This is a genomic window from Nocardia sp. CA-119907, from assembly GCF_050955995.1.
Taxonomy (GTDB): Bacteria; Actinomycetota; Actinomycetes; order Mycobacteriales; family Mycobacteriaceae; genus Nocardia.
This window is the reverse complement of the sequence record NZ_CP192091.1, coordinates 2,305,047-2,362,203: the sequence shown is the minus strand read 5'-3', so window position 1 is coordinate 2,362,203 and position 57,157 is coordinate 2,305,047. Positions and strand designations below refer to the sequence as shown.

Sequence of the window (57,157 nt, the reverse complement as noted above, 5' to 3'; positions counted from 1 at the left end):
CGGCGGCGATCCCTTGGGCAGCGTGTTCGTGACGATGAGCCGGGCCACCGTCGAGTCCACCTCCAGGAGCACGGTCGCGGTCGCGCCGGGCGCGTGTTTGATCACATTGGCCAGCGATTCCTGGCCGATCCGATAGAGCGCGAGCCCGACGGCGGCCGATACGGCTGTCAGATCCTCGACGCGGGAGTAACGGACATCGAGTCCCGCCCCTGCGAAATCACCGACGAGATCATCGAAATCGCGGATGCCGGGCTCGGGCACCAGTTTCGATGGCCGCGCGTCCAGCAGGCCGATGGTGCGGCGAATATCGGCCATGGCCTGCCTGCCGAGTCGCTCCGCGTCGACCAGCGCGTCCACCGCTTCGTCCACATCGCGATCGGTCTGCAGTGCGTGCCGGGCCGCGGTCAGATGCAGCAGGGTGATGCTCAGCGAGTGCGCGATGACATCGTGCACCTCGCGCGCGATCCGGCGGCGCTCTTCGTCGGCGGCGCGGGCGGCCCGGATCTGTTGGCTCTGGCGTTCCTGATAGAGGAATTTGCGCTGGTACTGCAGCATCACACCGACCAGCCAGCCGAGCGCGATCCCGATCGCGTACATCTGGATCCCCTGCAACCGCTCGCCGGTCACACTCCACATCAGTTTCCCGGCCGCGTCGAAGGCGGCCAACTGCAATGCCGCGGTCACCGCGAAGAGCGCACTGAAGCGTTTGCGCACGATGGCCGCGACCTCGCCGACCATCACCACCAGGATGAACGGGGAGAAATCGGCCGATGCCGGTTGGGTGAGCAGGATCGCCGTCGCGGCCAGTCCGGAAACCGCGAGCAGGATCGGACTCGGAGTCACACCGAAAAAGCAGAACAGTGGCACCGAAACGAAGACCAGAATCACGGCCAGGATCGGCAGCACCGTCGGAAAGTATTCGTGCCGCTGGATGATCGCGCCGATGCTGACGAGCAGCAGGGCCGCGTCCGCGCTGATCATCACCGACGGCGGATAGTCGAACGGCAGCTCTTCCAAGTTGCGGCGAATGACCGCGATGGGATTGCGCAGAAAGGCCGCGAACCGATCCCGGATGCGCCCACTCTCCCGGAACGGTATCGCCGGTTGGGCGCCCGCCGACGAGCCGATGGCGTGGATCACATCCATCCTGTAAGGCTAACCGCCAGGTCGGGCCCGCTGCATCGTGCCGGGAACGGGCCGGGACTCCTACCGCGGTAGGAGATCGATTCGCGTCCCTGGCACGACGACACCGTATTTCCCTGTCCGTAGCGTGGGATTCACCAATCACGGAAGGCCGAACGCCATGTCCGATCAATTCGAGCGACAAAGCAGTCGCAATGGCTGGGAGGACCAGCACCGCCGGACCGAGATCGTGCGCACCGTGCTCACCCGCGCGGCCGTCGATCCGGCCAGCCCCGACCTGTTCGCGGACATCCCGGAACTGGACCGGCTGTTCGGCGGATCGGAAGGCCTCTTGCTCGCGCTGCGCTATCGGTGGAATATCCATCTCGACGCGAAATTGGATCAAGCGCTACTGCAGGGCCAATCCGCGGTCGAGGCATATCTCGAACTCGCCGCCGAGCAACCGGTGCTGCGTGCCGTTCTCGATGCGCAGTACCGACGCCAGGACCAGGCATCCGAGGCGATGGCACGATAACGCGCTGGCGGGGCACCGCCTGCGCAACAATCGACCGAGTTCGAACACATGACGAAAGAGGGTGGGGACCGCCATGCCGGACCAGGCCATGCTGGAACTAACGGATGTCACCAAGGAGTACCGCGTCGGCGAACAAACCGTGCGCGCGCTCGACGGCATCAGCTTGCGCATCGAATCCGGTGAATTCACCTCGATCATCGGACCGTCCGGCTCGGGGAAGAGCACGCTGCTGCATCTGCTCGGCGCCCTCGATACCCCCGACGCCGGGTCGATCCGGTTCCAGGGCGAGGAGATCGGCGGCCTCGACGATGAGCGGCAGTCCGAATTCCGGCGCCACCGTGTCGGTTTCATCTTCCAATTCTTCAACCTGCTGCCCACCCTCACCGCCTGGGAGAACGTCGCGATTCCGAAGCTGCTGGACGGCACCGGATTGCGCAAGGCCAAACCGCGGGCGCTGGAACTGCTCGACCTGGTCGGACTCGGTGAACGCGCCGCGCATCGTCCCGCGGAGCTGTCGGGCGGACAGATGCAGCGGGTCGCGGTGGCGCGGGCGCTGATCATGGATCCGCCGCTGATCCTGGCCGACGAACCGACCGGCAATCTGGATTCCAAGACCGGTGCGTCCATCCTGAAACTGCTCGGCGATATCGCGGGCAACGGCAATTCGGTGGTGATGGTGACCCACGATATGGGCGCCATCGAATACTGCGACCGGGTGATCACGTTGCGCGACGGCCAGATCGGTTCCAATGACGAAGTCGATATCGCGAAGCGGGCGGTGCGCGCATGATCGGCGCGGCATGGGATCGGCTGCGACTGTTCAATATCGGTGAACTGCTGGCCCACCGTGGCCGCACCTTCATGTCGCTGACGGTGATGGCCATCTCGGCCTCGCTGCTCGTCGCGGTGTTCAGCATCTCCGGCTCGGTCACCGGATCGGTCGACCGGCTGACCCGCAGCCTCGGCGGCAAGGCCGCACTCGAGATCACCGGGATCACCGACGCGGGCTTCGATCAGCAGGAACTGCAACGGATCGCGACCACACCCGGTGTCGACAAGGCGGTGCCGATGTTGCGCGCGCAGGTCGGGTCCGGCGCGGATAAGGCGCTGCTGATCGGCGCCGACGCCAGCATCACCGCGCTCGGCAGTGAATTGGGCGGGCCGATGGCCACGCAGGCGAGCAAACTGCTCACCGTGCCGAACGGCGTCCTGGTCGGATCCGGAATGGGGCACGCCGAGGGCGAACAGTTCCCGCTCGGCTCCGGAACCGTCACCGTCGCAGCGGTTCTCGACAAGAAGACCTCCGAGCAACTCAACGGGGGCCATATCATCGCCGCCCCGCTCGGCCTGGCGCAGAAACTCACCGACCGCGTCGGGCGGCTGGACTCGATTCAGATCATCGCGGCCGATGGCACCGATATCGACCAACTGCGGGCGACGCTGACCAAGGTGATCGAGGGACGCGCCGTGGTCGCCGATCCCGGACTGCGCACGGCACAGGCCGGTGGCGCCATCCAGATCGTGCGGTACTCGACGCTGATGGCCTCGGCGGCGGCACTGATCGTCTCGGCGTTTCTGATCTACAACGCGATGAGTATGGCCGTCGCCCAGCGCAGGCCGGTGTTATCGATGCTGCGGGCCATCGGCGGCAAGCGCGGGCCGATGGTGCGTGATCTGCTCGTCGAGGCAGCGCTGCTCGGCGTGCTCGGCGGTGTGGGTGGCTCGGCGGTCGGCGCCGTCATGGGCGGCGTCGCGATCGACAAACTTCCCACCGCCATCATGCAGTCGGTGGAGGCGCGCACCGAATATATGGTGCCCTGGTATGCGATTCCGGTAGCGATCGGCGCCTGTGTGCTGGCCAGCGTGCTGGCGGCCGGCATCGCGGCGCGCCAGGTGTACAAGGTCGAACCGATCGAGGCGCTGGCACCGGTGGGGGTGGCGCGCACCGATACGACCAGCGCGGCACTGCGCTGGACCTCGATCGTGCTCGGCGTCGGCCTGATCGTCGGCGCGATCGTCATCGCCGAGGCCGATCTGGGCCGCGTATCGCTGGGGGCGATCTCGATGTCGTTCGCCGGGGCGGTGGCACTGTGCTTCGCCGCCACCGGACCGATCGTGCGTGGTGCCGCGGCGATCGCCGGACGCTTCGGCGCACCGGGCACGCTCGGGGCCACCACCCTCGAACGCGCACCGCGGCGGGTGTGGGCCACGGCGATGACGGTGATGATCGGCGTATCCGCCACCGTCGCGATGGGCGGGGGCTCACAGAATATGGTCGATTCGGCCACCGCATCCTTCGCTGGGTTCGGCGATACGGATCTGTTCGTCAGCACCAGCTCGATGGAGCAGTTCCCGACGGGGCCGCTGCTGCCCAACGGATTACGCGAGAAGATCGCCGAGGTGCCCGGCGTCGCGGAGGTCGGCCCCGCGCAGATGGCGTTCGCCACCCTGGGCACCGGGCGGGTGATGCTGCAGGGCTATCCGAGCGAGGCGAACGAATCCGAGACCGGTTCAGTGAGTCGAGAAGTCATGGCCCACTTGGCCGCCGGACAAGGTGTGGCGATCTCGCGGGACGTCGCACGATCACTCGGCGTCAGCACCGGGGCCGAATTGACCCTGCCGACCCCGACCGGCAACCACACCGTGCGGGTGCTGGATGTGATTCCGTATATCTCGGCCATCGCGGGTGTGGTCGTGATGAATCTCGACCAGATGCGCGCGTGGTATCAGCGTCCGGGTGAAACCGTGCTCGCGGTACATTTCCAACCGGGTGTGGACAAATCGGCGGTGCAGGCCGCCGTGCGGCGGGTGGTGCCAGCGGATATCCATGTCGACACCGGCGCGCAGGCGGTCATCGCCATCTCCTCCAGCCTGCGCCAGGGCACGGCGATCAGTTACGCCATTCTGTGGATCGTGGTGTTGGTGGCCACCGTGGCACTGCTGAACACCCTGATGCTCTCGGTGCTGGAACGCCGTCGCGAACTGGGCGTGCTGCGCGCCATGGGAACCAGCCGCAGATTTCTGCTGCGCTCGGTGCTCGCCGAAGCCGTCGGCATCGGATTCATGGGCGCGGCAATAGGTCTCGTGGTCGGTGCGGCGATCCAGTATCTGGCGACCGTCGCCACCGGCCACGCCCTGACCATCGACATCGTGTACCAGCCGAGCCCGATGCTGCTGGTCTACGGCACCGCCGCATTGGCGTTGGCACTGCTCGGGTCGATTCCCCCGGCACTGCGCGCCGCCCGAATGCCGATCGTGGAGGCATTGGCGGTCGACTGAGTTCGATCAGGGCTGCCGGTGTGCCGAATGGCACACCGGCAGCCTCCATTTGGCTGTCCGACAGGCAATTACCGTTGCGCTGGGAGCGCGATGAGCGCTGCCTTGGCCCCGGACGACCGCGGCAGAGAATTGGCCCGCTCGACTGCCGCATGCGCACTGAGGTCCGATTCGGTTGTCCCACAGGCAATGACCGTCGCGCTTGTCGCGCGATTAGCGCTGCCTTGGCCCCGGACGACTAAGGCAGAGCATCGGCGGCTCGACTGCCGTAACGCGTACCGAGAGCCCGATTCGATTGTCCGACAAGCGATTACAGTGGCGCGGCGGCCCACCAGGCGGTCAGGGCGTCCTGGGCCGAGGTGGTCGGGGGGATGGTCGGGGCGGCGCCGGAGGTGCCGTAATTGCTCACGTAGACCAGGAAATTCGAGCGCGCGGGGTCGGATTCGAAACTCACCACCAGTTTTGCGGTGTGGTAGTAGGGCTGGAGTGGGCCCGTCGGATCGTCGACTGTCCATCGGTGGGTGTTGACCGGGACTCCGTCCTTTTTCTCCGCGGTCGCGACATTGGCGGGCAGGGCTTGGACCACGGCGCGTGCCTCGGCGGCGGAGGAGTATTCGAGGATGGTGTAGCTCATCTGGGTGGTGGACTGCGTCTCGCGATGGCATTCCCACGCGCCGACCCATGGACTGGATTTCAATGGTTCGTCCTGGAGCCGCAATTGATCGCCGGGCTTCGCGGCGAAACAACGGGCGTCTTGGTAGGCCTCACCGTGGTTGTCCTTGCCCTGCGGCACCAGGTTCGGGAACAGCTTGCGGCTTTTCGCCATGGCATCGGGCACGGCTGCCGTCGCGGTGGGGGTGGCGGCGGGGGGCGGCACCGCGGCATTGTTCGGCTCGTCGGACCGCCAGCCGACGGCAACGAAGGTACCGATGACAGCGATCACCGCGACCACGATCGCGCAGGCCATCCAGCCGAGCAGCACCGCAGTACTGCGGCTGTGCTCCGGCATCGGATGGGGGCCACCGCCATTGGGCCCGAATGGCGCCGCAACCGGTGGCACGGCACCGGGGGGCATCGGTGGACCCGCGGTAGGTGGTGGGCCCTGAGTCGGTGCACCTTGCAAAGGCTGACCAGGCATCGGCGGCACTCGAGCGGGCTGGCCCTGCGCGGGTACGGCCGGCAAGGGCGGCATTTGCGACGGCTGGCCCTGCGCCGGCGCGCCTTGCAGCGGGGCCGCTTGTGCCGCAGGTGCTCCAACCTGTGGCGACGCCTGAAGCGCTGGTGCTGCCGAATAAGCCCCGGGCTGCGCTGCCGCCTGCGGTGGCACCGCCACCGGATAAGCCCCAGCCGGTGGCACCGCACCCGGCTGTGGCACCGCACCCGGCTGTGGCGCCGCACCCGGCTGTGGCGCCGGCGCCGGATAAGCCCCGGCCTGCGGCGCCCCCTGTGGCGGCGCCGGATAGCCCCCCGCCTGCGGTGGCGCGCCATATCCGGCAGGCCCGACGGCCTGCGTGGACTGTACGAACGCTCCCTGGTCCACGGACGCACCGAATGCCGGTGCGGGCGGAGCGGATCCGACGGGATTCGGCAGGCTCGCCGGGTACCCGGGGACGGGATAGCCGGGATGCACCGCAACGGTGGCGACCGGCGGCGCGGTCAATGCCTTGCGGGCCGCGGCGGCGAATTCGACACAGGTCGCGTACCGGTGCTCGGGACGCTTGGACATCGCCTTGGCCAGCACCCCGTCCAGCGCCGGATTCAAACCTTGCCGCCGGGCCGCCAGCGGCGCGGCGAGATGCTGCAGATGCCCGCGAATGATGTCGTTGGGATCGGGCGCGTCGAACGGCGCCATGCCGGTGAACAACCAGTACAGCGCGCACGCCAGGGAGTACTGGTCGGTGCGGTTGTCCAGCTTGGCGCCGGTCATCTGCTCCGGCGAGGCGTAGGACAGTGTCGCGCTGAACATCCCGGTCTGGGTCAGGTGGGTGGAATCCTCGCGCAGCCGGGCGATGCCGAAATCGGTGAGGAAGACCCGCTCGCCCTGCCCACCGCTGGAACGGGCCAGCAGGAAGTTGGCGGGTTTCACATCCCGATGCAGTACCCCTATACCGTGCGCGTAATCCAGTGCGGCCGCGACGCCCTCGACGATCTGCACCGCCCGCTCCGGCGGCAGCGTCATCGGGTCCACGGTCGCCGCGTCGACGCCGTCGATGTACTGCATGGAGATCCAGAGCTGGTTGTCCTCGGAGCCGCGGTCGTAGACGGCGACGATATTCGGATGGTCCAGATGCGCCGCCAGATCGGCCTCCCGCTCGAAGCGCGCGCGCACCTCGGCATCGGCGAACAGCTCCCGATTCAGCAGTTTCAGCGCCGTCTGCTTACCGAGGCGGGGGTGTCGGGCCAGATACACCGAGCCCATTCCGCCCTGTCCGAGCAGCCGCTCCACGGTGAACCCGGCGAACACCTCACCGCTGTTCAGCAACGCGACCCCCTTCAGGTGACTGCGGCCCTCGGACATGGGTCGTCCGAGTGCGTAAACAGAGTTGTGAGCCTACCGGGTAGCCCGTTGGCCACGCTGTTTCGAATTCTCCGCGAAAATCGGCGAAACTATCAACAGGGCCGCAGCGCCGCGTCAGTTGTCCCGATGGACCGACGCTGATGGCCCGACGTCCGGTCACCGACCGGACGGGTGTGACGAGGATGTTTTTTGCACCGCCGATGGAACAACGGGTGTCTTGTTGTGGTGGTGGGGAGGACACGGCGGTGAGGTCTACGAAAACGATGGCGAACTACCAGGTGATGCTGCGCGGTGCGGCACTCACCGCATTGCTCTCTCTTGCCTCCTGTTCGCTGTTGCCCGGCACCCACAGCGCCCCTGCGGAACCGACGCTACCCGTCGAACGGCCCGGATCCTGGCATCCGGGTTGGTCGATTTCGCGGCCCGATTCGCTGGCCGCCGATTTCACCCAGTTGCAGCCGAATCTGCCGGGCCAGGTCGGGATGGCGATCATGCCGGTCGGCGGCGGCCGGATGACCATCTTCGGCGACTGGACCACCGGCATCGCCTGGTCCACCATCAAGGTCCCGCTGGCCATCGCGGCGCTGCGGCACGATCCGACTGGCGCCGCCGAGTACGCGCACGAGGCGATCACCGTCTCGGACAACGATGCGGCCGAGGCGCTGTGGCAGTCCCTCGGCGACGGTGAAGAGGCCGCCCAGGCCGTCCAGGAGGTCTTGGACGAGGCCGGTGACGCGCTGACCAGTGTGTCCGGTCCGAAGACCAGCCTGGACTACACCGCGTTCGGCGCGACCGAATGGACACTGGCCAATCAGGCCCGCTTCGCCTCGCAGCTGCCGTGCCTGCCCGAGACCGACACCGTGGTCAGCCTGATGGAGCAGATCACACCGGAACAGCGATGGGGCCTCGGCACGATCGAGGGCACCGAATTCAAGGGCGGCTGGGGCCCCGACGACGACACCGGCGTCTATACGGTCCGCCAGTTCGGCTTGGTGCCGACCCGATCCGGCCTGGTCGCGGTCGCCCTTGCCGCGCAGGCGGATTCGGGCACCTTCGAGGATGCGACCGCCCTGCTCGACCGGCTGGCCCGGCTGCTCTCGCGGCATCTCGACGATCTCAATGGCGGTAAATGCCAGAAGCCGCGCTAGCCCGGAGTGACCAGCCCGGATTCGTAGGCGAGCACGACGGCTTGGGCCCGGTCGCGCAGATTCAGCTTCGAAAACACCTTGGAGACATGGGTTTTCACGGTCTGCTCGGCGACGTAGAGGGATTCGGCGATCTCGGTATTGGACATGCCCTTGGCGATCAGCTCCAGCACCTCGCGTTCGCGCGGGGTCAGTGCCGCCAGTGCGGGTGCGGGTTTGGCGCGGGCCGCGGTGCGGCGGCGGGTGACATCGGCGATGAGCCGCCGGGTGACCGTCGGGGCGAGCAGTGCCTGGCCGTCGGCGACCACGCGCACGGCCCGTACCAATTCCTCGGCGGGCGCGTCCTTGAGCAGGAATCCGCTGGCGCCGACGCTCAATGCCTCGTAGACGTAATCGTCGATATCGAAGGTGGTCAGCATGAGCACACGCACCGGCGGGTCGAATCCGGCGGCCAGAATGGCGCGCGCGGCGTCGAGTCCGTTCATCTCCGGCATGCGCACATCCATCAGCACCACATCCGGACGCAACCGCTTGGCCTCGGCGACGGCGACCTTCCCGTCGGGCGCGTCACCGACCACGCTGATATCGGATTGGGCGGCGAGCAGGGCACCGAATCCCTGGCGCACCATGGCCTGGTCGTCGGCGATCAGAACGGTTATTGCCACCAGGACAGCCTATCCGCCTCTGGGCGTACTCGGGCCATGCGAGTCGGGCGACGTAGGCGTCACGTCAGGTGCGCGGCAAGTTCTGGGCGTACCCGGTATGGGCCTTCGAAATCGGTTGCCCTGTAGCCATTTCAGGGCGCGCCGGAGCGATGCCCCTCACCGGTCCGTGGCGTCAGCGACCGCGGCGGCCATCGACGGGTCGAGCACCGCCCCGGATGCCGCGGCGATCGGCAGACGTGCCCGGACTTCGAATCCGCCGTCCGCCCGAGGACCTGCGGACACCTCCCCACCGACCGCCAGTGCGCGGGCCCGCATTCCGGCCAGGCCGTGGCCGCCATTGCCGACCGGGCGGGCCACGGTGGCGCTGAGATCATTGCCGACGCTCAGATGCAGTGCATCGGTGCCGATCACGACCGATACGCGGACCGGAGCGCCCGGCGCGTGCCGGGAGGCATTGGACAGCGATTCCTGGACGATCCGGTACAGCGCGAGGCCGACCGACTCCGGAACCAGATCCAGTAGCCCGTCGATGGTCCAGTCGATGCGCACACCGGCGCGGCGCGCGGCCTCGAACAGGCCGAGCACATCGGCGGCCTTCGGCTGCGGCGCGTGTTCGGGCAGTTGACCGTCGCTGCGCAGCACGCCGAGCATGCCGCGGATCTCGTTCAAGGCCTCGCGGGCGGTCGCGCCGATGGATTCGAATTCCGCGCGGGCGGCCGGGGTCACCCCCTCGACCCGATACGGTGCGGTCTGGGCCTGCACCACCACCAGGGACATGTGGTGGGCGACCACATCGTGCAGGTCGCGGGCGATGCGCGCCTTCTCCTCGAGAATGGCGCGCCGGGCCCGCTCCAGCTCGTTCTCCTCCTCCTGGGCCAGCAACTGTTTGCGCGACTGCACCAGCCAGCGCACCAGCATCGCGAACAGCACGACCGCGGCGAAGGCGATCGGCCAGGCCCACGCACCTCCGGAGAATCCGCCGCCGTCACCGGACATCGTCGCGGCCAGTAGCAGCGAGGTCGCGCCCCAGGCGACGGCGACGATCGGCACCGGCGCACGCACGGCGACCGCGAACAACAGCGCGAACAGGCACAGGATGTGCACGACCTGGATCGGGAGCTCATTGCCCGGCTGATGCGGTATGGCCAGCGCGATGATCAGCGCCGAACCCGCCGATATCGCCCAGCCGAGCGCCGGGTTCAGCCGGATCAGCAGGACCGGGAAGGCGGCCAGCGCGGCGATGAACGGCTGCACCGCGACCGGAACGACGTGGGTGAGGTGCAGCGTCGGCCACGCGACGGCGAAGAAAATCACCGCCACGAGCACGGTGCACGCGTCGAACCACATTCGCGCGTTCATCCCCTTGACCCCGGCACGCCGTTTTTCCATGCCTACGACACTAGGAACCCGAGCGGTCCAGGTCCTCATACCCACGGGTGAAATCCGCTCCAGTACCGCGGGGGGAGCCGGCGCAGGCGCTCACCCGATGGCACGGGCCGAGAAACCGCACCCCGGCGTGAGGTGGCGCGCCGGACCGGATTCCTAGCGTCGAGCACCATGAGCACACCGAACACCGCGAGGCAGGCCGACGCCGGGGCGCACGACGCCCGAGCGCAACCCATCGCCCGGCGCTGCGCCGCATTGACGGCGGCCGCGCTGACCACCGTGGCGGCCACCATTGTGCTGGCGCCCGCGACGCACGCCGCCACCGTGCACCGACCGGCGGAAAACGCCGCGGCCGGTGCGGCGGTCGTCGACCTGACCTCGGGTGGGCCGGGTTCGGCCGCCGCGATTCCCGCCGATTTCGCGGACCGGTTCGACTATCGGCCGACTGTCGTCGACGGGCTGCTGGTGAATCCGAAGGGGGACTGCTCGTCACCGGTGACATTGCCCGCCGAATTCGAAACCGCTTGTAAGGCACACGATCTGGGCTACGACCTGCTGCGGTACGCGGGCGAGCGTGACGAGCCGCTGGCCGGCTGGGCGCGGCAGGCCCTCGACGCGACCCTCGCCACGCATATGCACGGGGCGTGCGCGAGCCGTGACGACGCGTTCTCCCGCGCTCGCTGCAATGCGATGGCGAGTATCGCGTACACATTCGTCGATCTGAATTCGCGACGGCAGGACTACGGGGTGCCGGTGCTCGAATCCGCACTCGGCGCGGAGAGTTCCGAGCGCGGCGGCGGGTGGCTGGCATGGCTTGCTGGTGTCGTCGGTCTCGGGGTGGTGCTGGCTGGTGTTCTGCCGTCCACCGAACGACGGGCCGGAGCTCGGGCAGCCGTTTCGAATCACATTGGTGTGCAGGGGGTTCAGGCGTGAGCACGTTGACATCGACCAGACCGGCCGCCACCGCGCGGAATGCCGCCGGGCCGACGAGCCCGAACGGCGGGTCACCTCGATATGGCCGTTGGAAGACATTGGTCGCCAATCGGTTTCGCCGAGCGCTGCGGCCACGCATCGGTACGACGCTCGGAATCGGCCTCGGCACAGTCATATCGCTCGCCCCCGGTCTGCTGCCACGCACTCCGAGCGCCCAAGCCGTGCTGACCGGACTACTGGCCGCCATCGCGCTCGGCACCGCGGGCATTCTACGAATTATGTTGCGGTACTGGAATTTCGACATCAACCATGCCGTGAGTCGGTTTCGGACACCACTGCTCGGTCTGACCGCGATCGCGATTCTCGGCACGGCCGCGAACGCGAGTCATTGGCAGAACCAGCTGCGTACGGCGATGGATACGACGCTCATCGGCCCGGGGTACTGGCTGCACTGGGCCCTGATATCGGCGGTGATCGTCGGCACTTGTGCCGGAATCGCCCGGGCCACCGGGTGGATCGCACGGCAACTCGGCTGGACGCGCGGTATCACGGTCACCGCGGTCGCGGCATCGGTGCTCTATCTCATCGGCGTGCCCGCAGTAGTGGACTGGCGGCGCAGCGCCTACGCCGCCGCCAATGCGACGATCGATCCCGAACTGGTGCAACCGGTTTCCTATGCCCGATCCGGCAGCGCCGAATCGGCCATCAGCTGGCCGTCGCTGGGCGCGGAGGGGCGCAAGTTCGTCACCGGATCACCCGCCGGACCGGTCCGGGTGTATGTCGGACTCGACTCCGCGTACGATCTCGATTCCCGGGTGGCCCTGGCGATTCGGGAACTGGAACGCTCCGGCGGACTGGAACGCTCGAATATCGTCCTTTCGGTACCGACCGGGTCGGGGTGGATCGATGCGAACGCTGTCCGCGGCTTCTACGAACGCTTCGGCGGCGACGTCGCCCTGGTCGGCATGCAGTACTCCTACGCCCCGAGCTGGGTGACCTTTCTCTTCGGCCGCGACGATGCGATCGCCTCGGCGCGTGCATTGTTCACCGCCGTGGAGCGGCGCATCGGCGCACTCGACCACCGGCCCCGGCTCTACGTCTATGGGCAGAGCCTCGGCGCGCTCGGCGGCAGCTCGATCTTCGCCGACGACGCCGACCAGGACCGCCGTACCTGCGCCGCCCTCTGGGCGGGTCCGCCCGCCGGTCAGGTGCATCATGCGGGGGCGACCGTGCTGGCCAATAGCTCCGATCCGGTGGTGCACTGGTCGCCGTCGCTGCTGTGGCGGGCTCCCGAACTTCGTGATATCCGGGTGGATGCCCCTGTCCCGCAATGGCTTCCGGTGGTCAGCTTCCTGCAGACCAGTGCCGACCTGCTCGCCGCACTGCACGCGCCGCCGGGCCACGGCCACCGCTACGGCACCGACCAGGGCACCGCCATGGGCACCTGCTGATCGGCGACTGCGCAGCTCGGAGGCTTGATCACCCTTAGAACTTGTTCTAGTTTACTGATCATGTCCTTTGTCATCGATGCCACCGTCGAGATCGACGCCCCCGCCGAACTGGTGTGGCAGGTGATCACCGACCTCCCCCGGTACGGCGAGTGGAACCCCTTCTGCATCGAAGCCCGCAGCACGCTCGTTCCCGGCGAACCCATCGACATGCTGGTCGCACTGTCCGGTTCCGGTCCCCGACGCCAGCGCGAATGGATGGTCTCGCACACCCCGGGCACCGAATTCAGCTACTCGATGAAACCGGTCCCGCTCGGTACCCTGCACAGCCTGCGCTCGCACAAGGTCACCCCGCTCGGCCCGGACCGCACCCGCTACGAATCCCACTTCGAACTCTCGGGCTGGCTGCACCCCCTCGTCATCGCCCTGCTCGGCAAGAACCTCCGCCGCGGCTTCGCCGGCATGACCGAAGGCATCCAGCGCCGAGCCGAATCCCTGCGCTCCCACTGACCTCCCACGCATATCGCACGTCGCTCCCGCATTCCCTCCGCGCTCACACACAACGACTCACCGCACGACACGCCGGGTGGCACACACGAAGGTATGCGGGAGCAACAGCGAGGCGGGTGTGGAGGCGTCTCAGTGGGGGTTGTTGACGTCTCCGCCGAACAGCTCATCGCCTCCTACCGCGACCTGATCCGCTGGCCCGAGCCGCCGCACTCCGCGTCCTCGGCGCGACCCTGCTCCCGTTCGGCGGTTCGCCCTACTACAGACGCCGCCGAGGCCAAGCCCCTCGCGGTCAACGAATGGATCCGCACCTCGGGAGAATACGACGCCATCGTCGATCTCGATGCCGTCCTCGCCGACCCTGCCGACCGCAGCCGCCTGGCCGCGGCCTTCGACAGCGGAGATCGTCCGCACCCGAATGACTCCGGCTACCGCATCATGGCCGCGACCGTAGATCCGGCCGACATCCGCTGAGCCAGGCCATGCCGCACCCCTGTTCGGGATCCGAGCGGGGGTGCGGGCGTCTGTGCGGGTCAGGGGGCGAGGTGGGCCAGGGCGGCATCGAGAGCGGCGTCGGCATAGTCCTCGGTGAGCCCGGGCAGGCCCAGGGCCCAACGGCTCTGAATCGGGCCGAGGAGCAGATCGATGGCGAAATCGAAGTCCAGGTCGGCGCGGAGTTGGCCCGCCCGGAGGCCTGCGGCGAGGCGTTCGGCGATGGCGGCGCGTTGCGGGAGCAGCAGTCGCTCGCGGTAGGCGCCGCCGAGTTCCGGATCCTGCTGGATCTCGATGTACATAGCGCGGAGGAAGACTTCGAAGCTCGGATCGGTGAGTTCGGCGATCGCGCCACGGACCAGCTCACGCAGGTCAGCACGGATATCGCCGGTGTCCGGAAGCACGAGACCGTCCGGGCCCGAATAGAGTTCGAGCATCGCGTCGAGTACGACCGCACCCTTCGATGGCCACCAGCGGTAGATCGTCTGCTTACCGACTCCGGCCCGTGCCGCGATGGCCTCGATGCTCAACTTCGCATACGGCAGCTCGCGGATCAGTTCGGTGGCGGCGGTGAGGATCGCGGCGCGGGCGCGTTCGCTGCGCCTGGCCGCGCTCGGTGTTTCGGCCATGTCGCGACTCTACCAACAACGAGACGAAACGTCTCGTCTTGACAACGCTTCACGCGCTTGGCATCTTTGTCCAACGAGACGGAGCGTCTCGCGACGAAAGGATCGACATGACCAGAACCTGGTTCATCACCGGCGCCAACCGCGGACTGGGGCGTGCGTTCACCCTCGCCGCGCTCGCCGATGGCGACGGTGTTGTCGCGACCGCTCGCGATCCGCGGTCCATGGCCGATATCGACAGTGACCGATTGACGGTGCTGCCCTTGGATGTTCGCGACCGTGACCGCGCGATCGCCACCGTGGGCCAGGCATTCGCGATCGCGGGCAGTATCGACGTGATCGTGAACAACGCCGGATACGGTCTGGTCGGCGCGGTAGAGGAACTGACCGAGGCCGAGATCCGCGCCCAGATGGATACCAATTTCTATGGCGCGCTGTGGGTTTCACAGGCGGCGGTACCGCACCTGCGCAAACAGGGATCGGGACACATCGTGCAGATCTCGACGGTCGGCGCGGTGGGCAGCCTGCCGCTGTTCAGCATGTACAACGCGAGCAAATGGGCGCTGGAGGGTTTCGGCGCATCACTCGCGGATGAGCTGCGGCCCTTCGGAATTCACGTCACGCTGGCACAGCTGGGCGGCTTCGACACCGATTGGGCGAAGTCGAGCATGAAGTTCGCGACGGCGCTCCCGGCGTACGACGAACTGCGCAGCGGCATCCTCGGCATGCCGGACTACCCGGACCCGACTGCGCCGCTACCGGTCACCGACGAAGCAACCGATCTCGCCCCGGCAGGCCAGGCCGAGACCACAGCCGAAACGGACGCCACTGCCGAGTGGGTCGAGGCGGCCCCGGAAGTGGCCGCGGCGGAGTTGATCGCGCTGGTGAACATGCCGAATCCGCCGCTGCGCAAGGTGATCGGACCCGGTGCGCACCAGATGGTGGCGATGGCACTGGATCAGCGGCGTCAGGACTATCTGACGGATCCGGAGTTCATCTGGCCCGCGTAGCGACCATCGAGCGGTAGAAAGCCGTGCACTGAGCCCCTGGTCCCGTCGAGATCCGAGGTATCGAGACGAGACCCGGGGCTCGGGGCCACTACCACTCACTATGGGCCGTCAGGCGACCGGTCCCCGCGCGGCCTCGTACGCCGCACCGACGCGGTACAGCCGATCGTCGGCGAGGGCGGGTGCCATGATCTGCAGGCCCACCGGCATGCCGTCGTCCTTGCTCAACCCCGACGGCACCGACATGGCCGGATGTCCGGCCAGATTCGTCGGCAGGGTGCACAGGTCCGAGAGGTACATCGCCAGCGGATCATCGACCTTCTCCCCGAGCTTCCACGGGGTGAACGGGCTCGTCGGGGAGATCAGGACGTCGACCTGCTCATAGGCCTTGTCGAAGTCGCGGGCGATCAGCGTGCGCACCTTGAGCGCCTGACCGTAGTATTCGTCGTAGTAGCCGGCCGACAGTGCGTAGGTGCCGATCATGATGCGGCGCTTGACCTCCGGACCGAATCCGGCCGCGCGGGTAGCGGCCATGACCTGCTCGGCGCTGTGGCTGCCGTCATCGGCGACGCGCAGCCCGTAGCGCATGGCGTCGAAGCGCGCCAGGTTCGAGGACACCTCGCTCGGCAGGATCAGGTAGTAGGAGGCCAGCGCGTATTCGAAGTGCGGACACGACACCTCGACCACCTCGGCGCCCAACTCCTTCAGCACCGCGACCGCCGCGTCGAAGGATGCGATGACGCCCGGCTGGTAGCTGTCGGAGTGGAGTTCCTTCACCACACCGACTTTCACGCCGCGCAGATCACCGGTGGCGCCCTGACGCGCCGCGGCCACCACCGGCGGCACCGGCACATCGCGGGAGGTGGAGTCGCGTGGATCGTATCCGGCGACCACCTCGTGCAGCAGCGCGGTGTCGAGCACGGTGCGACCGCACGGGCCGCCCTGGTCCAGCGATGACGCGCAGGCGACCAGACCGAACCGGGAAACGGTGCCATAGGTCGGCTTGGTGCCGACGGTCGCGGTCACCGCGGCGGGCTGACGAATCGACCCGCCGGTATCGGTGCCGATCGCCAACGGCGCCTGGTGCGAGGCCAGCGCGGCCGCCGAACCACCGCCGGAGCCACCCGGAATCCTGGTGGTATCCCACGGATTACGGGTCGGGCCGAAGGCCGAGTTCTCGGTGGAGGAGCCCATGGCGAACTCGTCCATATTGGTCTTGCCGAGGATCGGGATGCCCGCGGCGCGCAACCGGGCGGTCAGCGTCGCGTCGTAGGGCGCGACCCAGCCCTCGAGAATTTTCGAGGCGCAGGTGGTCGGCATATCGGTGGTGGTGAAAACGTCCTTGAGCGCCAACGGAACTCCGGCCAGCGGCGAGGCGGGCGCATCGCCAGCGGCCAGCGCGGCGTCCACCGCGGCGGCCGCGCTGAGCGCCTCGTTCCCGGCCACGTGCAGGAATGCGTGGTACTCGCCGTCGACGGCGGCGATCCGATCCAGATGCGCCTGGGTGACCTCCACCGAGGTCACCTCACGGCCGTGGATCTTTGCCGCCAGTTCGGCAGCCGACAATGCCGTCAGGTCCGTCCCACCCGTCTCCCGACCGCCGCCGCCCACGGAATCACTACGCGATGCTGCACTCATTCGCCTTCTCCCAGGATCTGCGGAACCACGAACCGCTGGTCTTCGACCGCGGGAGCGCCGGACAGCGCCTCCTCCGGGGTCAGGCACGGAACGACCTGATCCGGACGCGTCACATTGGTCGCCGGATTCGGCGACGCGGTCGCGGGCACATCGGCGGCGGCGACCTCGGAGACGGTCCGCACGTGACTCAGGATCGAATCCAACTGACCGGCGAACTGATCGAGTTCGGCTTCGGACAGGGCGAGCCTGGACAGCCGGGCGAGGTGTGCGACCTCGTCGCGGGAGATGGCGGGCACCGCGGACCCCTTTCGGCATGATTTGAGCTTCGTGAACGGCCACCGAACAGCCTAGCGACCATCTATCGCACAATTTTCACAGGAGCCGGGCATCCGACGACACACCCCGCCCACTAGCGTGACACGCCGCATCCGAACGAATTCGCGGTGTGGCATCCGTCACTGGCCGTACTTCGAGTCGATAACCGGGACTCAGGGGTGTAAGTATTGCGTGACCCGGGTATTCGTTTCAGAGCCTCGGCCGCCAAGGAAAGGAATGCGCGTGTCATACCTGCTCCGCGTGCAACTTCCGGATCGACCGGGAAGCCTCGGTGCGCTCGCACTCGCACTGGGCTCCGTCGGCGCGGACATCCTCTCCCTCGACGTGGTCGAGCGGGGCGCGGGTTTCGCGGTCGACGACCTCGTCGTCGAGGTGCCGCAGGGTGCGTTACCGGACACCTTGATCACCGCCGCGGAATCGATCGGCGATGTGCACGTGGACTCCATCCGCCCGTACTCCGGCGTGCTGGACACCCATCGCGAACTCGAGCTGATCGACCAGGTCGCCAGCGCCCGCGACGACCGGATGCAGGTGCTCGTCGACGGCGTGCCGCGGGTGCTGCGGGTCGGCTGGAGCACCATTATCGATATGGGCCCGCAGGGCGCCTACCGCGTCGTCGGCAGCCAATCCGCGCCGCAGACACAGGCCGGTTCGGCGCCGTGGATGCCACTGGAGAAGCCCGCCGTCCTCGATCCCGAGGCCGATTGGGTGCCGCAGATCTGGCGCGATATGGATACCAAACTGGCGGCCGCGCCACTGGGCAATACCGGCAAGGTGCTGCTGCTCGGGCGCCCCGGTGGACCCGACTTCCGTCCGTCCGAGGTCGCGCGGCTCGGCTACCTGGCGGGCATCGTCGCGACCGTGCTGGGCTGAGCCCGCCCGCCGCGGATCAGGCCGAAAGATCCAAGCGCAGCACGGTCAACCACTCTCCCGCCTCGGTCGTCCAATCCCGTTCCGGCGCAGGGACGAAACCGAAACGATCGTAGATCCGCCGTGCATCGACCATGGCGGGCATGGTGGTAAGTACCACGGCGTCAAAGGATTCGGCACGGGCCAACTCGATGACGGTGCGTATCAATGCCGTTCCCGCGCCGAGGCCGCGCGCGGATTTCGAAACGGCGAGCATGCGGAACTCCAGCTCACCCGTCCGGGCGATATCGGCATACGGCGTGCCTGGCCGGGCGATCGCCAGCGCGCCGACCACCTGACCCTCGCGCACCGCGACGAGCACTTGGGCCGCGTCGGCGCGACGGGCGATATCGGCGAGTTCGGTGACATAGGGGCTGCCCGCGCGCACGAAGCCTTCACCGACGTAGACCTGGACCGTCAGCTCCCCGACCGCGTCGTACTCATCCGGCCGAGCAGTTCGAATGACGAGCTCGGCGTCTTTCGCATCCATACCCGCATCCTCCCACCGGCCAAGCAGCCGCACGGCAACAACCCGATCGAGCCCACTCGCTGCCCGGGCCGCCAACTCCGCGTCCGCCACCGCCGGTCGGGCTCGCGACCAGGTCAGAAACCGAGACCCGGACGCGCGCCCGGATGCGAGATCTGCCAGCGTTCGGGTTTGCCGGACGGATAGACGACCGGGATGAGATCGCCGATCGCAGGCCAATCGTTCACATCCCAGGCCATGCGGCCGTAGACCACGGCGCCGGGCACCGACGGCCCGGTCAGATTGCCGGTGATCGTCACATACTGCGCACCGGTCGCATCGGGCCGCGGACTCACCCCGGTGACATACAGCGTCCCCGACTCCGGATTCGCCAATCGGAACCCGTTGCGCCCACGCAGGAAGAGCATGACCAGCGCCACCAGCGCGCCGACAACGATCAGCAGCATCGCGAACTCCACCATGGCACCCATGCTATTGGTCCTCGCACGCTCGTCGTCGGCGCTGCCGAGGTTCCGGGTATCGCGGGTGACCGATGTGCAGGGCCATCGGACGACCGCAGCACCGCCGAACGACCACACCACCGCCGAACGACCACAGCACCATCGAACGACCACACCACCGCCGAACGACCACACCACCATCGAACGACCACACCACCGCCGAACGACCACACCACCGCCGAACGACCACAGCACCATCGAACGACCACAGCACCATCGAACGACCACAGCACCGCCGAACGACCACAGGATCGTCCGACGATCGCAGCGCCGGCCACACCGACGACACGCTTCGGCGGACTACAGCGCGGCGAGCTCGCTGGTGCCGTGTTCGGTGCGACGGATCTGCCAGACCGCGGTGCGGGTGCGCTGCGAGCGACCGTTCGCCCGATCGATCAGTGCGCGATTGTTCGTTGTGAAGATCAATTGCGCACCACGGGAATTCGTCTCCGGATTCTGGAAGAGCTGGATCAGCCGGTCGGTCTCCTCGACCGGCAGCTGCGCGCCGATATCGTCGACCGCGAGCACTCGACCGGAGTCCAGCGCGTCGAGCATGGTCGGCAGCAGCCGCAGCATCGACAGTGTCGCGGCGGATTCGTCAGTGATATCGAAGACGGCATCGATCCCGGTGTGCACCAGGCCGAGCCCGACGCCGCGGCGTTCGACCATCCTGGTGTAGAGGGCATCGCGGGCGGCCTTCAGATTGCCGAGCTCGCGTTCGAGCATGACCTCGGTGATGCCGTTATCCCGCAGCAACTGGTCGGCGTGGCCCGGCGAAGTGGCACAGAGCTCCACCTGCTTGGCCGTCCCGGCGATATCGGCGTCGAGTTCGCGCAGATAGTCCGCGTACATCGGATCGGGTTCGGCGATCAACAGATCGGAAATGCCGAGTTCGGCGGTGCGCAGCAGCATGAGCAGCCGCACCGCATGATCCGGGGCGGCGGAGAGATGCCTGCCGAGCCGACGCGCCACCGCCGCGGCATCGACGGCACCGTGCTGCACCTCGAGCATCGCGGAGAACCACCGATACGCGGGCACCAGCGCCTCGGCGTACATCTGCCCGGCAAGACTGAGCAGCAACGCATTCGGGCGCACCAGCGGTAGCAAGGCCGCGATACCGTAGCGCGCGGCCTCGAACATCGGGCCGATCTTGATCTGTTCGCCATTGCGCTCGAAGACGATTCGCTTGCGCGAGCGGGGATGGGTGTAGAGCCATTCGGCCGTCACATCCGCATTGTCCAACCGGAACCCGTAGGTGTACGGCACCCCCTCGGCGACGAAGCCCGCCACGAATTCCGAAGGGCGATCCGGGAATCCGCGATGCGGCGCGCGCACCGGCCCGGCATACGGATCCCAGCCGGTCACCGAATTCAGCACCGCATCGCGCATCTGCCCCAGCGCGTCGATCAGGTTCGTCTTACCCGCGGCACTCGCACCGTGCACTGCCGTCACCGGCACCGCGACCGGACCACTCCCCCGGCTCAATCGCAAGTCCTGCCGTTCGGCCAGCGATCTGTGATTCGTCACCTGAAAACTGCGCAGCATCCCGCCATCCTGTCGGTTCGCCCGGCCGTGCGCGACATTGCCACCGGCGTGGCGCGCCGCGATGATCTCCACCCGATGCCTTCGCACGGGCTTCGACCGGACAAATGCGCACGTCACGCGTTATCATGCTGGCGCCGCGGCTATCCGCTGGCACCTGCCGGATATGTATTGATGAGGGATTCAACGATGGAACCGACGATTCGTCGTCTTGTGGCCCGAAGCTCCGTCGCGGCCGCGCTCGCGCTCGGCCCGCTGGTCGTACTCGGCCCGCCGCAGGCCGCCGCCGAGGCGCCCTGTCCGGACGGTACCGCCCGGATCTTCTTCCACGACGAGACCAATAACTGCCAGGGTGGCGGCACCTACAGTTTCGACGGCACGCCCGCGCTCGTGAAGGTGTGCTCGGTGGGCAAGGTGCAGGTCATCGTCGATACCACCGTCCAGAAGAGCCGGACCAAGACCAGGACCGACCATCTCGATCTCAGCAACGGTCAGTGCGGACGGGTCACGATCGCCGGTCAGCTCGACTCCACGGTGACCATTACGCCCTCCTAGGTCCGAACAGCAGCGCGCTGTCGCCGAACTCGTGCCACAGATAGCCGGTATCGAGAGCGATGGCATAGGCCTCGTGCACGCGGGCCTCGCCCGCCACGGCGACGAGCAGATCCAGATGTGAGGCGCCAGGAGCGTGCCAGCCGGTAATGATGCCGTCGACCACCCGGGCGGGCCGCTGTTGCCCCAGGACTACTTCGGTCCATCCTCGGGCCGGATGCACGACACCGTTGTGATCGGCCGTGGTCTCCAATGCTCGGGTCACCGTGGTGCCGACCGCGATGATGCGGCCGCCCGCCGCCCTGGTGTCGTTCACCAGACGTGCGGTCGTCGCCGGTACCGCGAAGCGCTCCGGGCTCGGCGGTTCGCCCGCCTCGGGCGAGGAGACCCCGGTGTGCAGGGTGATCGGCGCGATCGCCACACCGGAAGTCACCAGATCGAGCACCAGTCCTTGGGTGAACGGGCGCGCCGCGCTCGGCATTTCGGCACTGCCGGGAATCCGGCCGAATACCGTCGTGTAGTAGGACGGCGACCAACGCTGTGGCACATACGAATAGGTGATCGGATAGCCGTGGGTCGCCAGCAGCCAGGTGGGATCCGCGCTGAGTTCGGCGATCCAGAGTCGGCGCGCACCCGGTAGCCAGGGTTCGCGAAGGGTGGCCGTGGCGCCATCGGGCAGCCGGATCTCATTGCCCGCGTAGAGATCACCCGCATACGGTGTTCGTTCGCGGGTGCGCACCTCCACCACCCAGAGTCCGTCGCAGCCACCGAAGGTATCCGGTGGACCGCTGGCCGACGCCTCCGTATCGACGGACGCGTTGAGCCAGGTGGACAGGTGCAGTGTGATCGGTGTGCCGTCGAGAACGCCGTCGACCGCGGCGGCCAGGGTGGACGAATTGTTCACCACCACCAGGTCACCCGCATGTAACTGCTGTGGCAGCTCACGGAATACGGTGTGGGTGAGGCGATCCGCCGCCACCAGCATCCGGACCTCGTCACGGCCCAGACCGCGCGCCTCCGGCGGGGCGATGGCATTGCGCTCGGGCGGCAGCATGTCGGGCCATTCGTTCAGCGCCGCAGGCCCACCCGTCGCCCGAGAACCACCCCCCTTCGAATCGCTTCGCGATGCTGTCGGCCCACCCGTCGCCCGACCACCACCCCCCTTCGAATCGCTTCGCGATGCTGTCGTCATCTGGCGACCCCCGCGGTGAAATCGGCCACGGTATAGCGGCCGCTCTTCGGTCGCTGCTCGATCAGTCGCAACAGCGCGGGCACCACGGTCGCGGGCTCCGGGCGATCGGAGATATCGTCGCCGGGAAATGCGGCCTGGTGCATTTCGGTGCGCATATCGCCGGGATCGAAGGCATAGATCGACTGGTCCGGATGTTCGGCGCCCAGAATGGCGGTGAGCTGGTCGAGTGCCGCCTTCGAGGAGCCGTAACCGCCCCAATCCGGATACGGTTCGACGCCCGCGTCGGAGCTGATGTTCACCGCGACCCCGTCCGCGCCGAGCAGCGGCAGTGCGAATTGCAGAACCGCGAGCGGGGCAATGACATTGGTGCGGTAGACCAGTTCGAGCTCGTTGAGCGGATAGTCCGCCAGCCGCGGCAGCGGACTGGGCCCGAGCCTGCTCGCATTGTTCACGAGCAGGTCGAGATGTCCGAACCCACCGGCGATCTCGGCCAGTTCGGCGCGATGCGCCGGATCGGTGATATCGCCGGGCAACGCGAGAAAGGCTTCGCCGAGTTCGGATTCCACCCGTTCGAGCCGGTCGGCGCGGCGGGCGGTGCCGATCACCCGCCAGCCGCGCGCGATCAGCGAACGCGCAAGAGCCAGACCGAATCCCGCCGAAGCACCGGTGATCAGAGCGGTTGAGCGGTGAGTCATATCGAATCTCCTGATAGTTAGCTACCAGTCGATCGTCATACCTCGAGCTAGGTTCAGGTCAAGCACTGTTCGCCGACGGCATACGCGGCCGATCACCAGCTCCCCGAGCAGCCGCCTATTCCTCTGCTTCGGCGTCTCCTTCGGCGGTATCGGATGACACCGCCGCTGGGCCCTGCTCGAGCAGGAGCCGGAAGCCGGCCTCATCGAGGATCGGCACGCCCAGTTCCTCCGCCTTCGCGGCCTTGGATCCCGGCGACTCACCGATCACCACGAACGCGGTCTTCTTGGATACCGAGCCCGCGGCCTTGCCGCCGCGCACCAGGATGGCTTCCTTGGCCCCGTCGCGGGAAAATCCCTCCAGCGAACCGGTCACCACGATCGATAGGCCCTCGAGCGTCCGCTCGATGGACTCGTCGCGCTCATCGGCCATGCGCACGCCCGCCGCACGCCACTTGTCGACGATCGCGCGATGCCAGTCGACGGTGAACCAATCCACCACCGCGTTCGCAATGGTCGGACCGACCCCGTCGGCAGCGCCGAGTTCCTCGGCCGATGCTTGTTCGATGCGATCCATGCTGGCGAATTCCGCGGCGAGCGCACGGGCGGCGGTCGGACCGACGTGCCGGATGGACAGGCCGACCAGCGCGCGCCACAGCGGGCGGCCCTTGGCGGCCTGCAGGTTCTCCAGCAGTCGCTTGCCGTTCGCGGACAAGGTGCCGTCCATATTCGCGTACAGCGAGGTGGTCAGCAGCCGCGCCTCGTCGAGGTCGAACAGATCGCCCTCATCGGTGATCGCGCCCGAGCGCAGCAGGTCCACCGCGCCCTCGTAGCCGAGCGCCTCGATATCGAAGACCCGACGGCTCGCGATATAGAACATCCGCTCCCGCCGCTGCCCCGGACAGAACTGCCCATTGGGGCAGCGGATATCGGCGTCGCTCTCCTTCTCCGGCGCCAGCTCCGCACCGCATTCGGGACACAGTGTCGGCATGACGAATTCGCGCTCGTCGCCGGTGCGCGCGTCCACCACCGGTCCGAGCACCTCGGGGATGACATCGCCCGCTTTGCGGATGGTGACGGTGTCACCGATCAGCACACCCTTGCGCTTCACCTCGGAGGCGTTGTGCAGGGTGGCCCGCGCGACCGTGGAACCCGCGATGGAGACCGGCTCCATCACCGCGAACGGGGTGACCCGGCCGGTGCGGCCGACATTCACCTCGATGCCGAGCAGCTTGGTCGTCGCCTCCTCCGGCGGGTACTTGTAGGCGATCGCCCAGCGCGGGGCGCGCGAGGTGGAACCGAGACGCCGTTGCAGCGCCGTCTCGTCGACCTTGATCACCTGACCGTCGATCTCGTGCTCGATATCGTGACGGTGCTCGCCCCAGTAGTTGACGCGCTCGATCACCGCTTCGATGCCCTGTACCAGCTTCGTATGCTCGGAGACCGGCAGACCCCAGGCGGCCAGGGCGCGATAGGCGTCGTGCTGTGAGGTCGGGGTGTAGCCCTCGATGCGACCGAAGCCGTGGCAGATCATCCGCAGCCGACGCCGCGCGGTGACCGCCGGATCCTTCTGCCGCAGCGAACCCGCCGCGGTATTGCGCGGATTCGCGTACGGCGGTTTGCCCTCGGCCACGATCGCGGCATTGAGCGTCGCGAAATCCTCCAGCCGGAAGTAGACCTCGCCACGCACCTCGAGCAGTTCGGGGATCGGGAACTCCTCCGACGGCGTCAGCTCGCCCGGGATGTCCTCGATGGTGCGCGCGTTGAGCGTGACGTCCTCACCGGTGCGTCCGTCGCCGCGCGTCGCACCGCGCACCAGCCGCCCGTTCTCATAGACCAGGTTCAGCGCGACGCCATCGATCTTCACCTCGCACAGATAGTGCAGATCCGATCCGGTCTCCGCCTCCACCCGACTCGCCCAGGTGCGCAGCTCGTCGAAGTCGAACACATTGTCCAGCGACAGCATCCGCTCCAGGTGGTCCACGGCGGTGAAGTCCGTCGCGAATCCGCCGCCGACCAGCTGCGTCGGCGAATCGGGTGTGCGCAGATCAGGGTGCGTGTCCTCCAGTGCCTGCAGTTGCCGCAGCAGCTTGTCGAACTCGCCGTCGGAGATGATCGGCGCGTCCCGGACGTAGTACCGGAACTGATGCTCCCGAACCTCGTCCGCGAGCCGCTGCCACTCCACTCGCTGCTCCGGGGTCGCTGGCTCCGCCACAATGTCGCTGTCACTCACCCATCGCACATTAGCCGAGCCCACTGACATCCAGCCGCCACATTCCCGCACGTCGCGGCGGACTCATCGCACGGATCGCAGCGCCCGGCCTCAGGTGAAGTCGAGCGATTCGGGTTCCTCGGCGTAGGCGCGTGCCACCTCGGTGGACAGGCGCAGGGCCGCGCGAGCCCAGTCCAGTGGCGCACCGGCAAGACCGCAGGCGGGGGCGACGAGGATCTGGGTGGCGAGGGTCGAGCGGCGCAGGCCGAGGCGGTCGATCAGGCGGACGCCGGGCTCGGCGATATCGCGCCAGGTCGGGGGTTTGGCGGGCCGGGCTGTCGGAACGAGGCCCAGCGCCACTTGCTTTCCGGTATCGAGGATTTCACCGATATCGTCCAGATCTCGGGTGGCGATGGTGGCCATATCGAACCCGATGGCGGCGGCCGTGCTACCGCGCAGGAAGGACAGTGCGGGCGACTCGGCGCAGCTGTGGACCAGGACCGGAGCGGATTGCGCGGTGATGACCGCGTCCAGCACGGCGAGTGCTTCCGGTTCGGGGATGGCGCGCACGGTGTCGAGGACACTGACACCGCGTAGCGAGCCGTTCAGCACCTCGGTCAGCGACGGTTCATCCAGTTGCAGAACAACTTCCGCGCCGAGGCGCTTGTGCACCTCGCTCGCATGCCGATTCAGGCCTTCGGCGAGGGATTCCGAAATATCGCGCACCGCACCGGAATCGGTGAGTGCGCGGTGACCGCCGGGCAGTTCGAGCTGGGCCGCCAGCGTCAGCGGACCGGCCGCCTGCAGTTTGACCGTGCGACCGGCATTCGCCGAACCCGCTGTCTCCCATGCCTCTTCGAGGGCGTCGAGGTCCGACCTGAGCAGATCGCGAGCACGTCGGGAGACCGCACCCGGCCGGGACACCAGCCGATATCCCCGCGTCGTGGTGTCGAATCGCATATCGACCAGCAGCGCGGAGACACGGCCGATCACGTCCGAACCGGTACCGCGTCCTGGCAGTTCGACCAGATGCGGCAGTTCCGGCAACTCACCGATAATGGTGGCCGCGGCCTCGCGCGGATCGGTGCCGGGCCAGGACCCGACGGCCGTCGCGATCCCACCCGGGATCCGGACGGGTACCTTCGCCTCGAGTTCGCCCGATTCCCTGGCGATTTCGCTCACTGCGCTGCCCCTATGCGGGGCGTACACCCCATTGTGTGATGGATCCCGGTCTGCGCCGAGATGACGCAGAGGGTGAACCGATCTCGCTTGCCGCGTCGCCCGATATAGGCACCGCTCACTGGGCGGTGCTCGCGCCCGCGCCGACAGAATCGGACGCGTCGCGCGAGGTGCCGGTAATGGTGCCGCTGCCGATCACCTGATCCCCCAGGGCATCCGGGCGGTACAGCACCACGGCCTGACCGCGGGCCACACCGGTCAGCGGCTCGCGCAGCCGCACGATCAGTCCGTCGCCGTCCGCCTCGGCCATGGCCGGTGCGGTGCCACCGTGTGCGCGCACCTGCGCGACACAGTCGATCGCCCCCTCGGGCGTGGAGCCGGAGGTCCAGATCGCGCGGTCGGCCGCAACGGTCCACACCTGCAGATCCTCGGCGGAGCCGACGCGAACGGTGCCGGAGTCCGGATCGATGTCGGTGACGTAGCGCGGCTTGCCGTCCGCGGCCGGACCGGGCAGCCCGAGTCCCTTGCGCTGGCCGATCGTGAATCCGTGCACGCCTTCGTGATTTCCGAGCACCTGGCCGTCGGCGTCGACCACCGCACCCGGCCGAATGCCGATCTTCGCACCGAGGAAGGCGCGGGTGTCACCGGAGGGGATGAAGCAGATGTCATGGCTGTCGGGCTTATTCGCCACCGCGAGCCCGCGCTCGGCGGCCTCCGCCCGGATCTGCGGCTTGGGGGTGTCGCCCACCGGGAACATGGCCCGCGACAGCTGCTGCGCGGTCAGCACCGCGAGCACATAGGACTGGTCCTTATCGGCGTCGACGGCCCGGCGCAGCACACCGTCCTCGAGCCGCGCGTAGTGGCCGGTGACCACGGCGTCGAAGCCGAGTGCCACGGCGCGATCGGCGAGGGCGGAGAACTTGATCTTCTCGTTGCAGCGCAGACACGGATTCGGCGTCTCACCGGCCGCGTACGCGGCGACGAAATCATCGATCACGTCTTCCTTGAAGCGGTCGGCGAAATCCCAGACATAGAAGGGGATGCCGAGCACATCGGCGGCCCGCCGGGCGTCACCGGCGTCCTCCTTGGAGCAGCAACCGCGCGAACCGGTGCGCAGTGTGCCCGGTGTCGCCGACAGCGCCAGATGCACGCCGACCACCTCGTGACCCGCGTCGACGGCACGTGCCGCCGCCACTGCCGAATCCACACCACCACTCATCGCGGCGAGTACCCGCATCAGACACCTCCCTTCGCACCGGCCAGACCCGCGGCCCTGGCCCTTTCCACTATCCGGGGCAATACATTCAGCACCGCGTCCACATCGGCCCGCGTCGAGGTGTGCCCCAGTGAGAACCGCAGCGAACCGCGCGCCTGCCACGGTTCGACGCCCATGGCGATCAGCACATGGCTCGGGGCGGCGACACCCGCATTGCAGGCCGATCCGGTCGAACATTCGATTCCGGCCGCGTCCAGCAGCATCAGCAGCGAATCACCCTCGCAGCCGGGGAAAGTGAAATGCACATTGCCCGGCAGTCGCCGCTCCCCGACCGGACCACTCAGTACCGCATCCGGAACGGCCGCGCGGATACCCGCGATCAGGTCATCCCGCATCGCGGTCAATTCCGGTGTGCGCGTGGGCAACTCGGCCACGGTGCGATGCAATGCGGTGGCCAGTCCGACGGCCGCCGCGGTATCGGAGGTCCCCGAGCGCAGATCGCGCTCGTGCCCGCCGCCGTGCAGCAGCGGCACACACGGCACCTGCCTGCCGAGCAGCAGGACACCGACACCGTGCGGGCCACCGACCTTGTGACCGGCGAAACTCGCCGCCGACAGCGCGCTCGCCGCGAAGTCGATCGGCAGCTGCGCGGCGGCCTGGATCGCATCGCTGTGCATCGGCACGCCGAATTCGTGTGCCACCGTGGCCAATTCGGCGATCGGGGCGATGGTGCCCACCTCATTATTGGCCCACATGATGCTCACCAGCGCGACCTCGTCGACATACTCGGCCAGCGCCGCCCGCAAAACCCGCGGCGATACGACACCGTCGGCGTCCACCGGCAGCCAGGTCACCTGGGCGCCCTCGTGCTGTTCCAGCCATTCGACCGCGTCGATGACCGCGTGGTGTTCGGTCGAACCCGCGATGATCCTGGTCCGGCGCGGATCGGCGGCGCGGCTGGCCCAGTAGATGCCCTTGATCGCCAGATTGTCGCTCTCGGTCCCACCCGAGGTGAAGATCACCTCCGACGGCCGGGCGCCCAGATCGGCGGCGATCGATTCGCGCGCCTCCTCCAGCAGCCGCCGTGCCGTGCGCCCCGAACCGTGCAGTGAGGAGGCATTGCCCGTCATCCCGAGGGCAGCCGTCATCGCCTCGATCGCGGCAGGCACCATCGGAGTGGTCGCCGCATGATCGAGGTAGACCGTCTTGGGCGCACCGTGGACCGGACCCGAAAAAGCCGACTTCATGACCAGTAAAGGATAGCCGTCGGCCTTTCGTCGTTATTCCCGCCCGATCGCAGTGACCGGCGAGCCGACGGCGCGCCCGGTGTAACAAACTGCGCTATCGGCGTGTTCGACGTGACCGACACCGCTGCCGACGCACTGTCGGCAGCGGTGTGAGCGCGCCGCGGCGATCAGCTCTGCACCAGCTCGTGGGCCGGCGTCTCAGTGCCATCCGAGTCCTGCGGTGCGCTGGATCGGCCCGGGAGCAGCACTGCCATCACGATGACGATCAGCGCCAGTGCGGCGGAGATGGCGAATGCCAGGCGCATGCCGTCGAGGTGTGCGGTGATCGGATCGGTGCCGTCCGCTACCAGCGCACTGCTGCGGGCCGACATCACCGTCACCACCAGGGCGGTGCCGAAGGCCGCGGCCACCTGCTGCAGTGTGCCGAGCATGGAGCTGCCGTGCGAGTACAGGTGCTGTGGGAGCGCGCCGAGCCCGAGCGTGAAGACCGGGGTGAAGGCCGCGGCCAGCGACACCATCATCAGGACGTGCAGGATCAGCAGCTGCCAGTACGGCATGGTCATCGATATCCGGGTGAACCCGGCCAGTGCGACCGCGACACCGATCGAACCGGGAATCACCAGCACTCGTCCGCCGAACCGGTCGAACAGCCGCCCGACCGTCGGGCCGAGCAGCCCCATCGCCAGTCCGCCCGGCATGACGAGCAGTCCGGTCTGCAGTGCCGACAGACCGCGCAGATTCTGCAGGTACAGCGGCAGCAGGATCATCGATCCGAGCATCGCCATGAACGCGACCGACATCAGGATCAGCGCCTTGGTGTACGTGCCGAACAGCAGGATGCGCAGATCCAGCAGCGGGGCTCCGGTACGCTGCAGTCGTAGCTGACGGGCCGCGAAGACAACGATGAACGCGAGTCCGGCGACGACGATCACCGCGGGCGTGGCGACATTGTGGGTCTCGAATCGGCTGAGCCCGTATACCAGGCCGCCGAAGCCGACCGCGGCGAATGCCACGCTGGACCAGTCGATCGCACCGGTCTGCGGTTCGCCGATATTGTCCAGTTTGCGCAGGCCCAGCCAGGTGACCACGGCAGCGATCGGCAGCACCAGCCCGAAAAGCCAACGCCACGAACCGACTTGGAGTACCACGCCGGACAGGACCGGGCCCATGGCCGGGGCGACCGAGATGGCGAGGGTGACATTGCCCATGACCCGGCCGCGGTCCTGTTCGGGGACCACCGTCATCAGAGTGGTCATCAGCAACGGCATCATCACCGCGGTACCGCCGGCCTGGACGATCCGTCCGAACAGCAGCACCTCGAACGACGGGGAGACGGCGGAAAGCGCTGTGCCCGCGATGAACACACCCATCGCGATCGCATAGGCCCGGCGAGTCGTCACCCGCTGCAGGAACCATCCGGTGACCGGGATGACGGCCGCCATGGTGAGCATGAACGCGGTCGACACCCACTGTGCCGTGCGCTCGGTCACCTCGAGGTCCGCCATCAGCCGCGGGATCGCGTTGATCATGATGGTTTCGTTCAGAATCACCACGAAGGTCGCGAGCACCAGCAGCCGGACTACGGTCGGGGTTCCTCGTCCGGTCGGACGGACGGGACTGTCTGCGGGCATCGGGTACCTCCGGGCATTCAAATAGGACGATGTGCGGGCCGAGGCGGCGCCACATGAGGTCAGACGGGACCACTTCGCATAACTAATCGGTCCCGCCAATTCTCAACGGCCACCGGCAGACCTCGACGGTCGCGAGCTGCTCCGTCGGCCGTCGGGATCGTCGGTCGGAAGCGATAGTGTCCCATTGCCTTCGCGGATCTTCATCAGGTTTTCTCGCCGGCCGTGCCGTTCGGGCGAGTGACGTATTCGATGCCGAATGTCCGACTGCGCTTCCTGATATCGCAGCTGGCACCGAAAACCGAACTAATCCGATGTCGCGGAGTCCCACCAGGCCAGCACTCGTATCGCGAACAAAGTCAGCCACTTCGATGGCTCACCGGCCGGTACGTCGACCTCGAACCACACGCGCCCCGGATGTCGGCGAGCCTGGAGCCAGGTGCCGTCCGGCTGCCTGGCGGCACGGATGCGCTCGATCGCCTCGGCCAGACGCGGATCCGGTATCGCACCATCGAACAGGGCGGCCTCCCGGAAGTATTCGGTCGCGCTGAGCACGCTGTAGAACCAGCGGAACGGGTAGGCGAAGCGGTCCACCCACGGCGCCACCGCTTCCCCCGTCGACAGCCGACGGAAGAGCCCGCGCCGCAGGAGGTACTCCTCGCCGGAGCGTCGGGCGGCGCGCGTCTCATCGGTGCCTCCGGTCTCGACGTCGTAGGCGAGCAGCCCCCTGAGCGAGTTGAGCGTCGAGTGGAACGACGATCGCGTAGCGCCCTCGACCCACTCGCAGTTCCAGCCGCCGTCAGTGAGCTGATGCTCGAGGAACCAGTCGACGATGCCGATGCTGTCGGCGCCGAGCCACAGACCGTTCGCGACAGTCCAGGCATTGACGCAGCAGTCGACTTCGCCGCCCCAGTACGGCAGGTTCTCGTACTCCCAGCGGCTGTTCTCGGCAAGCAATTCCGCGGTGCCGCGCGCTCGCAGCACAGCCGAATCCAGACCCCATTCCCGCAGTGAGTTGAGCGTCCACGTCGTCGCCGTCCATGGCTGCCCGGCGCCTTCGGCCGCCTCTGGACCGTGGAAGTCGAAGTCCGCGGGAAAGAACGCACCACCTGCCCACTGGCCATCCGAATCCTGGAGCGCCAGCAGACGCGCGCCGAACCCTTCGGTCGCGATCCGCGCCCGCGTCGCTCGCCAAACCTCGGGCGGTGCACCCACGACATCGCGTTCCACCTGCCAGCGCAGCGCCGGATCCGAATCCAATAGCCACGCGACCAAGGCCTGCTCCGCCATGGCGCGACTCTAACGCCGCACCGACGGCGCGCCCAGCGAAACGGACTGCGCCGCCGGAGTGTTCAGCGTGTGTTCGGTCCGTATCCGGCACCGCGTCTCGACGGCACCTAGACCGACCGTCGCACTGCTCACGGGGACCGGTCCACCGCGCCGGGCGCGATCGACGTGTCGACACCGCGTCGACCTCGTCGAACCACATATCCGTCAGCAAGCGCTCGACACCTCGGTGCCACGCCAGGTCCACAAGCCCCACTTCGTGAGGAGCCCGGCCGCGAGCCGCCTTCGCGGTTGGGTCAGCGCCAAGACCTCGGCGAGCCGGTGACATCGAGCACGCCGAGGTCAGGGAAACCGTGATCAGGCCGGGGCAGCCGCCGCCCCCTCGACAGCCTCGTGCCCGGCGCCTTTTCGGCCGGAGCGACGGAACGGTCGCAATCGCGACGGCCGCCGCACGGCCTGTGTCGCCCCCGTCTCGACCGACTCCGGATCCTGCACCCGGGTGGCCGTTGCCTCGATCCACTCCGAGGCCTCGATGGCGCCGTGGCGCGACAGGTCCGCACCACGGACGGCCTGTTCACACCGGCGGGCCAGGTCGCGGCGATCGAGTCCCGGATACTCCACCGGTGCGAGCACCACTTCGGCCACCATGCCGCGCGAACGCAGCACCCGCTTCGCCGAGGTGCCGAAGGAATCGTCGCCGACGAATCCCGGAATGGTCGACTGCGTACCGTGCGCGTCCAGGTAGCGCAGCCGCACCGGCTGCACCGACGTCGCGGTGTCCACGGCGGCTTGGAAGAGCGCGGGCCGCATGGTGCCGTAGGCGCGGCCGCACCAGGTGGTGCCCTCGGGGAAGACCGCGATCCGATCGCCCGACGCCAGCCGTTCACCGATGCGCGCCACCACGCCGGGCAGTTCGCGCAGCCGTTCGCGTTCGATCGGGATGACCCGCATCAGCTTGGCCAGACCACCGAGCAGCGGCCAATCGACCATATCGGCGCGCGCCACGAAACCGAGCGGCTGCACCGCGGCCATGACGACGACATCGGTCCAGCCGATATGTCCGGCCACGATCAGCAGACCTTCGCCCGGATCGCCGAAGCGCGCATCCGCCGACGGACCGGCATCGGGTCGACCGAGGCCTCGGTTGTCCACCACACGCAACCGAATCCCGAGACAGCTCAGCACAGTTCGCGCATAGCGCCGCTGCAGCCGCTCACGCCGACCACGCGGTGTGACGATATTGACGACCGGAAAGCTGACCAGCAGCCCGGCCACGCCGAGTAGTCGACCGATGACCCGTGCGGTACCGATCTCATCCACCGGATCGATGCAGCCGGGCCCGCATGGACTCGACGGCATCCACGCGTGCGCGGTGCTCTGTGCGGGCGGCGCGTCGAACACCATCTGCCTCACCGTCCCCCGTCGAGTGCATTGGCGGCGTCTTGTAATCGGTTGAGGTAGCGGGTGTTGATGGTGTCCAGGCCGAGCAGTGCGACGAAGTCGGCGACCGCGAAATCCGGATCATGCGCCGGTTCGCCGCAGATCTCCGCGCCCAGACGCAGATAGCCGCGCAGCAGCGGCGGCAGCTTAGGGCGCGCGGGCGGGGTCATTTCGTCCAGCGTCAGTCCGTCGACGACCACCGGGTTGTAGGGGCGCACCCGCCGCTCGGGATCGGATCCGTGGCGGCCGAGCAGCATATCCCGCACACCGCGCACATTCACCCCGGCCGGGTCGGCGGGGGTGTCCTGCATCGGCACCGATACGCATCCCATCACCCACTCGTATCCGGTGAGCTGGATGTAGTGCAGGATGCCCGCCCACATCAGGGTGAGCACCGAGCCGTTGCGGTGGTCGGGCACCACACAGGCGCGGCCCATCTCCACGATCCGGTTGCCCGTCGGATCCAGTTGGGTCAGATCGAATTCGGTGGCCGTGTAGTAGCCGCCCGCGGCATTCACCTTGTCCGGCGGCAACATTCGGTAGCAGCCGACGAACTCCTCGGTGCGGTCATCGCGGACCAGCAGGTGATCGCAATGTTCGTCGAACCGGTCCGCGTCCAGACCGGTTCCGTTGTCGGCGATCTGGAAGCCGGGCTCAGTGGCGAAGACGCCGTAGCGCAGCCGCTGGGCGGCCAGCCGGTGCTCCGCATCGGAGGAAACGACCAGGGAATACCGAGACCGTTCCGCCCCGGAGTCCGTCGGTCGAGCCGGGGCTGTCAACACGGACGAAATAGTCATATCCGTGATGAAGCCAGTCCGAAACAGCGCCGGAGCGACCTCGAAGTGTCGCCTCGATGCCGGTTCGGTGAACGAGATGATGAGCTCGTCCGCCTCCCCGAGTCTTCAGGCCAGATTCAGGCGCGTGTAACCGTGACGTTGGCGGCTGACGGTAGAGCGGTAGCTGAGTTAGCCCGTACCCGGTGAGTTACCCATGTACTCAGGAAATCAGTCGTCTACGGTGCCATCCCGAAGACACAAAACCGCGCCGGGCCGCATCGACCCGGCGCGTTTTCGAGCAGATCAGGCGGCGTCGCGTTCGGGCAGACGCGCAGGCTCCCGCACCGAATCCACCTCATCGAAGCCGGGACGACCCGTGCCGATGAAGGCGACCAACCACGAGGCCACCGCGGCGAAGCGATTGCGGAATCCGACCAGGTACAGCAGATGTACCGCGAGCCACATGGTCCAGGCGATCACACCGCGGAAGGTGATGTGCTCGTTGAGCTTCACCACCGCGCTGAAGCGGCTGATCACCGCCATGCTGCCCTTGTCCCAGTACTTGAACGGGGTGCCGGGCAGCTTCTTGCGGCGGATGATATCGGCGGCGTGCCTGCCCTCCTGCATGGCGACCGGCGACTGTCCCGGGTAGCCGTTGAGCGAGGTCATATCGCCGATGGCGTAGATATCGGCGTGCCCGCCGACGGTCAGGTCGGGATTGATCAAAAGCCGTCCGGCCCGGTCGGTTTCGCAGCCGGTGGCCTCGGCCAGGAGCTTCGCGAACCCGCCCGCCTGCACACCGGCCGACCATACGACGGTCTCGGCGGCGATCCGGCGCTCGACGCCGTCCTTACCCTTGACGGTCACCTTGCCGAATTCGATATCGGTAACGAAGGTGCCGAGCAGCACCTCCACGCCGCTCTTGGTCAGCGATCCCTTCGCGTACTCCGACAGTCCGCCACCGAAGGGCGGCAACACCTCGCCCGCACCCTCGACCAGCGTCACCGAAACCTCTTGGTGGTAATGCCGTTTCGCGAGTTCCTTCAGCTGACCGGCGACCTCGACACCGGTCGCGCCCGCGCCGACCACGACAAAGCTGAGCAGCCGCTTGCGGGTCTCCTCGTCCGCGCCGGCGGCCTCGGTGAAGACGCGCTCGATCTGCGCGCGCAACAGCTTGGCGTCGTCGATGGTCTTGAGCGAGAACGTCTTATCGGCGAAATCGTCGCGGCCGAAGTACGACTGCGAGGCGCCGGTGGCGGCGATCAGCGAGCCGTAGCGGATCTGCGTGCGCTCACCCTCGTGCTCGTAGGTGATCACCGCGTTGTCGGCATCGATGGCGACCACCTTGCCGAGCCGGACGTCGGCCTCCCTATGCCTGCGCAGCACCGAGGCGATCGGCGGCGCGATCTCGTCGGAGGCCAGCACACCTGTCGCGACCTGATAGAGCAATGGCTGGAAGAGGTGCTCCGGAGTGCTCGAGATGAGAACGTACTTGATACCCGACTTGGCCAGCTGCTTTGCGGCGGCAAGCCCCCCGAATCCCGATCCAATGATGACAACATCTGCGTCTTCCATGACAGCCTCCTTCTCTCATTACCAACCGTCATTCGAACCGCAGATATTTCACGTGTTCAGGCGCATAATAGAGATGACTCTTATCTGGATTGCTCATGAATCGAGGATGACGTGGAGCTTCGCCAGCTCGCCTACTTCGTCGCGGTATGCGAGGAGCTGAGTTTCAGCAGGGCCGCGGCGCGCTGTTATATCTCGCAATCGGCGATCAGCCATCAGATCGCCCGGCTGGAGCGCGACCTCGGCGTGGCCCTCTTCGAACGTTCGACCAGGGCGGTCGTGCCGACCGACGCGACCATGCGGCTACTTCCACTGGCTAAACAGATGCTGAGCCTGGAATCGGCCATCCGCGCGACCGTGCGCACCTCCGGCCACCGGATCCGGCTGGCCGCCAATATGTCCTTCGCGACCCGATCCCTGTCCGCGATCGCCGGTGCGCGGGCCGCGCATCCGGACGCCGAGATCGAATTCGTCATCAAACCGTTCCGTCAGCGGATCACGGCGGTGGCCGATGGCGACTGCGATCTCGCACTCATTCGCGGCAGCGTCGATGAGCCCGGCCTCGCCGTGGAGAAACTGTGGGTCGAGGATCTCGTCATCGCCACCTCGGCCGCCCATCCGCTGGCCATCCGCGAGCAGGTGACGCTGGCGGACCTGAGCCCCTACCCTCTGCTGCTGCCGCCCGAGCAGGAACAGGTCCTGCTGCACACCGTGATTCGCGCCGCCTTCGCCGATCTCTCCGCTGGCCCCACATTCGGTCCGCCGATTCCGCCGGACCACACCGCGACCATGGAGCTGATCAACCGACCCGACGCCTGGACCGTGCTCTACGCCGACAGCCCGACCGAGGGCCTGGTGGTGCTGCGACTGGCCGAACACCGACTACGCATTCCGGTCTCGGCGGTCCTACGCAGCGACACCCGCCGCTCCCCGATCCTGACCACCCTGCTCTCCGGCCTGCACCGACGCTGAGATCCGCAGCCGTATCGCGGCAACGGATCTCGTGCGCCTACCGGCCGAGCCGCCCGCAGGTCAAGCGTTTTCGCGGGTGAAGCCGCGCGCGCCGATCACCATCGCCACCGCCGCGACCACCAGGGTGAGTCCGGTCCCGAGGTACACCTCGGAGGCACCGAAGTCACCGCGGAACAGCGCCCGGGCCGCATCGACGGTGTGCGAGAACGGATTCACCTTCCCGATGGTGCGCAGCCAGCCCGGCCCGACGCTCAGCGGCAGCAGGATGCCCGAGAGCAGCATCAGCGGCACCGCCAGGCTATTGAGCACCGAGGCGAGCACATCCTCGGACTTTGCCCACAGTCCGAGCGCATACGATGCCGCGGCCAGACCGGCGGCCATCACCGCGATCAACAACACCGACAGCACCAGCCCGAGCGGATCCGGCCGAACACCGAAGGCCGCCATCGCAACTCCCACCAGTACCAGCGCCTGCACGACCAGCACGACCATATCCTTGAGCACGCGCCCGGTCAGCAGCGCACCTCGGCTCGCCGGAGTGACCCGCTGTCGTTCGACGACCCCGGCGCGCAACTCCGCCACAATGCCGAATCCGACATAGATCGCGCCGAACAGTCCGGTCTGGATGACCAGCGCTGGTGTGAGCAACTCCCATGGGTCGGAATCCGACCCCAGCGCCGGCGCGATCCCCTTGACCAGCGGCCCGAACAGCACCAGATACAACACCGGCTGGGACAGGCCGATCAAGACCCACACCGGATTTCGCAGATTGGCCCGCAACTGGGACCAGAAGATCAGTCCGGTCTCGCGCATGAACCTCATGAGTGACTCGCCTCCCGCAGCGAACGCCCCGTAATGGTGAGAAAGACATCGTCGAGGCTGGGACGTTTGACAGTGAGCGCACCGGGCACGAGACCGCGCTCGTCCATGGCACGCAAGAGGGGGACGACCGCGGTATCGCCGCGATCCACGGTGAGATGCACCAGCGCCGCACCGATCCGGTCGCCGCCGATGTGCTCCGAGCGCACCACCGAGCGCACCTGGAGCACGGATTGCGCGACCTCGAGCGCGAGATCGGCATGGCCGTTATCGATTTCGAAGCTCACCACATCACCGGAGATGCGCCGCTTGAGTTCGTCGGGCGAGCCCTCGGCGACAATGCCGCCGTGGTCCATGATCAGCAGGCGGTCACACAGCGCGTCGGCCTCGTCCAGATAGTGGGTGGTGAGCACGACCGTGGTGCCCCGCGCCCGCAGGCGCTCGATGTGCTCCCACAGATTGGCCCGGCTCTGCGGATCGAGACCGCTGGTCGGCTCGTCGAGGTAGATCAGATGCGGTCCGTGCACCAGGCCGAGTGCGATATCCACGCGGCGGCGCTGGCCACCGGAGAGCTGGCTGCATTTGCGCCCACCGAGTCCGTCCAGGTCGAGCGCCACCAGCAGTTCTTCCGCATTGCGCCTGGCCTGCGCCTTGCTCAACCCGAAAAGCCTGGCCTGTAGCACCAATTCGTCGATGACCAGGGCGTCGTCATTGGTCATGCCGCCCTGCGCGACATAGCCGATGCGCGAACGCACGGTCCGCTGCTCGGCCGCCAGATCCGCGCCAGCGATGACGGCCTCGCCCGCGGTCGGGGCGATGAGCGTGCTGAGCATTCGCAGCGTGGTGCTCTTACCCGCGCCATTGGGGCCGAGCAGACCCAGGATCTCGCCCTCGTACACATCGAAGTCGACGCCCGTAACCGCTTGTACGGGGCCGGTTTTGGTTTCAAAGGTTCGCGACAGCCCGCGCACCCGGATCACCGAGGTGCTGGTGCGTACACGAACGGAGTCGATCGTTTCCACCTGAACAACGGTAGGAACGATCGACCAAATAGTCAAGCTTTACTATTCAGACTTGATCAACGTGGCGAGGCGTCATTTGACGGTCATCGGCCCACCGTCCACCCGCGACCAGTTCGTCCACACATCCAGCTCGCCGCTCTCGATCCGCTCCAGGGTTTTGCGCGTCCAGGTCAGATCCGCGCGGACGTGGTCGGCGGCCAGCCGCATGGCATCGGCGACATGATGCGGTTCGGTCTCGGCCGGATTGCCGGTGCCCGCGAGAATCCGCTGCTCCTCGCGCTCCAGGAAGACCAGATCCGATTCGAATTTCAGAATGCGCGCGCGCATTGCCGCGATGACCTCATCGCGCGGCAGATGTGGCAGCAGCGACACCGCCGCGAAATACGGGTTCTTCGGCTGCTCGGAACTCCACACCGCCTCGCGCACCATCTCGCCGAAAACCTTCTCCCCCTCGACGGTCAGGCGGTAGCTGGTCCGCTCCGGGCGTGCCCCCGCCTGCCCGACGCCCTCCACCTCGATGAGCTTCTCGCGCTGCAGCGTATTCAGCGCCCCGTACACCGATCCGGGCTTCACATTCGCCCAATCGTCGGCATGCCAGGACAGCAGCTCGCGTCGAACGTCATAACCGTGCACCGGCTGCAGCAGCCGCACCACCGCGAGCACCAGCATCCGAGTCGTTGGAACAGCCATACTCGCAGGTTATCCCACCCATTCGGCGGTTCGCGTGCACCCGAGAACGCAAAAGACTCGCCAAATCTGTTGCCGCATTACGCAACAACAGATTTGGCGAGTCAGGGGTAACTCAGCGGGAGCCTAGCCCTTGTGCGCCTTGACCGCCTCGGTCAGCTGCGGGGCGACATTGAACAGGTCGCCGACGATGCCGTAGTCCGCGATCTCGAAGATCGGGGCCTCTTCGTCCTTGTTGACCGCGACGATGGTCTTCGAGGTCTGCATACCGGCGCGGTGCTGAATAGCGCCGGAGATGCCGAGGGCGATGTAGAGCTGCGGGGAGACCGTCTTACCGGTCTGACCGACCTGGAACTGGCCCGGGTAGTAGCCCGAGTCGACCGCGGCACGCGAGGCGCCGACGGCGGCACCGAGCGAGTCGGCCAGCGCCTCGACGACCGCGAAGTTGTCGGCGGAACCGACACCGCGACCACCGGAGACGACAATGCTCGCCTCGGTGAGCTCCGGACGGTCGCCACCGACGACCGGCTCGCGCGAGATCACCTTCACGACGCCCTCTTCCTGCGCGGGCACCTCGACGGCCACCTTCTCACCCGCACCTGCCGCGGCCGTGGCCTCGATGGCGCCGGGGCGCACCGAGATCACCGGCACATCGCCGGTGGCCTTGGCGTCGACGGTGAACGCGCCACCGAAGATGGAGTGCACGACCGAGCCGTCGGACTTGACGTCGATGACGTCGACGAGCAGGCCGGAGCCGATGCGCGCGGCGAGGCGGCCCGACACCTCCTTGCCCTCGGCGGTGGCGGCGACGATCACGGCGGCCGGGGCGACCGACTCGACCAGACCGGCGAGCACGTCGACCTTCGGGGTCACCAGGAAATTCTCCACATCGTCGGATTCGGCGATGTAGATCTTCGCGGCACCCGCGGCGGCCAGCGCGTCGGCCAGCTTCTCACCGGTACCGGCCGGGCCGGTCACGACGGCGGCGGGCTCACCGAGTGTGCTCGCGGCGGTGAGCAGTTCGGTGCTGACCTTCTTGATCGCACCGTCGGCGTGCTCGATGAGCACAAGTACTTCTGCCATTTGTGTTCTCTCCTCAGCAGTCTCGGGCGGGATCAGATGATCTTCTGGCCGACCAGGTACGCGGCGATCTTGGTGCCGCCGTCGCCCTCGTCGGCGATCTTCTCGCCCGCGGTGCGCGGAGGCTTCGGGGTGGCCGCGGTGACGGCGGTGCCCGCGTTGGCGACACCGACGGTCGACGGGTCGACGCCCAGGTCGGCCAGCGTGAAGGTCTGCACTTCCTTCTTCTTCGCGGCCATGATGCCCTTGAAGGACGGGAAGCGCGGCTCGTTGATCTTCTCGGTGACACTGACGATGGCCGGGAGGGTGGCCTCCAGCTTGAACACGCCCTCGTCGGTCTCCCGCTCGCCGGTGATCTTGCCGCCGTCGACGGTCAGCTTGCGCAGGTGCGTCAACTGCGGCAGGCCCAGGTACTCGGCGATGATCGCGGGCACCGCACCGGAGCGACCGTCGGTGGCCTCATTGCCCGCGATGACCAGCTCGACACCCTCGACCTGGCCGAGCGCGCTGGCCAGCACCCACGCGGTCTGCACGGCGTCGGAGCCGTGGATGGCCGGATCGTTGATGTGGATGGCCTTGTCGGCACCCATGGACAGCGCCTTGCGAATGGCCTCGGTGGCACGGTCCGGACCGGCGGCCAGCACGGTGACTTCGCCGCCCTGGGCCTCCTTGATCAGCAGCGCCTCTTCGACGGCACGCTCGTTGATCTCGTCGAGGACGGCGTCGGCGGCCTCGCGGTCGAGGGTGTAGTCACCGTCGGTCAGCTTGCGCTCGGACCAGGTGTCGGGAACCTGCTTGATGAGTACGACGATGTTCGGCATCGGTCTTCGTCGACCTCCTGTTCTGGTTACACGTATGTGGTGGTCGCACGAACTCGGCCGTACGTCCTTGTTTGTAGCTCAGGGCGTGACACTACCCTACGTTAAGTTACCCATGGGTAACTTAGCTGCTTCTCTCTCACAACGGTGGTCCTGGCGATAAGGTGCGGAACCCCGGGTGCGGGTGTCCCGCAGGGATTCAGTACCAGTAACGTCGGAGCGATGAGCGAGGCTGTGATCCCTGCCGCAGTGGGCACCACCCCGGGCATTACTCCCGAGCCGGCCGTGGAGCCGTTGCCGCTGACCGGCGAGCGGACCGTACCCGGCATCGCCGAGGAGAACTACTGGTTCCGTCGGCACGAGATCGTCTACGCGCGACTGCTCGAACGCTGCGCGGGAAAGACCGTGCTGGAGGCCGGATCCGGTGAGGGTTACGGCGCGAACATGATCGCCGACGTGGCCACCAGGGTGATCGGCCTGGACTACGACACCAGCGCGGTCGCGCACGTGCGCGCGCGCTACCCGCGCGTCGAGATGATCCAGGGCAATCTCGCCGAACTGCCGCTCGATGCCGAATCGGTCGATGTGGTGGTGAATTTCCAAGTGATCGAACACCTTTGGGACCAGGGCCAGTTCATTCGGGAATGCCTGCGGGTGCTGCGCCCCGGCGGCGAACTGCTGATCAGCACGCCCAACCGGATCACCTTCTCCCCCGGCCGCGATACCCCGCTCAATCCGTTCCACACCCGGGAACTCAATGCCGACGAACTCACCGAACTGCTGGTCGACGCCGGTTTCCGGGTCATACTGATGACCGGTGTGCACCATGGGCCGACCCTGAAAGCGTTGGACGCCAAGCACGGTGGCTCGTTCATCGATGCCCAGATCGAGCGCGCGCTGGCCGGTGAGCCGTGGCCCGCCGAACTGACCGCCGACGTCGCCGCGGTCACCATCGACGATTTCGCACTGCGCACCGAGGAGATCGATGCGAGCCTCGACCTGGTCGCCATCGCGGTGAAGCCGTGACCGATACGGCCGTTCCCGGCCAGTTCACCCTGGTCCTGCATTCCCATCTGCCCTGGCTGGCGCACCACGGCCGCTGGCCGGTCGGCGAGGAATGGCTCTACCAATCCTGGGCCGCCTCTTACCTTCCCGTCGTCGAGGTGCTGAGAACCCTTGCCGCGGAAGGCCGTTCACATCTGCTCAGCCTCGGCATCACGCCGGTGTTGGCCGCCCAGCTGGACGACCCGCACTGCCTCGCCGGCATGCACCATTGGCTCGGCAACTGGCAGTTGCGCGCCGACGAGGCCGCCCTGGCGGGCAATATCGCGCTCGGCAGACACGAACATCGGCTGGCCGCCGCGGCGCTGGCGGAATTCGAACGGCACTGGCGTCACGGCGCGGCTCCGGTATGGCGTCAGCTCATCGACGCCGAAGCCATCGAACTGCTCGGCGGTCCGCTCGCGCACCCGTTCCAGCCGCTGCTCGATCCGCGACTGCGCGCCTTCCAGCTGAGTGAGGGCCTGTCCGACGCCCAGCATCGCTGGGGCCATACGCCCACCGGAATCTGGGCGCCCGAATGCGGTTACACCCCCGGGATGGAGCTGGGCTACGCCGCCGCGGGTGTGACGCATTTCATGGTCGACGGCCCCGCGCTGCGCGGCGACACCACCCTCGGTCGCCCGGTCCGCGACTCGGATGTGGTGGCCTTCGGGCGGGATCTGCATGTGAGCTACCGGGTTTGGTCGCCCAAATCCGGCTATCCGGGCCAGAGCGCATACCGTGACTTTCATCACTATGACCACGCGACAGGTCTCAAACCGTCCCGGGTCACCGGCAAGACGGTGGCCGGTCCGGACAAGGCGCCCTATGACCCAGAGCTGGCGGCCGCGGCGGTGGTCCGCGATGTCGAGGATTTCGTGCGGACCGTGCGCGAGCGCCTGATCGCCGAATCCGCGCGAATCGGCCGTCCGGCTCTCGTCGTCGCCGCCTTCGACACCGAACTGTTCGGGCACTGGTGGCACGAGGGTCCGCAGTGGCTGGCGCAGGTGCTGCGGGCACTGCCCGAGGCGGGTGTCACGGTCGGGACCTTGGCCGATGCACGCGCGCGCGGCTTCGTCGGGGAGCCGGTGCCCTTGGCCGATTCGTCCTGGGGTTCGGGTAAGGACTGGCGGGTCTGGGCCGGTGACCAGGTCAAGGACCTGGTGGAACTCAACGACGAAATCGTGCGTCTGACCCTCGATACGGTGGACAAGATGCGGGCCGCGGACGGCGGTGTCGCACTGCGCGATCCGGTCGCCGATCAGCTGTTGCGCGAGGCCATCCTCACCGTCTCCAGCGACTGGGCCTTTATGGTCAGCAAGGACTCCGCGGCGGGCTACGCACGCGATCGCGCGCATCGGCACGCGCACGCGGTACGGGAGATCGCGGCCGCCGTCGGCGCGGGTCAAGTCGCCAAAGCGCACCAGTTGGCGGCAGGATGGGGGGCGGCCGACGGCTTCTTCCCGAGTTTGGACGCACGGCGGCTGGCGATCGCGGACCGAGACTCCGCTCGAGAAGGACATTCATGAAGATCTTGATGGTGTCGTGGGAGTACCCACCGGTAGTGGTCGGTGGGTTGGGCCGCCATGTGCATCACCTGGCGGTCGAATTGGCAACGGCGGGCCATGAAGTGGTCGTGCTCGCCCGCCGCCCCTCCGGCACCGACTCCTCGACCCACCCCACCCACTCCTTCATCGCCGAGGGCGTGCTGGTTGTCGCGGTCGCGGAGGATCCGCCGTGCTTCGACTTCGGCGAGGACATGCTGGCCTGGACGCTGGCCATGGGCCACGCGATGGTGCGCGCCGGTGTCGCGCTCGGCAAGCCCGGCATCGGCGACGGCTGGGTTCCGGATGTCGTGCACGCGCACGACTGGCTGGTCGCGCATCCGTCGATCGCACTCGCCGAGTACTACGACGTGCCACTCGTGTCGACCATCCACGCCACCGAGGCCGGGCGGCACAGCGGCTGGGTCTCGGGCCGGGTCAATAAGCAGGTGCATTCGGTCGAGTGGTGGCTCGCCAATGAATCCGACGCACTGATCACCTGCTCAACCTCGATGCAGGACGAGGTGGAACGCCTCTACGGACCCGAGCGCATTCCGATGACGGTGATCCGCAATGGAATCGATGTCGGCGCGTGGACCTTTCGGCCGCGCGCCCCGCGCACCGGTCCGCCGCGCCTGCTCTATGTGGGTCGGCTCGAGTACGAGAAGGGTGTGCAGGACGCGATCGCCGCGCTGCCGCGCATCCGCCGCGCCCACCCCGGCACCACGCTGACCATCGCGGGCATCGGCACCCAGTTCGAATGGCTGCGCGAGCGCGCCCGCGTGCACCGGGTCGCGCGCGCGGTCAACTTCGTCGGGCAGCTCGGTCACGAGGAACTGCTCGGCTGGCTGCACGGCGCCGACGCCATCGTGCTGCCCAGCCGCTACGAACCCTTCGGCATCGTCGCCCTCGAGGCCGCCGCCGCGGGCACCCCGCTGGTCACCTCCACCGCCGGTGGACTCGGCGAGGCCGTGATCGACGGCGTCACCGGCGCATCGTTCGAACCCGCGGATGTCGACGGCATTGTCGAGGCCGTGCGCGCCACCCTCGACGATCCGGCCGCCACCCAGGACCGCGCCTACGCGGCCCGCGAACGCCTCACCGCCGACTTCGCCTGGGATGTGGTCGCCGCCGAAACCGCCCTGGTCTACTCCTCGGCCAAACGCCGCGTCCGCAATCCGCTCGGCCGACCGACCATCATCGAACGCCCACTCCCGGAGCGCGATCCGAAGTAGGCACCGGCTGCCCGGGGCTCACGAATCAGCGTGCCGCGCAGGCAATCCCGCGCTGCGGTAGGCAGCGCGGGATCAGGACTCCAGCTTCTTGACGATCTTCTGCACGGTCAGCCAGGTGCGGGTGGTGATGTCCTTGCTGTAGGTCTTCTCCAGCCAGGCCATGAAGTCCGGGGTGCGGGGTTCGGTGTTATCGATGACCGCGAGGACGGCGCGGGCGGCGGAGTCGTAGCCGACGATCTGGACGCCAGGTTCGGTGTGCTTGCGCAGTTCTTTGGTGACGTTCGATGGAGCCTGCTTGAGGAAGGTCGCGATGAGGTAGGTTCCGCGGCCGTGGGTCAGGCCCGGGAACGGGTCGGTATCGAGCAGGTCGCGCAGCTCATCGTAGGTGCGCACGATGGTGCCGCCCGGAATCCCGAGTTCGCTGTTGAGCGCGTCCTGAATGCGGTCCTCCAGCTTCGCGATATCGCTGTCCGCGCTGCGGAAGACCACATTGCCGCTGGCCAATACCGTCGCGACCTGCTCGAACCCGAGCCCCTCGAACACCCCGCGCAGTTTCTCCCCCTTCATATTGGGGTTGGTCGGCATGATCCCGCGCAGTAGCGCCGCGTACCTGTTCATATCGCTGACCGTACCGACTCGCACCGACGCGAAGCGGTACGTCCGGCGTCCGAAATCGCACGAGCCCCGGGTCCGTCGTACGGATCCGGGGCTCGGTGGCAGTGGCACGGCGCGGCGGCGATTACGCCGACTGGGTGGCGCCGTTCTTCTTACGCTCGATATCTTCCAGCGCGGCAATGTATTTGGCGCGCTCCTCGGCGCCCGCCTCCCAGGTCGCCTTGCGGTTCTTGACGACCTTGGCCGGTGCGCCGACGGCGATGCTGTAATCCGGAATCTCGCCCTTGACCACCGCGTGCGCGCCGAGGACACAGCCGCGGCCGATGCGGGTCTCGCGCAGCACCGTCACCTTGGCGGCGATCCAGGTGTCCGGACCGATGCGGACCGGACTCTTCACAATGCCCTGATCCTTGATCGGCATGGTGATGTCATCCATGCGATGGTCGAAATCGCAGATGTAGCACCAGTCCGCGACCAGGGTGGACTCGCCTATCTCGATATCGAGATAGGTGTTGACCACGTTGTCCTTGCCGAAGACAACCTTGTCGCCGATGCGCAGCGAACCCTCGTGGCAGCGAATGGCATTGCCGTCGCCGATATGCACCCAGCGGCCGATCTCCATCCGGCCCAGTTCGGGGGTCGCGTGGATCTCGACGCGCTTGCCGAGGAAGACCATGCCGCGCAGCACGATATGCGGGTTGGCCGCCTTGAACTTGAACAGCCGGTAATACCGCACCAGATACCAAGGCGTGTACGCCTTGTTCGCGAGCACCCAGCGCAGCGACGCCAGCGTCAGAAATCGCGCCTGCTGCGGATCCCGGCGGCGCGAACCGCGCCACCGCGAGCGCAACGGTGCGCCCCACATGCTCGTCACGAACTCATCTCCTGTCGTGGTTCTTCGATCGTGACCCGACCCGGTCGCGATCGATTGAGCTTATCCGGCGCGGCTCGATGCGCTCCGGCCAGCGTCCTTACCCATCGAGTGGCGGCCGAACCCGCCGCACATCGACTCACTCGGAAAACACCGCCGGGACCCGTACACCGTTGGATAGCCCTCCCGTACAGTGACTGCTGCGCCGCCGACGGCGGCCCGAACCTCCACACCGGGCGGCTCCAGCTGAGTGGTGCGTGTACTGGGGGTCGACACACTTTGGTCTCGTCCGAGCGGCCCATGACGACAGGAGTGCACCAGGTGCGAAGCGGCGGCGTACTGGCCAACCCGGCGCGCGGGCTGATCTTGTCCAGGCTGCGGGCGGCGGCGGCGCTGGCCGCGGTCGGCACACTGGCATTGGCGGGCTGCGGCACCGATGTCGACGACATCACTGTCGGGTCGGGCAAGGGCTGGACGTCCGCGCACCACGATGGCCGCAATACCGGCGTCAGCCCGGTCACCGGATCGCGCAAACTATCGCTGAGCTGGTCACGACCGGTCGGTGGGCCGATCGAGCAGGGCGTAACCCTCGGTCCGGACGGACAGCTCTTCGTGACAACCGTGACCGCGGGCAACTGTGCCATTCTCTCGCTGCAGATGCCCACCGGCCGCAAGCGCTTCTGCAATCCGCTCGGACCGAATGCGATCTCCGCGCCGACGGTGGTCGACAGCGGCACCAACGTCTATGTCGGTGACGACGGCGGATTCAGTGCGTTCAACTCCATCGGACAGCCGCGCTGGCGGACTGCCGTTGCGGGCGTTCCGGTTTCGGCGCAGTTCACCGGCGACGGGAACATCCTGACGATCACCCAGTCCGGTCAGGTGGACGTGCTGAGCCGCCAGACCGGCGGACGCGTCGTCCCCACCACCCAATTGCTCGGCGAGCCCGATCTCCTGGACTACCCGGATCTCACGCGCCCAGCCTCGGGTCAGGGTATGGACGACTGCACCAGCGGCGGGCCGCAGTGCCCGGTCGCCAATATCTCGCCGATCGATACGGCCAGCGGCCGCTTCTTCGTCACGCTCTGGAAGCCCGGCAAGCCGACCGCCGCCCTGGTCGCATTGCGCTACGCCGACAATAGGATCCAGCAGGAGTGGAGCGCGGATATGCTCGCCGAGGGCAGCGCGACCAGCCCCACCCTGTCCGCCGACGGCCGCACCGTCTACGTCGGCGACAACACTCATCGCCTCATCGCGGTGGATGCCGCGGACGGTCGCACCAAATGGGTCCAGCCCCTGGAATGGGCTCCGCGCGGCGGCATTTCGGTCTCCAGCGACGGCCTGATCATCCCCTCCGGCGACGACGGCTACCTGCTCGCCCTGCGCGATAAGGGCGACGCCGCCGAGATCATCTGGGAGCGTAAGGATCTCACCCTGCGCGGCACCCCCGTCCAAACCGCTGGCGACACCGGCTACACCGCCGCCGCCATCGGCGAAGGCATCAACCTCATCACCTTCGACACCAAAACCGGCACCACCGTAGACTCCGACGTCCTCCCCAACGCCAAAGGCACCACCACCGGCACCGCCGTCGGCGCCAAGGGCGAGGTAGTCCTGGCCACCCGCATAGGCGAAATCTTCACCTTCAAACCCGAACAGTAGCCACTGGACAGTCGATCACCATGCGCTGATGCGGGCCAACGTCGAGAGCGGTCCTGCACCAGCGCATCCTCGTGGGATCAGGTGGTGCAGAGGAAAGCGGCGGTGGTGCGGGACAGGCGGGTGAGGATGAGGGTGTAGGGGTGGGTGCCTCGGGGTTTGAGGCGTTTGCGGAGGGCGTCGGGGTCGATATCGACGCCGCGGGTGAGGATTTCCAGGGGGCCGCAGTTGCGGCGGGTGAGTTCTTGGCGGAGGGCCTTTTCGCGGAGGTCGAGACGGTCGACGATGCGGAAGCCGCGGACGCCTTCGGGGACGCTGTTGCCGGTGAGGTAGGCGATTCTCGGGTCCAGTTGCCACAGGCCGTGTTTCACGGCGTAGTGGCGGACCAGGCCGGCGCGGACAATGGCGCCGTCGGGGTCGATGATCCACTCGCCGGGGTCCCGCTCGGGGATGTCGTCGGGGTCGGCGTCGGTCAAGGTGACGGGTTCGGCCCGGGTGGACAGGACGGTGGCGCGGCGGGTGACGCCGGGTTCGGACAGACCCGCCGACCACAGACACGCCTCGCGGACCGCACCGTCGAGGGAGACGAGCTCGATCTCGCCGGACCAGTTCAGCCGATCGAAATCCAGTCCGGGAGCGCACTTTACGGCGAGATCGCGGCCGGGGTAGGCGGCGAGCAGATCCGGCAGCGGGGGCTGTAGTTTCGCCGGATCGTGGGTGCGGCGGCCGTCCGCGCGGCGGGCCGGATCGGCGATGACGACGGTGCCGGTGCTGCACGGGACCAAGGCATCGGCCTTGGCCAGCAGAACATTTCGGGATTCGGCGAGGTTGTGCGCGGCCATCGACAGGCGCACGTCATCGAGGTCGCTGCCGATTACCGACGGGCAGGTCCGGGTCAGTTCGGCGAGCTCGGCACCGATCGAACACGTCACGTCGTGCACAGTGCGCCCGGACAGCCTTTCGGCGCGGTGGCGGGCCACCAGCGTCGGGGTCGCCTGTTGCAGCGCGTCATCGGTGAACAGCCATCCTCCGGTATCGACCAGCTTGGCCGTCGCGCGACGACGCAGCCGCACGGTTTCGATGAGCGCACCCGAACTCGCACCGAACTCGCGACGCACCCGCTCCAGATCGCGCAGGTGCGTCGCGGTGGTCAGCTCCAGCCGGTCCACCTCGGCCAGCGCGGCACTACCCGCCGCGCTGCCGAGGAAGGCGACGTCCTCGCGGCTGAAGGAATAGCCCACTACTTGGCAGCCCAGTTATTTGGCAGCGGAGCCCGGCTTCACGCCGGTGATCATGGCGTTGTAGAAGAACTGACGCGGCACCACCCGGCGCATGACGTTCTCGTCCAGCCAGCTCAGCCGCAGCCACGCGCGGTACATCGCCATCCGGTAGCCCATGGTCAGCTTCTCATCCGGCACCGCCGCCTCGAAGGTGCGCACCGGCCAACCCCACAGCGCCGCCGCGAACTCCTCGGTGCTCGCCTTGACCTCGGCGGCGCCCGCACGGCGGGCCATCGCCTCGAGCTCGCTGGGATCGAAGGTGTGCAGGTCGACGACCGCCTCCAGCGCCGCGGCGCGCGAGGATTCGTCCAATTCGGCCTGCGGACGCCGCCACCCCGACAGTGCGGGCAACTTGGTCACGGTGGTGGTGACCTTCCAGGTGATGCGACCGAGCCAGCGCGCGTAGAAGTTGCCCGCGGTGGTCGGTTCACCGGCGAAGACGAAACGCCCGCCCGGCTTGAGCACACGCAGGCACTCCTTGAGCGCCAACTCCACATCCGGGATGTGGTGCAGCACCGCGTGGCCGACGACGAGGTCGAAGGTGTCGTCCTCGTACGGGATGGTCTCGGCGTCGGCGACCCGGCCGTCGACATCGAGTCCGAGGTTCTCGGCATTGCGCAGTGCGACCTTCACCATGCCCGGCGACAGATCGGTGACCGAACCGGACTTCGCGACGCCACCCTGCATGAGGTTCAGCAGGAAGAAACCGGTGCCACAGCCCAGTTCCAGCGCACGCTCGTACGGCAGCGGCGCGGGACCGACCGCGGCGTCGAACCGGCCGCGGGCATAGTCGATACAGCGCTCGTCATAGGAAATCGACCATTTGTCGTCATAGGTCTCGGCTTCCCAGTCGTGGTAGAGCACCTGGGCGAGCTTCGTATCCTTCAGCGCAGCTTCGACCTCGGCCTCGGTGGCATGCGGGTTCGGCGCCGGGTCATCGGGGTGGACCGTCATGGTGGGCTAGCCTAGCCAACCCGCCGCCGCACGTCTCCAGCGGACCAGTGAGTACGGCCTGATTTCGCATTGCCACCCCGTCCCCCGAGACTCGTTCTGGTTCTGAACCCGCCCGGCGACCTCCCCACGCACCACCGCGCACCCCGGATGCGCCTAGCAAGCTGGGGCTCGAGCGACCCGCACGATCACCGAACATCATCGTGCCCGCACCACCGGGCAGACAGGAACGTGTTCCCGTTTATGGTCCTCGCCGGCGCTCGGATCAACCAGATCCCACCCCGCCCCGTCCGGCCGGCACAAAACCCCGGAATCCCACCAAGACGAGTACACGGCCCAATTCCGAACTGTCCGGACACAACTCCATATCGATTCGGTCCGAGCAAGATCAAGCCCGCCGCGTCAGCGACCGCCACTGCCGACTCGGACCGTCCGGCAGATCGTCCGACGAACGCCGCCGACCGCAACCGTCGGCCGGGCACGACCCGATACGGCGTACCGCCGGTCCATCGAGCGCGCGAACGAGACCGTTCGGCCCCCGTCAGCGACCGACGAACGCCGCCGAACCCGGACCGTCGGCCAGGTAGGACTCGGTGCCGATCTGGCGGTCTTCGGTGGCGAACAGCGCGGTCCATTCGGTGCGGGCGCGGTCGAGGCCGTGCGGGCCTGCTTCGAAGACCGATTTGGCGGCGGCGAGGGCTCGGGCGGGGCCGTCGGTGAACTGCTGTGCCCAGCGCATGGCGGCGGTGTAGACGTCGTCGGGTGCGACGACCTCGTCGACCAGGCCGAGGGCGCGCGCCTCGTCGGGTGCCACGAAGCGGCCGGTGTAGACGAGATCCTTGGCGGGACCGGGACCGATCAGCAGCGACAGCCGGCGGATGCCCGCCAGCGGGATGAGGCCCGCTTTGATCTGGGGCAGGCCGAGTTTGACGTTATCGCCGATGATGCGACGGTCGGCGGCCAGGGCGAGTTCCAGACCGCCGCCGAGGCAGTAGCCACTGATCGCGGCGACGGTCGGCTGGGGCACCTTGGCCAGGCAGCCCAGCGCCGCCTGCAGATCGGCGGCCATCGCCTCGGCCTGATCCCGGGTGAGGCCGGAGAGTTCGGCGAGATCGTCACCCGCCGAGAAGACCCGCTCATCGCCGTAGACGACCAGCGCGGCGACCCCGGGATGCCCGGCAACGACCGCGGCGGCCTCGGCCACCTCCCGCACCACCTGCGCGTTCAGCAGATTCAGCGGCGGGCGGTCGATCCGGAGGACAGCGACGCCGCGCACGGCGGGATCCTCGGGCAGCTCCAGGGTGACGAATTCGGCCATGGCTGGAAACCTACTGCCTCACGGACGCGCGGATCCCTTGAGCCTGCTGGCATCCGGGAGATCGGCGAAGTACCGCTGGTTGTTGGGGAAGTCGAGTAGCTGCTGCCCGTCGGGACCGGAGAGCAGCGGCATGATCGGTTCGATCACCTTGTCGACGGCCAGAATTTCCGCGGTGGAACCGAATTCGCCGATGGCAGCCAGCTGCGCCCAGGTCGGCGGCAGCAGAATGTCGGTGCCCGCGCGCCAGCGCGCCAGCGCGTCTGTCGGGGTGCGCCAGTGCACCTCGGCCGCCTCGGAGGTGGCACCGTCCGCCAACTGTCCCTGCGGCAGCACCGCGACGAAGAACCGGGTGTCATAACGCCGCGGCTCGATCACCGGGGTGATCCAATTCGCCCACGGCCGAAGCAGGTCCGCGCGCAGCACCAGCTTCTCCTCGGCGAGGAAGGCCGCGAGGGATAGCTCGCGCCGCTCCAGCCTGCCCCTGGCATCGTGGTAGCCGGTGGTGTCGGAGACCACGGTATCGGCGGCCGGACCGGCCAGCAGCACACCGCATTCCTCGAAGGTCTCGCGCACGGCGGCGGCGACCAGCGCCTTGGCCCGCGGTTCGGTGGTGCCGAATTTCTCGGCCCACCACGCCGGTTCGGGTCCGGCCCACTCGATATCGGCGGTCCCGTCCGAGGGATCGACACCGCCGCCGGGGAATACCGTCATCCCGGCGGCGAAGGCCATCGCGCCGACCCGGCGCTGCAGGAACACCTCGGGCCCGGTGGCGCCGTCACGCACCAGCATCACCGTCGACGCGTCCTTCAGCGACGGTACCGGCTGAGAAGCAGCGTTCATCTCACTCACAACTGCACACTAACGCTCGCTTGGTTTACGGCGTAATCCCCACCACCATCAGCGCGACCGGTGCCGCCCCAGCCGACGTGCGCGACGTGCGAAATAGCGACCATCGACGCGATCGAGCGCGATCGACTGCCGGAACGCTTCACTGAGGTTCTCGGCGGTCAGCACATCGGGCAGCAAACCCTGCGCGACGACCGAGCCCTCGTTCAGCAGCAGGCCGTGGGTGAACCCCGGCGGAATCTCCTCGACATGGTGGGTCACCAGAACCATCGCGGGCGAATCGGGATCCGCGGCCAGATCGCCGAGGCGCTCCACCAATTCCTCGCGCCCACCGAGGTCCAAACCGGCCGCGGGCTCATCGAGCAGCAGCAGCTCCGGATCGGTCATCATCGCGCGGGCAATCAGGACTCGCTTGCGCTCACCCTCGGACAATGTCCCGTAGGTGCGATCGGAAAGATGTTCGGCCCCCAGGCTTTCCAACATGTCGATGGCACGGTCGGTATCGACGTCGTCATAGCGCTCGCGCCAGCGGCCGAGTACCGCATAACCCGCGGAGACCACCAGATCGCTGACCTTCTCGTCGCGCGGAATCCGGCTGGCCACCGTGGCCGAGGACAATCCGATGCGCGGGCGTAGCTCGCTGACATCGGTTTTGCCGATCACCTCACCGAGCAGATGGGCAATGCCCGAGGTCGGATGCACTTCGGCGGCGGCCATGCGGAGCAGCGAGGTCTTGCCCGCGCCGTTCGGTCCGAGGACCACCCAGCGTTCGTCGAGCTCGACCTGCCAGGTGACCGGGCCGACGAGGGTGTGACCCGAGCGTCGGATGGTCACGTCGGTGAAATCAATGAGCAGATCGGGATCCGGTTGCGGCACGGGCTCCATCTTGGCTCAAATGTGCGGTGCTTGTACGACCGGCCCATGCCGGTCGCCAGAATTGGACCATTCGACCGCGATGACGCGGGGAAACGGACCGCACGCGCACGGCACCCGGTGGATTGTTCGGCGGTTCATCGATGGAGCGGAACATCCGCGCGACGATCAGTGCCAGTGGAATCGAGCACCCGACCCAAACGGCGAGTATCACCAATAGCGTCGTCATGATCATGGCCTCCAGCGAGTAGCGTGCGGGCGGTCCTGTTCCGTCGAACGTACCCAGATCGGCCCTGGGTGAATCCCCCTGATGCCGAACATCGAAATATCTACGAAATGTATTCGTTAGTGGGGCCGGGAATGTGAATCGTGTAGTAGGCGAATTCCCGCGGTGCAACGATGGGGCGGTCAGTATTGTCCCGATTGTCCGGGTACCGCAATAACAGTTATCGAGCCGGGCGCGACCTCGGTGAAACCCGCATCGCGCACCGCGACGGCATGGCCACGAGATACCTTCTCGCACAGCGTCGCCCAGTGTTCCGGTGTGGATTCCCGTACCGCACACCGGAACTCACGCTCGGACCACAACCGGGCCTCGTCCACCGTCAACGCACCGGCGAGCAACATGCTGGCGTGACCGACCTGCGCGGCAGCCTTGCCGAGCGTCATGCCGAGCTTCGCATTCACCCACAGCACCGGCAGTTCGGGATCCACGGGCCCGGGATCGTCGTGCTCCAGGTCGGTGCCGTTGATCTGCAATCGTTTGATCCGCGGATCGACCGCGCCCACCGGTCCCGGCACGAATGCCCGCGCCTGCGCGCCGTCCACCTCGACGGTCACCCCGTCGACCGCACCGGCGGCCAGCCATTGCGCGCCGCGTGCCCGCCGCGCCACCTTGCGGATCCGCGACCGCTTCCAGTCCAGGAATCGCTGCGCCCACTCCCCATCGGGCCCGACCCGCGCGTCCAGGCACAGCGCCACCGTGGCCGCCGCCGCGGCCTCCAGCAGCGCGCTGCGCCGCGGCGGGTCGGCCTTGGGAATGTGCAGCACCATTTGCATGGCTTGCACCAGTGCGGGGTCCTCGGGATCGCCGACGCCGCCGTAACCGCGGGCGAGTTCCGCATGCCGGATGCGGAAACCCTCCATGTCCGTGGACAATTCGGTATCCGCAGTATCACCGCCGCGGATTTCAGCGGCGCTTTCCGGGATACTCGACATCACTCCACCTCGATCGTCACGAAACTGCTGTGCGGGCTCAACACCGGCCTCCACGACCGGACACACTCGAGTGCAAGCCTCCCGCGGCCCGCCGCATTCCCGACTCAGCTGCCGATCAGCGGTACGCGACGGATGCCGCCGTCACGGGCGTCAGCGGCTTCCACCTCATCGCGGGTCACGCCGAGGATGAACAGCACCGCGTCGAGATACGGGTGTGACAGGGCCGCGTCGGCGACCTCGCGCAGCGCGGGCTTGGCGTTGAAGGCGACGCCGAGGCCGGCGGCATTGAGCATGTCGATGTCATTGGCACCGTCACCGACGGCCACGGTCTGCTCCATCGGCACGCCGGCCTCCGCCGCGAACTTCCGCAGCGCCGTGGCCTTGAACGCCCGGTCGACGATCTCGCCGACCACGCGGCCGGTCAGCTTGCCGTCCTCGATCTCCAGGGTGTTGGCCTGGACGAAGTCCAGTTCCAGTTCGTGTGCGAGCGGTTCGATCACCTGACGGAATCCGCCCGACACCACACCGCATCGGAATCCGATCCGCCGCAATGTCCGAATCGTGGTGCGCGCGCCCGGGGTCAGTTCGATCCGGTCGGCGACCTCGTCGATCACCGACTCGTCCAACCCCTCCAGGGTGGCCACCCGCTGACGCAGCGATTCGGCGAAGTCGATGTCGCCGCGCATGGCCGCCTCGGTGACCTCGCGGACCTGATCCTCCACCCCCGCGTGCGCGGCCAACATCTCGATGACCTCACCCTGGATCAGGGTCGAGTCCACGTCGAAGACGATGAGCCGCTTGGCCCGCCGGGCCAGTCCGGCCCGCTCCACCGCGACATCCACCTGTTCGGCGACCGCGACCTCGGCCAGCGCCGTGCGCAGCCGCGCATCCGAATCGGGTCCGGTATCGGTCGCGGTGACCAAGAGCTCCATGCCGGTCACCGGATAGTCGGCGATACCGCGGATGGTGTCGATGTTGGCGCCGAGCGTGGCGAGCTGACGCGAGATCGCACTGAACGCCCGCGCGGTCACCGGTGCGCCGAGGATGACCACCGCGTGGGTGGACATCGGCTGCCTGCCGATCTGCGCGCCGACCTCGACGTCGACGTGCATGCCGACGGTATTCATCGCCTCTTCGAGCTCGTCCTGCAGCGCCTCGGGATCACTCGGGCAGGTGACCAGCACGCCGAGGGTCAGTCGGCCGCGGATGACCACCTGCTCCACATCCAGCAGGCTCACATGGTGTCGCGACATGGCCGCGAGCAGCACTGACGTCACACCGGGCCGGTCGGGTCCGGTGACGGTGACGAGGACGGTGGTGTCGGCCAACTGAGGTGCTCCAAGCTAGTCGTTTGCCGTTGCTGTGCTGGACCCCGATGTCGCAACACTTCGGTCGATGTACTCCTGCACAAACGAGTGTGCACCCGCTGATGACCAGCAGGTGCACACTCGACGATCGAAAATGCTAGTGCTTTGCCAAGGCGCCTTCGTGCACCTCGGTGGCATGTTTGCCCGAGCCCCAGCCCACATGCGCCTCGGCCCGCATCCGCTCGACCATGTGCGGGTAGTGCAATTCGAAGGCGGGACGTTCGGAGCGGATCCGCGGCAGCTCGTAGAAGTTGTGCCGCGGCGGCGGGCAGGTGGTGGCCCACTCCAGCGAGTTGCCGTAGCCCCACGGATCGTCCACGGTCACCACCTCGCCGTAGCGGTAGCTCTTGAAGACGTTCCAGATGAACGGCAGCATCGACGCGCCCAGGATGAAGGCGCCGATCGTGGAAATGGTGTTCAGCGTGGTGAATCCGTCGCTGGGCAGGTAGTCGGCATAACGACGCGGCATGCCCTCCGCACCCAGCCAGTGCTGCACCAGGAACGTGGTGTGGAAGCCCACGAAGGTGGTCCAGAAGTGCCACTTGCCGAGGCGCTCGTCCATCATGCGGCCGGTCATCTTGGGGAACCAGAAGTAGATACCGGCGTAGGTGGCGAACACGATGGTGCCGAAGAGCACGTAGTGGAAGTGCGCCACGACGAAGTACGAGTCGGTGACCTGGAAGTCCAGCGGCGGCGAGGCCAGGATGACGCCGGAGAGACCGCCGAAGAGGAAGGTGACGAGGAAGCCGATGGAGAACAGCATGGGGGTTTCGAAGGTCAGCTGTCCGCGCCACATGGTGCCGATCCAGTTGAAGAACTTCACACCTGTGGGGACCGCGATCAGGAAGGTCATGAACGAGAAGTACGGCAGCAGCA

Annotated in this window: 52 protein-coding genes (2 of these 52 only partly in view); 16 read left to right on the top strand and 36 right to left on the bottom strand. The window is 67.4% G+C overall.

The genetic code is table 11. The annotated features are described in order from the left end of the window. A protein-coding gene (locus ACQP2D_RS10545) for a sensor histidine kinase (protein ID WP_433683534.1) crosses the window boundary here: on the bottom strand, positions 1 to 1,146 show its 5' portion. 243 nt of this gene lie to the left of the window's left edge; only the first 1,146 of its 1,389 coding nucleotides appear in the window; it begins with the start codon at positions 1,144 to 1,146; its stop codon lies off the left edge, out of view. 157 nt (positions 1,147 to 1,303) lie between these two features. Between ACQP2D_RS10545 and ACQP2D_RS10540 the strand changes: the two genes are divergently transcribed. The 3 genes from ACQP2D_RS10540 (at position 1,304) to ACQP2D_RS10530 (ending at position 4,936) form a co-directional block, all read left to right on the top strand. Continuing rightward, positions 1,304 to 1,657 carry a hypothetical protein gene (locus tag ACQP2D_RS10540; RefSeq protein WP_433683533.1) on the top strand — a complete coding sequence of 118 codons (354 nt, stop codon included), beginning with the start codon at positions 1,304 to 1,306 and terminating at the stop codon, positions 1,655 to 1,657. A gap of 73 nt (positions 1,658 to 1,730) precedes the next feature. After that, entirely contained in the window at positions 1,731 to 2,447 is a 717-nt protein-coding gene (locus ACQP2D_RS10535) for an ABC transporter ATP-binding protein (protein ID WP_433683532.1), read from the top strand. Next, entirely contained in the window at positions 2,444 to 4,936 is a 2,493-nt protein-coding gene (locus ACQP2D_RS10530; protein ID WP_433683531.1) for an FtsX-like permease family protein, read from the top strand. Before ACQP2D_RS10535 ends, ACQP2D_RS10530 begins: the two co-directional genes overlap by 4 nt. A gap of 307 nt (positions 4,937 to 5,243) precedes the next feature. On the opposite strand, the gene ACQP2D_RS10525 is transcribed toward ACQP2D_RS10530, so the two are convergent. Beyond that, complete coding sequence (locus tag ACQP2D_RS10525; protein WP_433683530.1) at positions 5,244 to 7,451, bottom strand: protein kinase domain-containing protein; 2,208 nt, start codon at positions 7,449 to 7,451, stop codon at positions 5,244 to 5,246. A gap of 245 nt (positions 7,452 to 7,696) precedes the next feature. Between ACQP2D_RS10525 and ACQP2D_RS10520 the strand changes: the two genes are divergently transcribed. Next, positions 7,697 to 8,599: a hypothetical protein gene (locus ACQP2D_RS10520; RefSeq protein ID WP_433683529.1), complete on the top strand. Its 903-nt coding sequence runs from the start codon at positions 7,697 to 7,699 to the stop codon at positions 8,597 to 8,599. Here ACQP2D_RS10520 and ACQP2D_RS10515 read toward each other — a convergent pair. Next, on the bottom strand, positions 8,596 to 9,261 hold the full coding sequence (locus ACQP2D_RS10515; protein WP_433683528.1) for a response regulator: 666 nt from the start codon (positions 9,259 to 9,261) through the stop codon (positions 8,596 to 8,598). The two genes, ACQP2D_RS10520 and ACQP2D_RS10515, sit on opposite strands and share 4 nt — an antisense overlap. Before the next feature lie 156 nt (positions 9,262 to 9,417). Beyond that, positions 9,418 to 10,650 carry a sensor histidine kinase gene (locus tag ACQP2D_RS10510; RefSeq protein WP_433683527.1) on the bottom strand — a complete coding sequence of 411 codons (1,233 nt, stop codon included), beginning with the start codon at positions 10,648 to 10,650 and terminating at the stop codon, positions 9,418 to 9,420. Between the two features lie 168 nt (positions 10,651 to 10,818). Here ACQP2D_RS10510 and ACQP2D_RS10505 point away from each other — a divergent pair, with 168 nt between their 5' ends. The 4 genes from ACQP2D_RS10505 (at position 10,819) to ACQP2D_RS10490 (ending at position 14,009) form a co-directional block, all read left to right on the top strand. After that, positions 10,819 to 11,580, top strand: coding sequence for a hypothetical protein (locus tag ACQP2D_RS10505; protein WP_433683526.1), 762 nt, complete (start codon positions 10,819 to 10,821; stop codon positions 11,578 to 11,580). Then, positions 11,577 to 13,031 carry an alpha/beta-hydrolase family protein gene (locus tag ACQP2D_RS10500; RefSeq protein WP_433683525.1) on the top strand — a complete coding sequence of 485 codons (1,455 nt, stop codon included), beginning with the start codon at positions 11,577 to 11,579 and terminating at the stop codon, positions 13,029 to 13,031. The genes ACQP2D_RS10505 and ACQP2D_RS10500 overlap by 4 nt, the downstream gene beginning before the upstream one ends. A gap of 60 nt (positions 13,032 to 13,091) precedes the next feature. Then, positions 13,092 to 13,538: an SRPBCC family protein gene (locus tag ACQP2D_RS10495; RefSeq protein WP_433683524.1), complete on the top strand. Its 447-nt coding sequence runs from the start codon at positions 13,092 to 13,094 to the stop codon at positions 13,536 to 13,538. A gap of 132 nt (positions 13,539 to 13,670) precedes the next feature. Further along, positions 13,671 to 14,009 carry a hypothetical protein gene (locus ACQP2D_RS10490; RefSeq protein ID WP_433683523.1) on the top strand — a complete coding sequence of 113 codons (339 nt, stop codon included), beginning with the start codon at positions 13,671 to 13,673 and terminating at the stop codon, positions 14,007 to 14,009. 59 nt (positions 14,010 to 14,068) lie between these two features. Here ACQP2D_RS10490 and ACQP2D_RS10485 read toward each other — a convergent pair whose 3' ends face one another. After that, positions 14,069 to 14,656, bottom strand: a complete 588-nt coding sequence (locus ACQP2D_RS10485; RefSeq protein ID WP_433683522.1) for a TetR/AcrR family transcriptional regulator — start codon at positions 14,654 to 14,656, stop codon at positions 14,069 to 14,071. Positions 14,657 to 14,763: 107 nt separating this feature from the next. Here ACQP2D_RS10485 and ACQP2D_RS10480 point away from each other — a divergent pair, with 107 nt between their 5' ends. Then, complete coding sequence (locus tag ACQP2D_RS10480) at positions 14,764 to 15,663, top strand: SDR family NAD(P)-dependent oxidoreductase (RefSeq protein WP_433683521.1); 900 nt, start codon at positions 14,764 to 14,766, stop codon at positions 15,661 to 15,663. Between the two features lie 108 nt (positions 15,664 to 15,771). Here the strand turns inward: ACQP2D_RS10480 and gatA are convergent, their stop codons facing one another. Beyond that, positions 15,772 to 17,298, bottom strand: coding sequence for an Asp-tRNA(Asn)/Glu-tRNA(Gln) amidotransferase subunit GatA (gene gatA, locus ACQP2D_RS10475; RefSeq protein WP_433683520.1), 1,527 nt, complete (start codon positions 17,296 to 17,298; stop codon positions 15,772 to 15,774). Beyond that, positions 17,295 to 17,594 carry an Asp-tRNA(Asn)/Glu-tRNA(Gln) amidotransferase subunit GatC gene (gene gatC, locus ACQP2D_RS10470; protein ID WP_354955764.1) on the bottom strand — a complete coding sequence of 100 codons (300 nt, stop codon included), beginning with the start codon at positions 17,592 to 17,594 and terminating at the stop codon, positions 17,295 to 17,297. Before gatC ends, gatA begins: the two co-directional genes overlap by 4 nt. 262 nt (positions 17,595 to 17,856) lie before the next feature. Between gatC and ACQP2D_RS10465 the strand changes: the two genes are divergently transcribed. Continuing rightward, positions 17,857 to 18,507: an amino acid-binding protein gene (locus ACQP2D_RS10465; RefSeq protein WP_433683519.1), complete on the top strand. Its 651-nt coding sequence runs from the start codon at positions 17,857 to 17,859 to the stop codon at positions 18,505 to 18,507. Positions 18,508 to 18,523: 16 nt separating this feature from the next. Here the strand turns inward: ACQP2D_RS10465 and ACQP2D_RS10460 are convergent, their stop codons facing one another. From ACQP2D_RS10460 to ACQP2D_RS10450, 3 genes are all read right to left on the bottom strand, one after another. Beyond that, the gene (locus ACQP2D_RS10460; protein ID WP_433683518.1) at positions 18,524 to 19,033 is read right to left on the bottom strand and encodes a GNAT family N-acetyltransferase; all 510 of its coding nucleotides are present in this window, start codon (positions 19,031 to 19,033) and stop codon (positions 18,524 to 18,526) included. 113 nt (positions 19,034 to 19,146) lie between these two features. Next, complete coding sequence (locus tag ACQP2D_RS10455) at positions 19,147 to 19,491, bottom strand: hypothetical protein (protein WP_433683517.1); 345 nt, start codon at positions 19,489 to 19,491, stop codon at positions 19,147 to 19,149. A gap of 339 nt (positions 19,492 to 19,830) precedes the next feature. After that, positions 19,831 to 21,075 (bottom strand): AAA family ATPase, encoded by a 1,245-nt coding sequence (locus ACQP2D_RS10450; RefSeq protein ID WP_433685602.1) that lies wholly within the window; start codon positions 21,073 to 21,075, stop codon positions 19,831 to 19,833. 186 nt (positions 21,076 to 21,261) lie between these two features. Between ACQP2D_RS10450 and ACQP2D_RS10445 the strand changes: the two genes are divergently transcribed. Then, positions 21,262 to 21,627, top strand: coding sequence for a hypothetical protein (locus tag ACQP2D_RS10445; RefSeq protein ID WP_433683516.1), 366 nt, complete (start codon positions 21,262 to 21,264; stop codon positions 21,625 to 21,627). Here the strand turns inward: ACQP2D_RS10445 and ACQP2D_RS10440 are convergent. The 11 genes from ACQP2D_RS10440 to ACQP2D_RS10390 form a co-directional block, all read right to left on the bottom strand. Further along, positions 21,614 to 22,678 carry an S-adenosylmethionine:tRNA ribosyltransferase-isomerase gene (locus tag ACQP2D_RS10440; protein WP_433683515.1) on the bottom strand — a complete coding sequence of 355 codons (1,065 nt, stop codon included), beginning with the start codon at positions 22,676 to 22,678 and terminating at the stop codon, positions 21,614 to 21,616. The genes ACQP2D_RS10445 and ACQP2D_RS10440 overlap by 14 nt on opposite strands. Before the next feature lie 134 nt (positions 22,679 to 22,812). Beyond that, positions 22,813 to 23,511, bottom strand: a complete 699-nt coding sequence (locus ACQP2D_RS10435) for an SDR family oxidoreductase (RefSeq protein ID WP_433683514.1) — start codon at positions 23,509 to 23,511, stop codon at positions 22,813 to 22,815. 115 nt (positions 23,512 to 23,626) lie between these two features. Further along, complete coding sequence (gene ligA, locus ACQP2D_RS10430; protein ID WP_433683513.1) at positions 23,627 to 25,741, bottom strand: NAD-dependent DNA ligase LigA; 2,115 nt, start codon at positions 25,739 to 25,741, stop codon at positions 23,627 to 23,629. A 90-nt stretch (positions 25,742 to 25,831) separates the two neighbouring features. Continuing rightward, complete coding sequence (locus tag ACQP2D_RS10425) at positions 25,832 to 26,893, bottom strand: methionine synthase (protein WP_433685601.1); 1,062 nt, start codon at positions 26,891 to 26,893, stop codon at positions 25,832 to 25,834. A 124-nt stretch (positions 26,894 to 27,017) separates the two neighbouring features. Then, on the bottom strand, positions 27,018 to 28,136 hold the full coding sequence (gene mnmA, locus ACQP2D_RS10420; RefSeq protein ID WP_433683512.1) for a tRNA 2-thiouridine(34) synthase MnmA: 1,119 nt from the start codon (positions 28,134 to 28,136) through the stop codon (positions 27,018 to 27,020). After that, positions 28,136 to 29,362, bottom strand: coding sequence for a cysteine desulfurase family protein (locus ACQP2D_RS10415; RefSeq protein WP_433683511.1), 1,227 nt, complete (start codon positions 29,360 to 29,362; stop codon positions 28,136 to 28,138). The genes mnmA and ACQP2D_RS10415 overlap by 1 nt, the downstream gene beginning before the upstream one ends. A gap of 167 nt (positions 29,363 to 29,529) precedes the next feature. Next, positions 29,530 to 30,993 carry an MDR family MFS transporter gene (locus ACQP2D_RS10410; RefSeq protein WP_433683510.1) on the bottom strand — a complete coding sequence of 488 codons (1,464 nt, stop codon included), beginning with the start codon at positions 30,991 to 30,993 and terminating at the stop codon, positions 29,530 to 29,532. 303 nt (positions 30,994 to 31,296) lie between these two features. Then, on the bottom strand, positions 31,297 to 32,280 hold the full coding sequence (locus tag ACQP2D_RS10405; RefSeq protein WP_433683509.1) for a squalene cyclase: 984 nt from the start codon (positions 32,278 to 32,280) through the stop codon (positions 31,297 to 31,299). A gap of 354 nt (positions 32,281 to 32,634) precedes the next feature. Then, positions 32,635 to 33,681: a lysophospholipid acyltransferase family protein gene (locus ACQP2D_RS10400; protein WP_433683508.1), complete on the bottom strand. Its 1,047-nt coding sequence runs from the start codon at positions 33,679 to 33,681 to the stop codon at positions 32,635 to 32,637. A gap of 5 nt (positions 33,682 to 33,686) precedes the next feature. Beyond that, positions 33,687 to 34,514, bottom strand: coding sequence for a GNAT family N-acetyltransferase (locus ACQP2D_RS10395; protein ID WP_433683507.1), 828 nt, complete (start codon positions 34,512 to 34,514; stop codon positions 33,687 to 33,689). 282 nt (positions 34,515 to 34,796) lie between these two features. Beyond that, positions 34,797 to 36,068, bottom strand: coding sequence for an NAD(P)/FAD-dependent oxidoreductase (locus tag ACQP2D_RS10390; RefSeq protein ID WP_433683506.1), 1,272 nt, complete (start codon positions 36,066 to 36,068; stop codon positions 34,797 to 34,799). A gap of 111 nt (positions 36,069 to 36,179) precedes the next feature. On the opposite strand from ACQP2D_RS10390, the gene ACQP2D_RS10385 reads away from it, so the two are divergent. Continuing rightward, positions 36,180 to 37,037 (top strand): LysR family transcriptional regulator, encoded by an 858-nt coding sequence (locus ACQP2D_RS10385; protein ID WP_433683505.1) that lies wholly within the window; start codon positions 36,180 to 36,182, stop codon positions 37,035 to 37,037. A 60-nt stretch (positions 37,038 to 37,097) separates the two neighbouring features. Here ACQP2D_RS10385 and ACQP2D_RS10380 read toward each other — a convergent pair whose 3' ends face one another. The 5 genes from ACQP2D_RS10380 to ACQP2D_RS10360 all read right to left on the bottom strand — a co-directional run bounded on the left by ACQP2D_RS10380 (position 37,098) and on the right by ACQP2D_RS10360 (position 41,466). Then, positions 37,098 to 37,859: an ABC transporter permease gene (locus ACQP2D_RS10380; protein WP_433683504.1), complete on the bottom strand. Its 762-nt coding sequence runs from the start codon at positions 37,857 to 37,859 to the stop codon at positions 37,098 to 37,100. Next, on the bottom strand, positions 37,856 to 38,878 hold the full coding sequence (locus tag ACQP2D_RS10375; protein WP_433683503.1) for an ATP-binding cassette domain-containing protein: 1,023 nt from the start codon (positions 38,876 to 38,878) through the stop codon (positions 37,856 to 37,858). The genes ACQP2D_RS10380 and ACQP2D_RS10375 overlap by 4 nt, the downstream gene beginning before the upstream one ends. Before the next feature lie 72 nt (positions 38,879 to 38,950). Continuing rightward, positions 38,951 to 39,568 carry a PadR family transcriptional regulator gene (locus ACQP2D_RS10370; RefSeq protein WP_433683502.1) on the bottom strand — a complete coding sequence of 206 codons (618 nt, stop codon included), beginning with the start codon at positions 39,566 to 39,568 and terminating at the stop codon, positions 38,951 to 38,953. 123 nt (positions 39,569 to 39,691) lie between these two features. After that, positions 39,692 to 40,648, bottom strand: coding sequence for an electron transfer flavoprotein subunit alpha/FixB family protein (locus ACQP2D_RS10365; RefSeq protein WP_433683501.1), 957 nt, complete (start codon positions 40,646 to 40,648; stop codon positions 39,692 to 39,694). Positions 40,649 to 40,680: 32 nt separating this feature from the next. After that, complete coding sequence (locus tag ACQP2D_RS10360; RefSeq protein WP_433683500.1) at positions 40,681 to 41,466, bottom strand: electron transfer flavoprotein subunit beta/FixA family protein; 786 nt, start codon at positions 41,464 to 41,466, stop codon at positions 40,681 to 40,683. A 219-nt stretch (positions 41,467 to 41,685) separates the two neighbouring features. Between ACQP2D_RS10360 and ACQP2D_RS10355 the strand changes: the two genes are divergently transcribed. The 3 genes from ACQP2D_RS10355 to ACQP2D_RS10345 are packed head-to-tail and all read left to right on the top strand — an operon-like array spanning position 41,686 to position 45,283. Next, the gene (locus ACQP2D_RS10355) at positions 41,686 to 42,489 is read left to right on the top strand and encodes a class I SAM-dependent methyltransferase (RefSeq protein WP_433683499.1); all 804 of its coding nucleotides are present in this window, start codon (positions 41,686 to 41,688) and stop codon (positions 42,487 to 42,489) included. Next, a complete protein-coding gene (locus ACQP2D_RS10350) occupies positions 42,486 to 44,033 on the top strand; it encodes a 1,4-alpha-glucan branching protein domain-containing protein (RefSeq protein ID WP_433683498.1) in 1,548 nt (515 codons plus the stop codon). The genes ACQP2D_RS10355 and ACQP2D_RS10350 overlap by 4 nt, the downstream gene beginning before the upstream one ends. After that, the gene (locus tag ACQP2D_RS10345; RefSeq protein WP_433683497.1) at positions 44,030 to 45,283 is read left to right on the top strand and encodes a glycosyltransferase family 4 protein; all 1,254 of its coding nucleotides are present in this window, start codon (positions 44,030 to 44,032) and stop codon (positions 45,281 to 45,283) included. The genes ACQP2D_RS10350 and ACQP2D_RS10345 overlap by 4 nt, the downstream gene beginning before the upstream one ends. Before the next feature lie 72 nt (positions 45,284 to 45,355). Here the strand turns inward: ACQP2D_RS10345 and ACQP2D_RS10340 are convergent, their stop codons facing one another. Further along, positions 45,356 to 45,901 carry a DUF1697 domain-containing protein gene (locus ACQP2D_RS10340; RefSeq protein WP_433683496.1) on the bottom strand — a complete coding sequence of 182 codons (546 nt, stop codon included), beginning with the start codon at positions 45,899 to 45,901 and terminating at the stop codon, positions 45,356 to 45,358. Positions 45,902 to 46,022: 121 nt separating this feature from the next. Then, a complete protein-coding gene (locus tag ACQP2D_RS10335; RefSeq protein ID WP_364498310.1) occupies positions 46,023 to 46,772 on the bottom strand; it encodes an acyltransferase in 750 nt (249 codons plus the stop codon). Between the two features lie 297 nt (positions 46,773 to 47,069). On the opposite strand from ACQP2D_RS10335, the gene ACQP2D_RS10330 reads away from it, so the two are divergent. Further along, positions 47,070 to 48,431 (top strand): PQQ-binding-like beta-propeller repeat protein, encoded by a 1,362-nt coding sequence (locus ACQP2D_RS10330; protein ID WP_433683495.1) that lies wholly within the window; start codon positions 47,070 to 47,072, stop codon positions 48,429 to 48,431. Between the two features lie 77 nt (positions 48,432 to 48,508). Here ACQP2D_RS10330 and ACQP2D_RS10325 read toward each other — a convergent pair whose 3' ends face one another. From ACQP2D_RS10325 to ctaD, 8 genes are all read right to left on the bottom strand, one after another. Further along, positions 48,509 to 49,669 (bottom strand): THUMP-like domain-containing protein, encoded by a 1,161-nt coding sequence (locus tag ACQP2D_RS10325; RefSeq protein WP_433683494.1) that lies wholly within the window; start codon positions 49,667 to 49,669, stop codon positions 48,509 to 48,511. A gap of 15 nt (positions 49,670 to 49,684) precedes the next feature. Beyond that, positions 49,685 to 50,662 (bottom strand): class I SAM-dependent methyltransferase, encoded by a 978-nt coding sequence (locus ACQP2D_RS10320; RefSeq protein ID WP_433683493.1) that lies wholly within the window; start codon positions 50,660 to 50,662, stop codon positions 49,685 to 49,687. 538 nt (positions 50,663 to 51,200) lie between these two features. Further along, entirely contained in the window at positions 51,201 to 51,977 is a 777-nt protein-coding gene (locus ACQP2D_RS10315) for an enoyl-CoA hydratase-related protein (protein WP_433683492.1), read from the bottom strand. Between the two features lie 18 nt (positions 51,978 to 51,995). Continuing rightward, entirely contained in the window at positions 51,996 to 52,817 is an 822-nt protein-coding gene (locus ACQP2D_RS10310; RefSeq protein WP_433685600.1) for an NUDIX hydrolase, read from the bottom strand. A gap of 57 nt (positions 52,818 to 52,874) precedes the next feature. After that, a complete protein-coding gene (locus tag ACQP2D_RS10305; RefSeq protein ID WP_433683491.1) occupies positions 52,875 to 53,708 on the bottom strand; it encodes an ABC transporter ATP-binding protein in 834 nt (277 codons plus the stop codon). 396 nt (positions 53,709 to 54,104) lie between these two features. Beyond that, complete coding sequence (locus ACQP2D_RS10300; protein ID WP_433685599.1) at positions 54,105 to 54,842, bottom strand: peptidyl-tRNA hydrolase; 738 nt, start codon at positions 54,840 to 54,842, stop codon at positions 54,105 to 54,107. A 176-nt stretch (positions 54,843 to 55,018) separates the two neighbouring features. Next, positions 55,019 to 56,242, bottom strand: coding sequence for a phosphoserine phosphatase SerB (gene serB / locus ACQP2D_RS10295; RefSeq protein WP_433683490.1), 1,224 nt, complete (start codon positions 56,240 to 56,242; stop codon positions 55,019 to 55,021). Positions 56,243 to 56,378: 136 nt separating this feature from the next. Further along, on the bottom strand, positions 56,379 to 57,157 hold the 3' portion of the coding sequence (gene ctaD / locus ACQP2D_RS10290; RefSeq protein WP_433683489.1) for an aa3-type cytochrome oxidase subunit I. The gene runs 964 nt beyond the window's last position; 779 of the gene's 1,743 nt are visible here — the last part of the coding sequence; its start codon lies beyond the right edge, outside the window; it ends in the stop codon at positions 56,379 to 56,381.

Bases quoted from the DNA above. Each gene is read 5' to 3' on its own strand.
- ACQP2D_RS10300 (WP_433685599.1), bottom strand. From the start codon at position 54,842: ATGGAGGGTTTCCGCATCCGGCATGCGGAACTCGCCCGCGGTTACGGC.
- ACQP2D_RS10505 (WP_433683526.1), top strand. From the start codon at position 10,819: ATGAGCACACCGAACACCGCGAGGCAGGCCGACGCCGGGGCGCACGAC.
- ACQP2D_RS10525 (WP_433683530.1), bottom strand. From the start codon at position 7,451: ATGTCCGAGGGCCGCAGTCACCTGAAGGGGGTCGCGTTGCTGAACAGC.
- ACQP2D_RS10415 (WP_433683511.1), bottom strand. From the start codon at position 29,362: ATGAAGTCGGCTTTTTCGGGTCCGGTCCACGGTGCGCCCAAGACGGTC.
- ACQP2D_RS10315 (WP_433683492.1), bottom strand. From the start codon at position 51,977: ATGGCCGAATTCGTCACCCTGGAGCTGCCCGAGGATCCCGCCGTGCGC.
- gatA (WP_433683520.1), bottom strand. From the start codon at position 17,298: ATGAGTGCAGCATCGCGTAGTGATTCCGTGGGCGGCGGCGGTCGGGAG.
- ACQP2D_RS10370 (WP_433683502.1), bottom strand. From the start codon at position 39,568: ATGGCTGTTCCAACGACTCGGATGCTGGTGCTCGCGGTGGTGCGGCTG.
- ACQP2D_RS10340 (WP_433683496.1), bottom strand. From the start codon at position 45,901: ATGAACAGGTACGCGGCGCTACTGCGCGGGATCATGCCGACCAACCCC.
- ACQP2D_RS10450 (WP_433685602.1), bottom strand. From the start codon at position 21,075: ATGCTGCGCAGTTTTCAGGTGACGAATCACAGATCGCTGGCCGAACGG.
- ACQP2D_RS10540 (WP_433683533.1), top strand. From the start codon at position 1,304: ATGTCCGATCAATTCGAGCGACAAAGCAGTCGCAATGGCTGGGAGGAC.
- ACQP2D_RS10435 (WP_433683514.1), bottom strand. From the start codon at position 23,511: ATGACTCACCGCTCAACCGCTCTGATCACCGGTGCTTCGGCGGGATTC.
- ACQP2D_RS10355 (WP_433683499.1), top strand. From the start codon at position 41,686: ATGAGCGAGGCTGTGATCCCTGCCGCAGTGGGCACCACCCCGGGCATT.
- ACQP2D_RS10410 (WP_433683510.1), bottom strand. From the start codon at position 30,993: ATGCCCGCAGACAGTCCCGTCCGTCCGACCGGACGAGGAACCCCGACC.
- ACQP2D_RS10310 (WP_433685600.1), bottom strand. From the start codon at position 52,817: ATGAACGCTGCTTCTCAGCCGGTACCGTCGCTGAAGGACGCGTCGACG.
- ACQP2D_RS10485 (WP_433683522.1), bottom strand. From the start codon at position 14,656: ATGGCCGAAACACCGAGCGCGGCCAGGCGCAGCGAACGCGCCCGCGCC.
- ACQP2D_RS10510 (WP_433683527.1), bottom strand. From the start codon at position 10,650: ATGGAAAAACGGCGTGCCGGGGTCAAGGGGATGAACGCGCGAATGTGG.
- ACQP2D_RS10495 (WP_433683524.1), top strand. From the start codon at position 13,092: ATGTCCTTTGTCATCGATGCCACCGTCGAGATCGACGCCCCCGCCGAA.
- ACQP2D_RS10360 (WP_433683500.1), bottom strand. From the start codon at position 41,466: ATGCCGAACATCGTCGTACTCATCAAGCAGGTTCCCGACACCTGGTCC.
- ACQP2D_RS10445 (WP_433683516.1), top strand. From the start codon at position 21,262: ATGGAACCGACGATTCGTCGTCTTGTGGCCCGAAGCTCCGTCGCGGCC.
- ACQP2D_RS10395 (WP_433683507.1), bottom strand. From the start codon at position 34,514: ATGACTATTTCGTCCGTGTTGACAGCCCCGGCTCGACCGACGGACTCC.
- ACQP2D_RS10320 (WP_433683493.1), bottom strand. From the start codon at position 50,662: ATGACGGTCCACCCCGATGACCCGGCGCCGAACCCGCATGCCACCGAG.
- ACQP2D_RS10530 (WP_433683531.1), top strand. From the start codon at position 2,444: ATGATCGGCGCGGCATGGGATCGGCTGCGACTGTTCAATATCGGTGAA.
- ACQP2D_RS10305 (WP_433683491.1), bottom strand. From the start codon at position 53,708: ATGGAGCCCGTGCCGCAACCGGATCCCGATCTGCTCATTGATTTCACC.
- ACQP2D_RS10405 (WP_433683509.1), bottom strand. From the start codon at position 32,280: ATGGCGGAGCAGGCCTTGGTCGCGTGGCTATTGGATTCGGATCCGGCG.
- ACQP2D_RS10535 (WP_433683532.1), top strand. From the start codon at position 1,731: ATGCCGGACCAGGCCATGCTGGAACTAACGGATGTCACCAAGGAGTAC.
- ACQP2D_RS10365 (WP_433683501.1), bottom strand. From the start codon at position 40,648: ATGGCAGAAGTACTTGTGCTCATCGAGCACGCCGACGGTGCGATCAAG.
- ACQP2D_RS10460 (WP_433683518.1), bottom strand. From the start codon at position 19,033: ATGGATGCGAAAGACGCCGAGCTCGTCATTCGAACTGCTCGGCCGGAT.
- ACQP2D_RS10480 (WP_433683521.1), top strand. From the start codon at position 14,764: ATGACCAGAACCTGGTTCATCACCGGCGCCAACCGCGGACTGGGGCGT.
- ACQP2D_RS10345 (WP_433683497.1), top strand. From the start codon at position 44,030: ATGAAGATCTTGATGGTGTCGTGGGAGTACCCACCGGTAGTGGTCGGT.
- ACQP2D_RS10400 (WP_433683508.1), bottom strand. From the start codon at position 33,681: ATGGTGTTCGACGCGCCGCCCGCACAGAGCACCGCGCACGCGTGGATG.
- ACQP2D_RS10380 (WP_433683504.1), bottom strand. From the start codon at position 37,859: ATGAGGTTCATGCGCGAGACCGGACTGATCTTCTGGTCCCAGTTGCGG.
- ACQP2D_RS10440 (WP_433683515.1), bottom strand. From the start codon at position 22,678: ATGCTGCCGCCCGAGCGCAATGCCATCGCCCCGCCGGAGGCGCGCGGT.
- ACQP2D_RS10455 (WP_433683517.1), bottom strand. From the start codon at position 19,491: ATGGTGGAGTTCGCGATGCTGCTGATCGTTGTCGGCGCGCTGGTGGCG.
- mnmA (WP_433683512.1), bottom strand. From the start codon at position 28,136: ATGCGGGTACTCGCCGCGATGAGTGGTGGTGTGGATTCGGCAGTGGCG.
- ACQP2D_RS10390 (WP_433683506.1), bottom strand. From the start codon at position 36,068: ATGGAAGACGCAGATGTTGTCATCATTGGATCGGGATTCGGGGGGCTT.
- ACQP2D_RS10330 (WP_433683495.1), top strand. From the start codon at position 47,070: ATGACGACAGGAGTGCACCAGGTGCGAAGCGGCGGCGTACTGGCCAAC.